The organism is Leucobacter sp. gxy201 (assembly GCF_051043335.1).
Lineage (GTDB): Bacteria > Actinomycetota > Actinomycetes > Actinomycetales > Microbacteriaceae > Leucobacter.
Genome location: NZ_JAMXWS010000002.1, coordinates 285,743 through 342,789, shown reverse-complemented (window position 1 = coordinate 342,789; position 57,047 = coordinate 285,743). Strand labels below are relative to the sequence as shown.

Annotated in this window: 51 protein-coding genes and 1 tRNA gene; 26 read left to right on the top strand and 26 right to left on the bottom strand. The window is 69.5% G+C overall.

The genetic code is table 11. The annotated features are described in order from the left end of the window. Window positions 1-78: 78 nt before the first annotated feature. Window positions 79-1,179 carry a hypothetical protein gene (locus NHL51_RS04440; protein ID WP_434141966.1) on the top strand — a complete coding sequence of 367 codons (1,101 nt, stop codon included), beginning with the start codon at window positions 79-81 and terminating at the stop codon, window positions 1,177-1,179. Window positions 1,180-1,449: 270 nt separating this feature from the next. Here the strand turns inward: NHL51_RS04440 and lipA are convergent, their stop codons facing one another. Both lipA and lipB read right to left on the bottom strand, forming a co-directional pair. Next, window positions 1,450-2,469, bottom strand: coding sequence for a lipoyl synthase (lipA, locus tag NHL51_RS04435; protein WP_434141965.1), 1,020 nt, complete (start codon window positions 2,467-2,469; stop codon window positions 1,450-1,452). Further along, entirely contained in the window at window positions 2,466-3,131 is a 666-nt protein-coding gene (lipB, locus tag NHL51_RS04430) for a lipoyl(octanoyl) transferase LipB (protein WP_434141963.1), read from the bottom strand. Before lipB ends, lipA begins: the two co-directional genes overlap by 4 nt. Before the next feature lie 122 nt (window positions 3,132-3,253). On the opposite strand from lipB, the gene NHL51_RS04425 reads away from it, so the two are divergent. The 3 genes from NHL51_RS04425 (at window position 3,254) to NHL51_RS04415 (ending at window position 6,426) form a co-directional block, all read left to right on the top strand. Next, window positions 3,254-4,210: an aldo/keto reductase gene (locus tag NHL51_RS04425; RefSeq protein ID WP_434141962.1), complete on the top strand. Its 957-nt coding sequence runs from the start codon at window positions 3,254-3,256 to the stop codon at window positions 4,208-4,210. 165 nt (window positions 4,211-4,375) lie between these two features. Beyond that, the gene (locus NHL51_RS04420; RefSeq protein ID WP_434141961.1) at window positions 4,376-5,212 is read left to right on the top strand and encodes a glycerophosphodiester phosphodiesterase; all 837 of its coding nucleotides are present in this window, start codon (window positions 4,376-4,378) and stop codon (window positions 5,210-5,212) included. 71 nt (window positions 5,213-5,283) lie between these two features. Further along, window positions 5,284-6,426: an alpha/beta hydrolase gene (locus NHL51_RS04415; protein WP_434141959.1), complete on the top strand. Its 1,143-nt coding sequence runs from the start codon at window positions 5,284-5,286 to the stop codon at window positions 6,424-6,426. A gap of 10 nt (window positions 6,427-6,436) precedes the next feature. Here the strand turns inward: NHL51_RS04415 and NHL51_RS04410 are convergent, their stop codons facing one another. Further along, window positions 6,437-7,624, bottom strand: coding sequence for an ROK family protein (locus tag NHL51_RS04410; protein ID WP_434141958.1), 1,188 nt, complete (start codon window positions 7,622-7,624; stop codon window positions 6,437-6,439). 94 nt (window positions 7,625-7,718) lie between these two features. Here NHL51_RS04410 and NHL51_RS04405 point away from each other — a divergent pair, with 94 nt between their 5' ends. From NHL51_RS04405 to NHL51_RS04360, 10 genes are all read left to right on the top strand, one after another. Continuing rightward, window positions 7,719-8,819, top strand: a complete 1,101-nt coding sequence (locus tag NHL51_RS04405) for a Gfo/Idh/MocA family protein (protein WP_434141957.1) — start codon at window positions 7,719-7,721, stop codon at window positions 8,817-8,819. Then, the gene (locus tag NHL51_RS04400) at window positions 8,816-10,408 is read left to right on the top strand and encodes a sugar ABC transporter ATP-binding protein (protein WP_434141955.1); all 1,593 of its coding nucleotides are present in this window, start codon (window positions 8,816-8,818) and stop codon (window positions 10,406-10,408) included. Before NHL51_RS04405 ends, NHL51_RS04400 begins: the two co-directional genes overlap by 4 nt. Continuing rightward, a complete protein-coding gene (locus NHL51_RS04395; protein WP_434141954.1) occupies window positions 10,405-11,463 on the top strand; it encodes an ABC transporter permease in 1,059 nt (352 codons plus the stop codon). Before NHL51_RS04400 ends, NHL51_RS04395 begins: the two co-directional genes overlap by 4 nt. Continuing rightward, window positions 11,460-12,581, top strand: a complete 1,122-nt coding sequence (locus tag NHL51_RS04390; protein WP_434141953.1) for an ABC transporter permease — start codon at window positions 11,460-11,462, stop codon at window positions 12,579-12,581. Before NHL51_RS04395 ends, NHL51_RS04390 begins: the two co-directional genes overlap by 4 nt. Then, the gene (locus NHL51_RS04385) at window positions 12,578-13,789 is read left to right on the top strand and encodes a substrate-binding domain-containing protein (RefSeq protein ID WP_434141952.1); all 1,212 of its coding nucleotides are present in this window, start codon (window positions 12,578-12,580) and stop codon (window positions 13,787-13,789) included. Before NHL51_RS04390 ends, NHL51_RS04385 begins: the two co-directional genes overlap by 4 nt. Before the next feature lie 92 nt (window positions 13,790-13,881). After that, window positions 13,882-14,748, top strand: a complete 867-nt coding sequence (locus NHL51_RS04380; RefSeq protein ID WP_434141951.1) for a sugar phosphate isomerase/epimerase family protein — start codon at window positions 13,882-13,884, stop codon at window positions 14,746-14,748. Next, entirely contained in the window at window positions 14,745-15,761 is a 1,017-nt protein-coding gene (locus NHL51_RS04375) for a sugar phosphate isomerase/epimerase family protein (RefSeq protein ID WP_434141950.1), read from the top strand. The genes NHL51_RS04380 and NHL51_RS04375 overlap by 4 nt, the downstream gene beginning before the upstream one ends. Before the next feature lie 151 nt (window positions 15,762-15,912). Beyond that, on the top strand, window positions 15,913-18,150 hold the full coding sequence (locus NHL51_RS04370) for an MMPL family transporter (protein ID WP_434141949.1): 2,238 nt from the start codon (window positions 15,913-15,915) through the stop codon (window positions 18,148-18,150). Beyond that, window positions 18,147-18,590, top strand: coding sequence for a pyrimidine dimer DNA glycosylase/endonuclease V (locus NHL51_RS04365; protein WP_434141948.1), 444 nt, complete (start codon window positions 18,147-18,149; stop codon window positions 18,588-18,590). Before NHL51_RS04370 ends, NHL51_RS04365 begins: the two co-directional genes overlap by 4 nt. A gap of 49 nt (window positions 18,591-18,639) precedes the next feature. Next, window positions 18,640-19,536 carry a TIGR01777 family oxidoreductase gene (locus tag NHL51_RS04360; RefSeq protein ID WP_434141947.1) on the top strand — a complete coding sequence of 299 codons (897 nt, stop codon included), beginning with the start codon at window positions 18,640-18,642 and terminating at the stop codon, window positions 19,534-19,536. Here the strand turns inward: NHL51_RS04360 and NHL51_RS04355 are convergent. Further along, window positions 19,533-20,057, bottom strand: a complete 525-nt coding sequence (locus tag NHL51_RS04355) for a MarR family winged helix-turn-helix transcriptional regulator (RefSeq protein ID WP_434141946.1) — start codon at window positions 20,055-20,057, stop codon at window positions 19,533-19,535. The two genes, NHL51_RS04360 and NHL51_RS04355, sit on opposite strands and share 4 nt — an antisense overlap. Before the next feature lie 78 nt (window positions 20,058-20,135). Between NHL51_RS04355 and NHL51_RS04350 the strand changes: the two genes are divergently transcribed. Further along, complete coding sequence (locus tag NHL51_RS04350) at window positions 20,136-20,801, top strand: TrmH family RNA methyltransferase (RefSeq protein ID WP_434141945.1); 666 nt, start codon at window positions 20,136-20,138, stop codon at window positions 20,799-20,801. Between the two features lie 2 nt (window positions 20,802-20,803). Here NHL51_RS04350 and NHL51_RS04345 read toward each other — a convergent pair whose 3' ends face one another. The 13 genes from NHL51_RS04345 to NHL51_RS04285 form a co-directional block, all read right to left on the bottom strand. Continuing rightward, on the bottom strand, window positions 20,804-21,880 hold the full coding sequence (locus NHL51_RS04345; protein ID WP_434141943.1) for an AI-2E family transporter: 1,077 nt from the start codon (window positions 21,878-21,880) through the stop codon (window positions 20,804-20,806). A 32-nt stretch (window positions 21,881-21,912) separates the two neighbouring features. Continuing rightward, entirely contained in the window at window positions 21,913-22,431 is a 519-nt protein-coding gene (locus NHL51_RS04340; protein ID WP_434141942.1) for a methylated-DNA--[protein]-cysteine S-methyltransferase, read from the bottom strand. A 1,394-nt stretch (window positions 22,432-23,825) separates the two neighbouring features. Further along, a complete protein-coding gene (locus NHL51_RS04335; protein WP_434141941.1) occupies window positions 23,826-24,956 on the bottom strand; it encodes a DUF3631 domain-containing protein in 1,131 nt (376 codons plus the stop codon). Continuing rightward, window positions 24,953-25,735, bottom strand: coding sequence for a bifunctional DNA primase/polymerase (locus tag NHL51_RS04330; protein ID WP_434141940.1), 783 nt, complete (start codon window positions 25,733-25,735; stop codon window positions 24,953-24,955). The genes NHL51_RS04335 and NHL51_RS04330 overlap by 4 nt, the downstream gene beginning before the upstream one ends. Before the next feature lie 5 nt (window positions 25,736-25,740). Then, complete coding sequence (locus NHL51_RS04325) at window positions 25,741-26,094, bottom strand: hypothetical protein (RefSeq protein WP_434141939.1); 354 nt, start codon at window positions 26,092-26,094, stop codon at window positions 25,741-25,743. 412 nt (window positions 26,095-26,506) lie between these two features. Beyond that, a complete protein-coding gene (locus NHL51_RS04320; RefSeq protein WP_434141938.1) occupies window positions 26,507-26,830 on the bottom strand; it encodes a hypothetical protein in 324 nt (107 codons plus the stop codon). Further along, entirely contained in the window at window positions 26,827-27,054 is a 228-nt protein-coding gene (locus NHL51_RS04315; RefSeq protein ID WP_434141937.1) for a helix-turn-helix domain-containing protein, read from the bottom strand. The genes NHL51_RS04320 and NHL51_RS04315 overlap by 4 nt, the downstream gene beginning before the upstream one ends. 194 nt (window positions 27,055-27,248) lie before the next feature. Further along, on the bottom strand, window positions 27,249-27,869 hold the full coding sequence (locus tag NHL51_RS04310; RefSeq protein WP_434141936.1) for a hypothetical protein: 621 nt from the start codon (window positions 27,867-27,869) through the stop codon (window positions 27,249-27,251). 216 nt (window positions 27,870-28,085) lie between these two features. Continuing rightward, on the bottom strand, window positions 28,086-29,507 hold the full coding sequence (locus tag NHL51_RS04305; protein ID WP_434141935.1) for a tyrosine-type recombinase/integrase: 1,422 nt from the start codon (window positions 29,505-29,507) through the stop codon (window positions 28,086-28,088). After that, window positions 29,504-30,001, bottom strand: a complete 498-nt coding sequence (locus NHL51_RS04300; RefSeq protein ID WP_434141934.1) for a hypothetical protein — start codon at window positions 29,999-30,001, stop codon at window positions 29,504-29,506. Before NHL51_RS04300 ends, NHL51_RS04305 begins: the two co-directional genes overlap by 4 nt. Continuing rightward, window positions 29,998-30,270, bottom strand: a complete 273-nt coding sequence (locus NHL51_RS04295; RefSeq protein ID WP_434141933.1) for a hypothetical protein — start codon at window positions 30,268-30,270, stop codon at window positions 29,998-30,000. Before NHL51_RS04295 ends, NHL51_RS04300 begins: the two co-directional genes overlap by 4 nt. Before the next feature lie 125 nt (window positions 30,271-30,395). Next, a tRNA-Gly gene (locus NHL51_RS04290) sits at window positions 30,396-30,466 on the bottom strand. A gap of 78 nt (window positions 30,467-30,544) precedes the next feature. Continuing rightward, complete coding sequence (locus NHL51_RS04285; RefSeq protein WP_434141932.1) at window positions 30,545-31,843, bottom strand: serine hydrolase domain-containing protein; 1,299 nt, start codon at window positions 31,841-31,843, stop codon at window positions 30,545-30,547. Between the two features lie 96 nt (window positions 31,844-31,939). On the opposite strand from NHL51_RS04285, the gene NHL51_RS04280 reads away from it, so the two are divergent. Beyond that, window positions 31,940-32,980 carry a biliverdin-producing heme oxygenase gene (locus NHL51_RS04280; protein WP_434141931.1) on the top strand — a complete coding sequence of 347 codons (1,041 nt, stop codon included), beginning with the start codon at window positions 31,940-31,942 and terminating at the stop codon, window positions 32,978-32,980. Between the two features lie 30 nt (window positions 32,981-33,010). On the opposite strand, the gene NHL51_RS04275 is transcribed toward NHL51_RS04280, so the two are convergent. The 6 genes from NHL51_RS04275 to NHL51_RS04250 form a co-directional block, all read right to left on the bottom strand. Then, a complete protein-coding gene (locus NHL51_RS04275) occupies window positions 33,011-34,303 on the bottom strand; it encodes an ATP-dependent DNA helicase (protein ID WP_434141930.1) in 1,293 nt (430 codons plus the stop codon). An 81-nt stretch (window positions 34,304-34,384) separates the two neighbouring features. Continuing rightward, window positions 34,385-35,815, bottom strand: a complete 1,431-nt coding sequence (locus NHL51_RS04270) for an MFS transporter (protein ID WP_434141929.1) — start codon at window positions 35,813-35,815, stop codon at window positions 34,385-34,387. Between the two features lie 58 nt (window positions 35,816-35,873). Further along, window positions 35,874-36,911 (bottom strand): cation diffusion facilitator family transporter, encoded by a 1,038-nt coding sequence (locus NHL51_RS04265; protein WP_434141928.1) that lies wholly within the window; start codon window positions 36,909-36,911, stop codon window positions 35,874-35,876. Between the two features lie 51 nt (window positions 36,912-36,962). After that, window positions 36,963-39,263: a heavy metal translocating P-type ATPase gene (locus NHL51_RS04260; RefSeq protein ID WP_434141927.1), complete on the bottom strand. Its 2,301-nt coding sequence runs from the start codon at window positions 39,261-39,263 to the stop codon at window positions 36,963-36,965. Beyond that, entirely contained in the window at window positions 39,260-39,469 is a 210-nt protein-coding gene (locus NHL51_RS04255; protein ID WP_434141926.1) for a heavy-metal-associated domain-containing protein, read from the bottom strand. Before NHL51_RS04255 ends, NHL51_RS04260 begins: the two co-directional genes overlap by 4 nt. A gap of 119 nt (window positions 39,470-39,588) precedes the next feature. Further along, window positions 39,589-41,052 (bottom strand): SulP family inorganic anion transporter, encoded by a 1,464-nt coding sequence (locus NHL51_RS04250; protein ID WP_434141925.1) that lies wholly within the window; start codon window positions 41,050-41,052, stop codon window positions 39,589-39,591. A 42-nt stretch (window positions 41,053-41,094) separates the two neighbouring features. On the opposite strand from NHL51_RS04250, the gene NHL51_RS04245 reads away from it, so the two are divergent. Then, window positions 41,095-42,333, top strand: a complete 1,239-nt coding sequence (locus NHL51_RS04245; RefSeq protein WP_434141924.1) for a glycosyltransferase — start codon at window positions 41,095-41,097, stop codon at window positions 42,331-42,333. A gap of 3 nt (window positions 42,334-42,336) precedes the next feature. Here NHL51_RS04245 and NHL51_RS04240 read toward each other — a convergent pair whose 3' ends face one another. Then, window positions 42,337-43,101 (bottom strand): GntR family transcriptional regulator, encoded by a 765-nt coding sequence (locus NHL51_RS04240; RefSeq protein ID WP_434141923.1) that lies wholly within the window; start codon window positions 43,099-43,101, stop codon window positions 42,337-42,339. 165 nt (window positions 43,102-43,266) lie between these two features. Here NHL51_RS04240 and iolC point away from each other — a divergent pair, with 165 nt between their 5' ends. The 8 genes from iolC to NHL51_RS04200 all read left to right on the top strand — a co-directional run bounded on the left by iolC (window position 43,267) and on the right by NHL51_RS04200 (window position 53,041). Continuing rightward, window positions 43,267-44,220, top strand: a complete 954-nt coding sequence (gene iolC / locus NHL51_RS04235) for a 5-dehydro-2-deoxygluconokinase (protein ID WP_434141922.1) — start codon at window positions 43,267-43,269, stop codon at window positions 44,218-44,220. A gap of 2 nt (window positions 44,221-44,222) precedes the next feature. Further along, a complete protein-coding gene (locus NHL51_RS04230) occupies window positions 44,223-45,122 on the top strand; it encodes a Cgl0159 family (beta/alpha)8-fold protein (protein ID WP_434141921.1) in 900 nt (299 codons plus the stop codon). Window positions 45,123-45,232: 110 nt separating this feature from the next. Then, a complete protein-coding gene (locus tag NHL51_RS04225; protein ID WP_434141920.1) occupies window positions 45,233-46,747 on the top strand; it encodes a CoA-acylating methylmalonate-semialdehyde dehydrogenase in 1,515 nt (504 codons plus the stop codon). A 156-nt stretch (window positions 46,748-46,903) separates the two neighbouring features. Beyond that, on the top strand, window positions 46,904-47,824 hold the full coding sequence (gene iolB / locus NHL51_RS04220; protein ID WP_434141919.1) for a 5-deoxy-glucuronate isomerase: 921 nt from the start codon (window positions 46,904-46,906) through the stop codon (window positions 47,822-47,824). A gap of 36 nt (window positions 47,825-47,860) precedes the next feature. After that, a complete protein-coding gene (gene iolD / locus NHL51_RS04215) occupies window positions 47,861-49,786 on the top strand; it encodes a 3D-(3,5/4)-trihydroxycyclohexane-1,2-dione acylhydrolase (decyclizing) (protein ID WP_434141918.1) in 1,926 nt (641 codons plus the stop codon). A gap of 275 nt (window positions 49,787-50,061) precedes the next feature. Further along, on the top strand, window positions 50,062-50,985 hold the full coding sequence (locus NHL51_RS04210; RefSeq protein WP_434141917.1) for a sugar phosphate isomerase/epimerase family protein: 924 nt from the start codon (window positions 50,062-50,064) through the stop codon (window positions 50,983-50,985). Between the two features lie 72 nt (window positions 50,986-51,057). Then, a complete protein-coding gene (locus tag NHL51_RS04205) occupies window positions 51,058-52,074 on the top strand; it encodes a Gfo/Idh/MocA family protein (RefSeq protein WP_434141916.1) in 1,017 nt (338 codons plus the stop codon). Window positions 52,075-52,168: 94 nt separating this feature from the next. Further along, window positions 52,169-53,041 (top strand): sugar phosphate isomerase/epimerase family protein, encoded by an 873-nt coding sequence (locus NHL51_RS04200; protein ID WP_434141915.1) that lies wholly within the window; start codon window positions 52,169-52,171, stop codon window positions 53,039-53,041. Window positions 53,042-53,161: 120 nt separating this feature from the next. Here NHL51_RS04200 and NHL51_RS04195 read toward each other — a convergent pair whose 3' ends face one another. Next, window positions 53,162-54,247 (bottom strand): transaldolase family protein, encoded by a 1,086-nt coding sequence (locus NHL51_RS04195; RefSeq protein ID WP_434141914.1) that lies wholly within the window; start codon window positions 54,245-54,247, stop codon window positions 53,162-53,164. A gap of 174 nt (window positions 54,248-54,421) precedes the next feature. Beyond that, window positions 54,422-55,237 carry a sulfite exporter TauE/SafE family protein gene (locus NHL51_RS04190; RefSeq protein WP_434141913.1) on the bottom strand — a complete coding sequence of 272 codons (816 nt, stop codon included), beginning with the start codon at window positions 55,235-55,237 and terminating at the stop codon, window positions 54,422-54,424. A gap of 122 nt (window positions 55,238-55,359) precedes the next feature. Between NHL51_RS04190 and NHL51_RS04185 the strand changes: the two genes are divergently transcribed. Beyond that, window positions 55,360-56,841, top strand: coding sequence for a sugar porter family MFS transporter (locus NHL51_RS04185; protein WP_434141912.1), 1,482 nt, complete (start codon window positions 55,360-55,362; stop codon window positions 56,839-56,841). Window positions 56,842-57,047: the final 206 nt, after the last annotated feature.

Sequence of the window (57,047 nt, the reverse complement as noted above, 5' to 3'; positions counted from 1 at the left end):
CAAGTGCGCATCGTCCGAGTTCTCCACAGATTGCGCAATCCGCGCCACGGACCGGCCGGGAGCGGGCAGGATCACCGCATGAACATCATGCCCCGAAGCCTCTCCGAAGCCGGGTCGGCGCTGCGCACGACCCAGCATCTGCGGCGCGGTGGCCTGACGCCACGGCAGATCGCTCGGGCGGTCGCGACCGGCGAACTCGTCAGGTTGCGCCCCGGTTGGTACGCGCAGGGCGAGCGCTGGCGGCTCGCCGCACCGGAGGCCCGTCAACTGATGGCAGTGCAAGCCGCACATGCGGCGCAAGCGGAATCGGCGAAGCGGGCAGGCCAGGGATCGCCGCGCGTATTCAGTCATCGCTCCGCGGCCACGCTGCACGTCCTGCCGGTGTGGTCGGGTTGGATGCGTCACGGCCGGGAGCCGGTCGCCGACACCACCGGCACGGTGCACCTGCTGCTGCATCCCGCAGCCAGCGGCACGTTCGGTGATCGCGTCGTACGTCACCGGGGCGAGTGCAGTTCGGCAGAGGTCGTCGAGATCGCGGGCTTCGCCTGCACCTCGGCCGACCGCACGCTCGCCGACCTCTCCGCGACGGAACCGTTCGCGGTCGCGCTGGCCTGCGCGGATCAGCAGGTACGCGTCGAAGCCGCCCGCGACCGCGCGGTCGACGTCGAGCTGTGGGAGAGCTGGCGCAAGCGCATGCTCGCCTACGCGGAGGCCAGGAAGGGGAAGCGCGGCGTCGCCGCGCTGAGGGCGCTCGCGCGATTGGCCGATCCGCGCGCGGAGTCGCCGCTCGAGAGCGTGAGCCGCCTGCGCGCGCTGCAGCTCGGGCTCGACGTCCAACTGCAGGTCCGGGTGCCGGCGGAGGACGGCGGCACGCTGCATCTCGACTTCGTGTTCGCAGCGGCCGGAGTGTTCGGCGAGTGCGACGGTCGGAGCAAGTACAGCGACCCCGACTTCTTGCGAGGCCGCACGCCCGAGCAGGTCGTCGAGGCGGAACGTCGGCGGCACAATTGGGTCAGCGGCAGCACGGGCATGGCCGGGGTTCGCTGGGAGGCGCGGCACGTCGTCACCGTTGCGCGCTTCGCGGAGCGCATGCGGAGGTTTCAGGTGCCCTTCCCCGGCCGAGCGTCGCGCGCGTACGGCCCCGAGGTCGAGGCGTTTCTGAACGCCTTGGCCGGGTGAACCGGCCCGACGCCCGTGAGTGGCCCTGGTGGCGAGCCGGGCGGAGCCGGGTTCCGGGCCGCGCGAGGATCGATCGTAGAGGCGAAGCGCGAGCGTGCAGCCGATTCACGGTAAGCCGGCTGCACGTTCGTTACTCGGCTGCACGCTCGCCCGGGGTAATAATGGGGAAGAAGGGGGCAGGGGGAGGGGCAGGGGGCAGCACCGGGGCACGGGGCACGGGGGCAGGGGGCCGGGGGCCGGGCCGGGCCGGAGGCCGGCGCCCGAGCCGACTCACACCGCCTGGGGGAACGACTCCGCCGCGCGCTCGGCGAGGTGCTGCAGGTGCTCGGGCACCGGGATGCCCTTCGCGGCCATGGTCTGCGCCCACAGCCGGCCGGCGCGGTACGACGAGCGCACCATCGGGCCCGCGAGCACGCCCGAGAAGCCCATCTCGTCGGCCTCGTGCTTCAGCTCGACGAACTCCTCGGGGCGCACCCAGCGGTCGATCGGGTGGTGCAGCTTCGAGGGGCGCAGGTACTGCGTGAGCGTGATGATGTCGCAGCCCGCGTCGCGCAGCTCGCGCATGGTGTCGGTGATCTCCCGGCGCTCCTCGCCCATGCCGAGGATGAGGTTCGACTTCGTGACCATTCCGGCGGCCTGCGCCTGCGTGATGACCTCGAGCGAGCGCTCGTAGCGGAAGCCGGGGCGGATGCGCCGGAAGATGCGCGGCACGGTCTCGAGGTTGTGCGCGAACACCTCGGGCCCGGCCTCGAACACCTGCGCGAGGTCTTCGGGGCGGCCGCCGAGGTCGTCGGCGAGGCACTCGACGCCCGAGCCCGGGTTGAGCTCGTGGATCTGCCGGATGGTCTCGGCGTAGAGCCAGGCGCCCGTGTCGGGCAGGTCGTCGCGGGTGACGCCGGTGATCGTCGCGTAGCGCAGGCCCATGGTGCGCACGGATTCGGCGACGCGGCGGGGCTCGTCGAGGTCGAGGGGCAGCGGTTTGCCGCTCGTGATCATGCAGAAGTCGCAGCGGCGCGTGCAGATGGAGCCGCCGATGAGGAAGGTCGCCTCGCGATCCTCCCAGCACTCGTAGATGTTGGGGCAGCCGGCCTCCTGGCAGACGGTGTGCAGGCCCTCGCTCTTCACGAGCGACTGCACCTCGCGGTACTCGGGGCCGAATTTCGCCTTCGCCTTGATCCACGAAGGCTTGCGCTCGATGGGGGTCTCGGCGTTGCGCGCCTCGACGCGCAGCAGCTTGCGGTTCTCGGGTTCGGGGCGGGCGCCGGTAGACGGCAGGATCTGGACGCTCATGCGGCGACCTCCTCGATCGCGGCCGACAGGTGCGAGTGCAGGGTCTCGGCGACATCGGCGGGGGTGATGGGGCGCCCCGTGAGGAGGCTCAGCGTGGTGACCCCGGCGTCCGAGATGCCGCAGGGCACGAAGTTCGCGAACGGGGCGAGGTCGTTCGAGCAGTTGATGGCGATGCCGTGGGTGACGATGCCGTCGCTCGTGTGGATGCCGATCTGGGCGACCTTCGACGGGGTCGGGTCGCCCGCGTCGGTCCAGACGCCGGCGCGGCCCTCGACGCGAAAACCGGTGACCCCGAACTCGGCGACGGTGTCGATGATGACGCGCTCCAGGGATCGCACGAAGTCGACGACGCCGAGCGTGTTGCGCAGCCGCACGACGGGATACGCCACGAGCTGGCCCGGTCCGTGCCAGGTGACCTTGCCGCCCCGATCGACCGCCACGACCGGAGTGGCGTCGTGCGGGTACTCCTCGGGGAGGGCCCGTCGGCCCGCCGTGTACACGGCTTCGTGCTCGAGCAGCAGCAGGGTGCCGCGCTCGCCGCGGTCGCGGATGCCGGCCACCGCCTCGGCCTGCAGGTTCAGCCCGTGCTCGTAGGGGACGAAATCGGGGTCGAAGCCCGCGGCGACCATGCGCACGGGCGCGCGAGTGATGGTTGCGTTCATGCGGAACACATTAGTTGAACTCGATACAACAAACCAAGTCATGGGTGCGGGACGATGGGAATCCCGTGAAACATTCGGACGGATCGCTGCCACGGGCGGCCGGAATTGCTAGCGTCGGAGGCATGACCATCGCGCGCACCACCATCGGCTCATCGGAACTCGAAATCGCACCTCTGGCCCTCGGCGGCAACGTGTTCGGCTGGACCGCCGATCGCGATGCCTCGTTCGCGGTGCTCGACGCGTTCCTCGAAGGCGGCGGCGACTTCGTCGACACGGCCGACGGGTACTCGCACTGGGTGCCGGGCAACCAGGGCGGCGAATCCGAGACGATCATCGGCGAATGGTTCGCGCAGCGCGGCCGGCGCAACGATGTCGTACTCGCCACGAAGGTCTCGACCCACCCCGAGTTCTCGGGCCTCGCGGGCGACAACGTGCGCCGTGCGGCCGACGCCTCGCTGTCGCGGCTCGGCACCGACCGCATCGACCTCTACTACGCCCATTTCGACGACCCCGAGACGCCGCTCGAAGAGACCATCGCGGCGTTCTCGGAGCTCGTCGACGCGGGCAAGGTGCGCGCGATCGGCGTCTCGAACTACACCGCCGAGCGGCTCGAGGAGTGGATGCGCATCTCGCGCGAGGGCGGCTACCACCTGCCCGTCGCGCTGCAGCCGCACTACAACCTCGTCGAGCGGAAGTTCGAGACGAACGGGCTGCAGGCCGCGGCCGAGGCCGCCGGGCTCTCGGTGTTCACCTACTTCTCGCTCGCGAAGGGCTTCCTCGCCGGCAAATACCGCGACGCGGCCGATGCGAGCGGCGCAGGGGCGAGTCCGCGCGCGAGCGAGGCGGCGCACTACCTCGACGACCGCGGCCGCGCGGTGCTCGCGGAGCTCGACAGCATCTCGGCGGCGCACGGCGTCGCCCCCGCGACGGTCTCGCTCGCGTGGCTGCGCGCGCAGCCCACGGTCGCGGCGCCCATCGCGAGCGCGCGGAACCTCGAGCAGCTGCCGGCGCTGCTCGCCGCGCTCGAGCTCGAGCTGACGGCCGAGGAGGTCGCGCGGCTCACAGTCGCCGGCGCGTAGGTGCACAGGGAGGTGATCCCTGGCGAAAAAATTATCACAGAACGGTAACGATCTTCGCTATGCTGTGGGGCACCGGAGCGCTCGACGGGCCGCGCGGCATTCGTGCCGACCCCCGCTCGCAGCGGCCCGGGATTCCGGCGCGGTGCAGCGAGGGGAGGTCGAGCGATGCCGTTCCAAATGCTCGTCATCGCGGTGTTCATCGCCGTGTTCGGGGCGAATCCGTACGCGGCGGCCGTGAGCCCGCTCGCGCTGCCCGGGGCCCTGCAGAGCAGCGAGGGCATCGGCATCATCGCCCACCGCGGCGCCGCAGCCGTCGCTCCTGAGAACACGCTCGCTGCGGCGCGCGCCGGCATCGCACAGGGCGTCGAATTTCTCGAAGTCGACGCGCAGCTCACCGCCGACGGCGTGCCGGTGCTCATGCACGACCCGACCGTCGAGCGCACCACCAACGGCTGGGGGCCGATCGCGCAGCTCACGCTCGCCGAGGTGAAGACGCTCGATGCGGGCGGCTGGTTCAGCGCCGAGTTCGCGGGCGAGCCGGTGCCCACGCTCGAGGAGTTCGCGGCCGAGATCGACGGTACGCCGGCGCGGGCGCTCGTCGAACTGAAGGGGGAGTGGCGCCTCGAGCAGGTGCAGGCCGCGCTTGATCTGCTGCGGGCGCGAGGCATGGTGAACCGCGTCGCGCTGCAGTCGTTCGACCTCGGCATGCTCGAGGTGCTGCGCGAGGAGGCGCCCGAGTTCGCGCTCGTCATGCTGACCCGCGAGTGGACCCCGACGATCGTGGAGCGCGCTGCGCAGCTGCAGGTGTCGGCGATCGGCGCACGAACGAAGCTGCTCTACGCCCGCCCGGCCCTCATGGACCGTGCGCAGGGCTTCGGCATCGGCACGCTCGCCTACACGCTCAACTCCGAGAAACGATGGGCTGCGGCGAACGATCGCGGTGTCGACTTCGTGGTCACCGACGACCCGGTCGGGCTCGCGGACTGGCGGGGCCGGGCATGATGCGCAGGTGCGGCGGCTTCTCGAGGCGACGCGCCAGCGGTGCCGCGGCGCGGCTGACGTAGACTGTGCCCGTGCAGCAGCGGTGGGCGGGGCGACAGGGATCGGCGACGATCTTCGGGCTGCTCGTTTCGGCCCTGGTCGTCATCGCCGTGCTCATCGCGGCGGCGCTTGCGGGCCCCGGACGGCCGGGCCGCGGCGAGACCGCCGGCGGGCCTGGCGGCGGGTCGAGCGACGGGCGGGGCGGCGAGGCCGCCGGCATCCGCGCCGATATCCGTGCGGCGAGCGTCGAGGTGCGCGAGTTCGAGGTGCCCGGGCCCGCCGCTGGCGCCGACGGCGATACGCACGTCGTGACCGCTGCCGACGGCGTGAACCGCGTCGGCTCCGACGCGGTGACGGTGCGGTCGTACGTGCCGAGCGGAGCGCCGTGGGCGACGCTCGTGTGGGCGCACGGCGGATCGTTCGTGCACGGCGGGCTCGACTGGCCGGAGGCCGACTGGGTCGCGCTGCGCTTCGCCGAGGCCGGCGTGCGGGTCTACTCGGTCGACTACGCGCTCGCGAGCGACACGGTGAAGGCGCCCGCGCCTGTGAACGATCTCGGCGCCGTGGTCGAGTGGGTCGCCGCGAATAGCGAAGGGCCGCTCGTGGTCGGCGGCGCGAGCGCCGGGGCGCACCTCGCGGTGCTCGCAGCGCTCGGGCAGGCCGATCGCGCCGCGGCATCGAGTGCCGCGACGTCGCTGCCGGGTGCCGCAGTGCGGGCGGCGGATGCCCTGGTGCTCGAGTACCCGACCCTGCACCGGGTGCAGCGGGAGGATGCATCGATCGCCGATGCGGTGGCCGAGCTGCCCGAGCAGCGCCGCTTCCGCCCCGCCCGCATCGCCGACATGTACGGCTTCTATCTGGGCGAGCCGGGCGCGGATGGCCCGGCAGATGCGGCGGATGCGACCGGCGAGCTGATCGCGGGCGAGCTCGAGTCGAGCCGCCTCGCCCTGCTTCCCCCGACGGTGATCGTGAACGCCGATGCCGACGAACTGCGCGCCTCGGCCGAGCAGTTCGCGGAGCAACTGCGCGGGGCGACCGTTCCGGTCATCGAGAGCGTGCAGGCGGGCACCGTGCACGGCTACATGAATCGGCCTGAAGCGTCGGCGCAGGCGGAGGCCGATGCTCGCGAGACCATCGCGCGCTTCGTGGAGGAGCTGCGGCGCATCCTGGGCTGAGCGGCGGCCGTCAGGCGTCGAGCGCTGCGGCGATGCGTTCGGGCGACAGCGCGGCGTCGATGGCGAGCTGCGCGGCGCCGAAGAGCGCCGCATTGCCGGCCGCGCGCGACGGCGCGATCGTGAGCTGCTCGGTCGACAGCGGGATCGACCGGGCGTAGACGACCTCGCGCACCCCGGCGAGCAGGTGCTCGGCCGCCTGCGCCATGGCACCGCCGATGACGATCGTCGACGGGTTCATGAGGCTGACGCAGGCGGTGAGTACCTCGCCGACGTCGCGGCCGGCCTGGCGGATCGCCTGGACCGCCGAGACATCGCCGGCCTTGGCGAGCGCGACGACGTCGCTCGGCCGCGCGAGCGGAGCCTCGGGTGTGCTGAGCGCTCGGGCCAGTGCGCGACCCGAGGCGACGGCCTCGAGGCAGCCGCGGTTGCCGCAGGGGCAGGGGGTCTCGGCTGCGCGGGCGAGTGCGACATGGCCGATGTCTCCCGCGGCTCCGTTGGCGCCGCGCCGCAGCGAGCCGCCCGAGATGACGCCCGCGCCGATGCCGCTCGCGACCTTGACGAAGATGAGATCGGAGACCTCGGGCCAGGCGGTGCTCTGCTCGCCGAGCGCCATGATGTTCACGTCGTTGTCGACGAGCACGGGGGCATCGAACTCGGTACGCACCGCGGCCGGAATGTCGAAGCGGTCCCAGCCCGGCATGATGGGCGGGTTGATGGGGCGCCCGGTCGAGAATTCGACGGGGCCGGGCACGCCGATGCCGATGCCGGCGACCTGTTGCGTCGTGTAGCCGAGCGCCGGGAGCAGATCGGCGGCGGTGCGCAGAATCCAGGCGATGGCCGCATCGGGGCCGTCGGCGATGTCGCGCTGCGCCGACGTCTCGGCGAGCAGCTCGCCGCCGAGATCGGTGATCGCGATGCGGGCGTGCAGCGCTCCGAGGTCGGCCGCGATGACGACTGACGCCCGGGGATTGAAGGCGACCTGCGACGAGGGCCTGCCGCCCGTCGACGCCGCGTCTTCGACGGGGGCGATGAGCCCGAGCTCGAGCAACTGGTCGATGCGCTGGCTGATCGTGGGTCGGGAGAGGCCGGTGAGGTGCGCGAGGTTCGCCCGGGTGACCGGTCTGCCGTCGCGCAGCAACTGCAGCAGGCCGCCCGCCGTCGAGAGCGAGGCGCCGTTCTGGGCTGAGGGCTGAAGCACCCTTTCAGTTAAGCACAGATGAAAGTTGGTAACAGTTTGATCACTTATGAAGAAGACTTGACAAAAGTGGTTGCGATGCCAGCACAATGGGGGCATGCCCACCCAGACAGAGCTGTCACGACCCGACCGACGCATCGGCATGATCGGCGCGGGGTTCATGGCGCGCACCCACTCGATCGCCGCGCGCCTCGCTGGTGCGCGGCTCGACGCGATCGCGGCCTCGACCGATGCGAGCGCGACGCGGGCCGCGACCGAGTACGGCTACGAGCGGGCGCTCGCCGCAGACGAGCTGATCGCGGCGAGGCTGCCCCTCGTCCACGTGTGCACGCCGAACCCGAGCCATGTCTCGTACGCACGCGCCGCGATCCGCGCGGGCGCCCACGTGATCTGCGAGAAGCCTCTCGCGACGAACGCGGCCGACGCGCTGGCGCTCGCCGCAGAGGCCGATGAAGCGGGGCGGCCGGGCGCCGTACCCTTCGTCTATCGCTACCACCCGATGGTACGCGAAGCGCGGGCCCGCATCGCCGCGGGCGAAGCCGGCGCCGTGCTCACGGTGTCGGGGCGCTATCTGCAGGATTGGATGCTCGCGGCGGAGGACGACAACTGGCGCGTCGGCGTTGACACCGGCGGGCCTTCACGGGCCTTCGCAGATATCGGCTCCCACCTCGTCGATCTCGTCGAATTCGTGAGCGGCGACCGCATTTCCAGGCTCGTCGCAACGACGCGCACGGTGCATCCCGAGCGCGGGGGCCACACGGTGCAGACCGAGGATTCGGTGGCGCTCGCAGTCGAGCTCGCGGGAGGCGGAATCGGTACGCTGCTCGTGTCGCAGGTCGCCCCGGGACGCAAGAACGGGCTCGTGCTCGAGATCTCGGGCGCGCGCGAGACTCTCTGCTTCGAGCAGGAGGACCCGGAGCGGCTCTGGGTCGGTCGCCGCGGCCACTCATTGCTTCTGCGTCGCGACACCGACACCCTCGCCCCCGACGCCGCGCGCCTGTCGAAGGTGCCGAGCGGTCATGCGCAGGGCTATCAGGATGCGTTCAACTCGTTCGTCGATGACGCCTATGCCGTCGTGCGAGGCGAGCACCGCGAGGGCCTGCCCACCTTCGCCGACGGCGCGCGCGCCGCGGTCATCACCGACGCCGTGCTCGCCTCGGCGGCGAGCGGCTCCTGGGTGGAGGTGAGCGGAGCATGACGCCGACAGCCGCGCAGACGCGGGTCCCCGTGCAGGCCGGGTCCGCTCCGGTGCTCTCTGTGACCGATGCCCGCAAACAGTTCTACGGCGTCGAGGTGTTGCACGGCGTCTCGATCGACCTCGTACCCGGCTCGGTGCACGGCCTCGTCGGCGAGAACGGCGCCGGCAAGTCGACGCTGATGAAGATCATCGCGGGCGTGCACCGGCGCGACGGCGGGGAGGTCAGACTGCGCGGCGAAGTCGTCGACTTCGGTCACCCTGTCGAGGCGGCCGCGGCGGGCGTCGCCACGGTGTTCCAGGAGTTCAACCTGCTCGCCGACCGCACGGTCGCCCAGAACGTGTTCCTCGGCCGCGAGCCGCGCCGGTTCGGTCTCGTCGACGTCGCGGCGATGCATCGCGCGACCGCCGAACTGCTCGACGACCTCGGCATCGCGGGCATCGCGCCCGACGCCCGGGTCGGCAGCCTGACGGTCGCCGAGCAGCAGATCGTCGAGATTGTGAAGGCCCTCTCGGTCGACGCCGCCGTCATCTCGATGGACGAGCCGACCGCCGCCCTCGCCGACCACGAGGTAGCGATCCTCTATCGCGTGATCCGCCGCCTGCGCGATCGCGGAGTCGCCATTCTCTACGTCTCGCACCGGTTGAAAGAGATCTTCGATCTCTGCGACACCATCACCGTCATGAAGGACGGCGCGCTCGTCTCATGCGATCCCGCTTCGGATCTTGACCAGCCGACGCTCGTACGGCGCATGGTCGGCCGCCCCATCAGCGCATTCTTCCCCGACCCCGTGCCCGGCACCGAGATCGGTGCCCCGGTCGTCGAGGTGCGCGGCGGCGGCAACACGCAGCTCGACGGCATCGATCTCGAGCTGCGCGCCGGTGAGGTGGTGGGGCTGTCGGGTCTCCAGGGGTCGGGCCGCACCGAGCTCGCCCATGCCGTCTTCGGTGCCGCGCCCTTCACCCGCGGTGAACTGCAGATCGACGGCGAGCGCGCACGCATCGCCGCACCGCGCCAGGCCGTGGGCCGAGGCATCGCTCTCGTCACGGAGGATCGCAAAGGCACCGGCCTCGCGCTGGGCCAGTCGATCCTCGACAACGCGCTGCTCGCGATCCGCAGCGTCTTCCCGGGGCGCACCCGGGCGAAGCGCGCGGAGATCCCTGGAGTGTTCTCATCGCTCGAACTGGTGAGCCAGGGTCTGAAGCAGGAGGTGCAGGCGCTCTCGGGCGGCAACCAGCAGAAGGTCGTGCTCGCGAAGTGGCTCGCGACCGCGCCGCGCGTGGTGCTGCTCGACGAGCCGACGCGCGGCATCGACGTCGGTGCGAAGGTCGCCGTCTACCAGCTCATCCGCGAGCTCGCGAAGTCGGGTGTCGCTATCCTGCTCGTCTCGAGCGAGCTCCCCGAGGTGATCGGCATGGCCGACCGCATTCTCGTGATGCGCGACGGCCGCATCGCGGGCGAGTTGCCCGCCGCGCCCACGGAGGAGCGCGTGCTGGCCCTCGCCACGGGCGCAGAAGCTGCAGAAGCAGCACCCCCGGGTGCACAGCCCGTGACCGACCGGCCTACGACCGACGAGGGAGGCGAACGATGAACCGCATCGGTGCGCGACTGCGGGGCCTCGATACGACGGTGATCGTCTACATCGCCCTGATCGCGGTGCTCGCCTTGAGCGCCGTGCTCGTCGCGACCGCCGGGCGCAACCTCTTCAGCCCCGGCAGCATCCGCGACATCCTCACCGGAATGAGCGTGCTCGGCTTCGTCGCGATCGGGCAGACGCTCGTGATCCTCGGCGGGTCGCTCGACCTCTCGGTGCCCTACGTCGTGAGTCTCTCGAGCCTCATCGCCGCCCAGACCATGCACGGCAGCACCGCCATGATCGTGCCCGCCGTGGCGCTGGCGCTCGGCGTCTCGGCCGTGATCGGCCTCGCGAGCGGGCTCATCGTCACCTATCTCAGGGTGCACGGCTTCGTCGCGACGCTCGGCATCGGCCTCATCCTCAAGGGCTACCTCGACACGAACTACAAGGGCACAGAGGGCGAGGTGCCGTGGGCGTTCCAGCTCTTCGGCGCCACGGGCGTCGGCCCCGTGCCCGTCTCGACGATCGTGATGCTCGCGCTCGCCGCCGTCGTGGCCTTCCTGCTCGCCCGCAGCGGCTTCGGCCACCACCTCTTCGCGGTCGGCGGCAACAGCGAGGTCGCGAGGCTCTCGGGCGTGCGCACCCAGGCGCCGCTCATCTGGGCGCACGTCATCTGCTCGGTCTTCGCAGGGATCGCGGGCCTGCTGCTCGCCAGCCGTCTCGGCACCGGCAGCCCGACCGTCGGCGTGCAGGGCGGCTACGACTTGCTGTCGATCGCGGCGGTCGTGCTCGGCGGCACCCTGCTCTCGGGCGGGCGCGGTTCGATCTGGGGCACGGTCGGCGGCGTTGCGATCTTCGCGGTGCTCGACAACCTCATGAGCGTGCTGCAGGTGAACCCGTTCCTGAAAGATGTGGTGCGCGGCGCCGTCATCGTCATCGCGGTCGCTGTGTACTCGCGCCGCCGCGTCGTCGCCAGGCGCGAGCGCTTCACGAGATCGGGCGGCATCGCGCCGGTGCCCCAATCGGCGTTGGTCTCCGAGACCGCCGAGGCCGAGGGAGGTGCGCGATGAACGCACGCGCCTTCGCCCGCACGCTCGTGAGCCCCAAGGGCGCCGTCTTCCTGCTGCTCATCGTGCTGCTCATCGCCGTCACGGCGCTGAACCCGTCGTTCGCCGAACCCGGGCAGTTGCTGCGCTACATCCAGCGCGTCGCCCCCATCGCCATCGTCGCGATCGGGCAGTACTTCGTCATCGTGAGCGGCGAGTTCGACCTGTCGCAGGGCTCGCTCGTCACGACGCAGGTCGTACTCGCCGGCACCCTCATCGGACAGGACGACGCGAAGTCGCTGCCGGTACTGCTGCTGCTCGTCGTGCTCGGTGTGCTCGTCGGCATCGTCAACGGTCTCGTCACCACGCTGCTCAAGGTACCGTCGTTCATCGTCACCCTCGGCATGATGCTCGTGCTCTACGGCGGCGTCATGTGGTGGACGGGCGGGGCCGCGACCGGCAACCCGGCCGACTCGTTCCGCCAGATCGGCCGCGGCGGCATCACCGACCTGCCCGTCATCGGCATGCTGCCGTGGGCCGTCATCGTGCTCGTCGCGGCCATGGCCATCGCCGCCCGGCTCTCGCGCCGCCCCTTCGGCCGCACTCTCATCGCGATCGGCGATAATCCGGCGGCGGGCGAATTCGCCGGAGCCTCGGTCTGGCTGACGAAGACGTGGGCGTTCGTGCTCTCGTCGCTCTCGTCGACCGTAGCGGGCGTGCTGCTCGTCGGCTACGCGGGCGTGCACCCTTCGGTCGGCCGCGGCTACGAGTTCATCGCGATCACCGCGGTCGTGCTCGGCGGCGTCGTGCTCGGCGGCGGCCGAGGCTCGGTCTGGGGAGCCCTCGCCGGCGCCTTCGCCCTCGAGACGCTCTTCACACTGCTGAACTTCACCTCCGTGCCCTCGACGCTGCGCGACGCCATCCAGGGCGCCATCATCATCGCGGCCGTCGCCTACTCCGGCGCGGCCTTCGCCTCGCGAAAGCGCGGGCGGGCGACGATCCCTGCGGAACAGACCCCTGCAGGGCACGACCCACAGACTCCCGGGGCTTCCGGGCCAGAACCGACGGTGGCAACCCCGTCGACCGATCCCGTCGGCAGCGGTGCCGAGCCGGGTCCGAACATGAAGGAGAACCGATCATGAAACGATCGCTGAGCATCACGGCGTGCCTCGTCGGTGCGGCATCGCTGATCCTGCTGACGGGGTGCACCACCGATCCCTCGGTGGAGAGCGCCGACGACAGCACCGCGAGCAGCGAGGAGGCGTCGACCGACTGGTTCGATCAGGCGCTCTTCGACAAGCAGTACGAGGAGCGGACGGTCGAACCTGAGGGCCCCGCTGACAAGCCGTATCTGCAGACCATCAACGCCGATGCGATGACCGACACGGCCGAGTACGCGTCGGAAGGGGCAAAGAAGCTCTGCTTCGCCAATGCCTCGATCTCGAACCCGTGGCGCCAGACCGGCTGGATCACGATGAACGAACAGCTGAAGGTGCTGCAGGAGTCCGGCGCGTTCTCGTCGATGGAGACCCGCGACGCGAAGGATAGCGACGACACTCAGATCGCCGACATCGACTACTTCATCTCCGAGGGCAACTGCGACGGCTTCATCATCTCGCCGAACTCCACCGCCGCAATGACGCCCGCCGTCGAGCGAGCCTGCGAGACCGGCAAGCCCGTCGTCGTCTTCGATCGCGGCGTCGAGACCGACTGCGCTGTCACGTTCATCCACCCGATCGGCGGGTTCGCCTGGGGCATCGACACATCCGAGTTCCTCGTCGACAACCTGAAGGAGGGCGACAAGGTCGTGGCCCTGCGCATTCTCCCCGGCGTCGACGTGCTTGAGCAGCGTTGGGCTGCTGCTGAGAAGATCTTCGACGAGAACGGCATCGAAGCGGTCGACTACTTCACCGGTGCCGACCCCGCGGAGATCAAGAAGATCATCTCGGACGAACTCGCCAAGGGCGACGTGCAGGGCATTTGGATGGACGCTGGCGACGGCGCCGTCGCAGCCATCGAGGCCTTCGAGGACGCCGGCAAGGACTACCCCGTCATGACGGGTGAGGACGAGATGAGCTTCTTGCGCAAGTGGGATGAGACCGGCCTCACCGGCCTCGCCCCTGTCTACTCGAATTTCCAGTGGCGCACGCCGCTGCTCGCGATGCAGAAGATCTTCGCCGGCGAGGCCGTGCCGACGGAATGGGTGCTGCCGCAGAGCCCCATCACGGCCGAGGAGCTGCCCGAGTACCTGAAGGCGAACGAGGGCATGCCCGACGGGCACTACGCCAAGTTCGGCGGCGAGGACCTGCCCGGGTATCCGACCGTCTGGCAAGAGCGCGTGATCCCGTAGACAGGCGTAGGGGCCCGGTCCCCGGACCGGACGACGGGCCCCGTTCCCTGAGCGTGTCGAAGGGAACGGCGCCACCAGCGGAAGGGACGACCATGCAGCGAGAGCTGGGGGTGAACACCTGGGTGTGGGTGTCACCGCTCGATGACGACCGGCTGTTCGATATCGCGCAGACGGCGCGGTCGATCGGCTACACCCTGCTCGAATTGCCCGTCGAGAGCCCGGGTGGCTGGTCGCCCGGGCTCGCCGCCGAACGGCTCGCGGGCCTCGGCATGGGAGCTCGCATCGTCGGCGCCATGGGCGAGGGGCGCGATCTGCTCGTGGATGAACTGCGCGAGGCGACGCAGGCGTATCTGCGCCATTGCGTCGATGTCGCGGTCGCCGTCGGGTCGCCGACGGTCGCAGGTCCCTTCTCGGCCCGCACCGGTCGCGTCTGGCGCATGGACGCGGAGGCGCGCGCCTCGGCGATCGGTGCGCTGCGGGCAGCGTTGGCCCCGGTCGCGGAGTACGCCGCCGAGCGCGGCGTGACCCTCGCCATCGAACCGCTCAACCGCTACGAGACCAGCCTCATGAACACCGTCGAGCAGGCGCTCGACGCGCTTGAGCCGCTGCTCGGCCGCGGCGTCGGCATCGCGCTCGACAGCTACCACCTGAACATCGAGGAGCGCGTGCCCGCCGACGCCGTGCGGCTCGCGGGCGAGCACACCGCCGTCGTGCAGGTGTGCGGCAGCGACCGTGGTCCCGCAGGGCCCGATCACACCGACTGGCCCGCCTTCCTCGATGCGCTCGACGAGGTCGGCTACACGGGCCCCTTGACGCTCGAGAGCTTCACCGGCGATAACGACACCATCGCCACCGCGGCCTCGATCTGGCGCCCGCTCGCCCGGACGCAGACCGAGCTCGCCCGCATCACCTACGATTTCCTCACCGACCTGCAGCAGCGAAGGAGCAGCCGACCATGACGCACGAGGCCTCCCACCCCGTCACACTCTTCACCGGCCAGTGGGCCGACATGCCCTTCGAGGAGGTTGCGCGCCACGCTTCTGAGTGGGGCTACGACGGTCTCGAGATCGCAGCCTCGGGCGACCATCTCGACCTCGCGCGCGCCGATGAAGACGACGCCTACCTGCGCTCCCGCCTCGATATTCTCGACCGCTACGGGCTCAAGGTCTGGGCGATCTCGAACCACCTCGCGGGCCAGGCCGTGTGCGATGACCCCATCGACTTCCGCCACCAGGCTATTCTGCGCGACTACGTCTGGGGCGACGGCGACGCCGAGGGGGTGCGCCAGCGCGCCTCGGAGGACATGCAGCGCGCTGCGCGCGTCGCCCGGAAGCTCGGCGCCGACGTCGTCACCGGGTTCACCGGATCGAAGATCTGGCCCTACGTCGCGATGTTCCCGCCCGTACCGCAATCCGTCATCGACGACGGGTATGAGGATTTCGCGCGGCGCTGGAACCCGATCCTCGATGCGTTCGATGCCGAGGGCGTGCGTTACGCCCACGAGGTGCACCCCTCCGAGATCGCGTACGACTACTGGACGACGGTGCGCGCGATCGAGGCGATCGACCATCGGCACGCCTTCGGGCTGAACTGGGACCCGAGCCACCTCGTATGGCAGGGCATCGACCCGATCGGCTTCATCGTCGACTTCGCCGATCGCATCTGCCACGTCGACTGCAAGGACACCCGGCTGCGGCCGGCGACCGGGCGCGCCGGCGTGCTCGGTTCGCACCTGCCGTGGGGCGACCCGCGCCGCGGCTGGGACTTCGTGTCGACCGGGCACGGAGACACGCACTGGGAAGACGGCTTCCGCGCCTTGAACTCGATCGGCTACACGGGCCCCATCTCGATCGAATGGGAAGACGCCGGCATGGACCGGCTGCATGGCGCCGCCGAGGCGGTCGGTCGCATCAGGTCGCTCCTGTGGAAGCAGCCGGAGGCCGCATTCGATTCGGCGTTCTCGAACCAGTAGCCGAACACGTATGGGGTCGTCTGGGGCTGATCCGCCGATCCGCGCAACTGTCGCACGGAACGCCGCGATCCGCAAGCGGTTTCGCGACCGCCTTCCTGCAGGTAGTATTTAGCTAGCTTAGCTAGCTAAATACTATTTCGGGAGTGCAACCATGGCCAGGGATCACGCGACCACCCAGCGCAGACCGGGCGTTCGCCTGTTGCGCATACTCCTGCCCGCCCTGCTGATCGTGCTCTGGGTCGTGGGCGCCGGCCTCGGCGGCCCGCTCTTCGGCAAAGTCGACGAGGTGTCGTCGAACGACCAGACCTCCTACCTCCCTGAATCCTCCGCGGCCACGGAGGTGCAGCGGGCACTGCCCGATTTCCTCGGCGACGACGAGATTCCCGCCGTCGTCGTGTTCTCGTCCGAGAGCCCGCTCGACGACGCCGCGCTCGCGCAGCTCGGCGATGCGCTGAACGATGCCGAACGCGTGCCCGGCATGGTGTCGGGCGCCTCGCCCGTCATCCCGTCGGAGGACGGGCTCGCGGCCCAGGCCTTCGTGCCCATCGACGCCGATGCCGATCTCTCGGAAGCGGTCCAGCGCCTCGGCACCGAGCTGCGGGACGCCGCCCCGGCCGGCGTCTCCGTGCATGTCACCGGGCCCGCCGGGTTCACCGCCGATCTCGTCGCGGGCTTCGCCGGCATCGACGGCATCCTGCTGCTCGTCGCGCTGCTCGCCGTGCTCGTCATCCTCATCATCGTGTACCGCTCGCTGCTGCTGCCGGTCGTCGTGCTCAGCACGAGCCTCTTCGCCCTGTGCGTCGCCCTGTTCGTCGTCTGGCACCTCGCCGACGCGGGGGTGCTGCTGCTCAGCGGCCAGACCCAGGGCATCCTCTTCATCCTCGTCATCGGCGCCGCCACCGACTACTCGCTGCTGCTCGTCGCGCGCTTCCGAGAGGAGCTGCGGGTGACGCACGATCGCGGCACTGCGATCGTCGCGGCGGTCAAGGGATCCTTCGAGCCGATCGTCGCCTCGGGCGGCACCGTGATCGCCGGCCTCCTCTGCCTGCTGCTCAGCGACCTCAAATCGAACAGTACCCTCGGCCCGGTCGCGTCGATCGGCATCGTGTTCGCCATGCTCTCGGCGCTCACCCTGCTGCCGGCGCTGCTCTTCGCCTTCGGGCGCGCCGCGTACTGGCCCCGCCGGCCGAGATTCGAACCGGACGCGGTGCGTGCCGAGGCGGGCATGCCGAGCGGCGGGGTGTGGCGCCGGCTCGCCGGTGCGGTGCGGCGCAGGCCGCGCCCCATCTGGATCATCACGCTGCTCGTGCTGGTCGTCGGTGCGGCGGGCGTCACTCAGCTCGACGCCCAGGGGGTGCCCCAGTCCGACCTCGTGCTCAGCCCGTCGGAGGCCCGCGACGGCCAGACGATCCTCGGCAAGCACTTCCCGGGCGGCTCGGGCAGCCCCGTATACGTGCTCGCCGATGCCGACGATCTGCAGGGGGCGGCCGACACGATGCTCGCCCGCGACGGCATCGGCTCGGTGTCGGTCGCGAGCGAGGATTCGCCGAGCGGAAGCGCGCCGGTGACGGCCGACGGCATCCAGCCCGCCGGTCCGCCCTCCAGCACCGCAGGCGCGACGGGCACTGCCGGCCCCGAGGCAGGCCCCGAGGCCGGCCCGCCGCCGGCCCCCGAACCGACCGTGCGCGACGGCCGGGTGCTGCTGCAGGGCACGCTCGACGACGCCGCCGATTCGAGCGCCGCCGCCGGGACGGTCACGGCCCTGCGCACCGACCTCGTCGACGCCGGCCTCGCCGACGCGATCGTCGGCGGTGTCACCGCGACCTCCGTCGACACCAATCAGGCGTCGATCCACGACCGGACGCTCATCATTCCGATCGTGCTGCTGGTGATCCTCGTGATCCTCATGCTGCTGCTGCGCTCGGTGCTCGCGCCCGTGCTGCTGATCGTCACCACCGTGCTCTCGTTCGGCACTGCTCTCGGAGTCGCGGCGCTCGTATTCAACGGGGTCGTCGCGTTCCCGGGCGCCGACCCCGCCGTGCCGCTCTACGGCTTCGTCTTCCTCGTCGCGCTCGGCATCGACTACAACATCTTCCTCATGACGCGCGTGCGCGAGGAGTCCCGAGCGCACGGCACGCGCGAGGGCATCGAGCGGGGGCTCGCCATCACCGGCGGCGTGATCACGTCGGCGGGGCTCGTGCTCGCGGCGACCTTCGCGGCGCTCTCGGTGATCCCCATCCTCTTCCTCGTGCAGATCGCGTTCATCGTCGCGTTCGGCGTGCTGCTCGACACCTTCGTCGTGCGCACCCTGCTCGTGCCGGCCCTCGCGACCGACATCGGCAAGGCGATCTGGTGGCCCTCGAAGCTGTGGCGGAGGGGCGAGCCGTGAGAATCTGGTCGCTGCACCCGGCCCACCTCGACCGCATGGGGCTGCTCGCCTGCTGGAGAGAGACCCTGCTCGCGCAGGCCGTGCTGGCGGGCCGCACGCGCGGCTATCGCAACCACCCGCAGCTCGCACGGTTCCGCGAACTCGATGCGCCGCTCGCGGCGGTCGGGGCCTACCTGGGCGCCGTCGCCGACGAGGCGCAGGCGCGCGGCTACCGCTTCGACCGCGACCGCATCCTGCACGACCCGGTCGGGCGGGCGGAGGGCAGCCCGGCGCCAATCCCGGTGACGGTCGGCCAGCTCGACTTCGAGTGGGCGCATCTCGGCCGCAAGCTGCACGAGCGCAGCCCGGAGTACGCGGCCCGGTGGGACGATGCGGAGCCGAGCCCGCACCCGCTCTTCACCGCCGTTCCGGGCGGGGTTGAAGCCTGGGAGCGGCCGTGATGCGTCGCCCGGGCGGTGCTCGCGACAGGGATCGACGAGAATGAATGCCATGACGCAGCAGCGCGTGGTGGTCGCGGGGTCTTCGGGACTCATCGGGTCGGCGCTCGTGGCATCGCTCAGCGCGGACGGCGCGGAGGTCGTGCGCCTCGTGCGGCGGCCCGCCCGCGCCGCCGACGAGGTCGAATGGCTCACTGACGGCAGACCGCTCGACCCCGGCGTGCTCGACGGGGCCGACGCCGTCGTCGGCCTGAACGGGGCGAGCATCGCGCGGCTGCCCTGGACCAGCGGGTATCGGCGCACGCTGCACCGTTCGCGCATCGAGCCCGCCCGCGTGCTCGCGACCGCGCTCGCGCGGCTCGGTGCCGGCGCGCCGGCATTCCTCTCGGGCTCCGCCGTCGGCATCTACGGAGACCGGCCGGGCGAGCGGCTCGACGAGTCGAGCGCGACGGGCTCCACTTTTCTCGCGGGTCTCTGCCAGGAGTGGGAGGCGGCGGCCCGCGCCGTCGCGCCGCACAGCCGCGTCGTGCTGCTGCGCACGGCCCCGCTGCTGCATCGACGCGGGGTGCTGCGGCCGATGCTGACGCTCACGCGCCTGGGGCTCGCCGGCCCGCTCGGCTCGGGTCGGCAGATCTGGCCGTGGATCTCGCTCGACGACGAGGTGCGCGCCATCCGCCATCTCATCGGCGCCGATATCGACGGAGCCGTGAATCTCTGCGGCCCGGTTCCCGCCACGGCGAACGATATCGGCCGCGGCCTCGCCCGCGCCATGCACCGCCCCTACCTGCTGCCCGCGCCCGCGTGGGCGCTGCGCACCGCCCTCGGCGACGCGGCCGACTCGCTGCTGCTCCCCGATGCCGACGTGCGGCCCCGGGCGCTCATCGACTCGGGCTTCGTCTTCGCACACGAAACATATCAGCAGGCGCTGACGGCGGAGCTCGCCGATTAGTCGGTGCCGGGCGAGGCCCCGGGAGACGCGCCGGTCCCGGGGTCGAGCGCCGTGCTCACCGCGTCCATCACCCGATGGGCGGCCTCGAGCTCGGCATCGTCGAACGCGGCCAGGGCGGTCCGGATGGCCGCGAGGCGCGGCCCGTACAGCCGGAAGAACTCGGCGCGCGCGGCGTCGGTCAGTTCGATCACCCGTGCGCGGCGGTCGTGCGGATGGGGTGCGCGGCGCACATGCCCCGACGTCGTCAGGCGGTCGAGCAGCTTCGTCGTCGACGCCGTCGAGATGCGCAGGTGCCGGGCGATCTCGTTCGGGCTCACGCTGCGGCCCTGCTCCTCGCGGATGATGAGCAGACGCAGCGCAGCGAGGTCGCTCGCGTTCATATCCATGCCGTGCTTGAGACCGCCCGACATGCGGTCGTGCGCGTCGCCGAACGCGCGCACGGAGCGCAGCATCTGCATCACGAGGGCATCTCGCAGCTGCGCACCGCCGCTCGGCGCGCTGCTCGGAGGCACGGATGTCATGCCTCCTATTCTCGCACCGGCCCGCCTCGACCGACCGGCAGGGCTGAGCCCCCAGCGCGGGGCTGGAAGAATGGGGGTGTGAGCGAACGCGACGTCGACCCTGCAGCAGAAGCGGCTCCCCGGCCCGGAGTCGGCCCCTGGCCCGGCGGCCGCGAGGCCTGGCCCGCGGGCGACGACGCCGCGCGCTACGACGCCGAGCTGCTCGAGCACGGCGACACACGCAACGTGATCGACCGCTACCGGTACTGGACGATGGAGGCGATCGTCGCCGACCTCGACGAGACGCGGCATCCGTTCCACGTCGCGATCGAGAACTGGCAGCACGACATGAACATCGGCACCATCGTGCGCAGCGCGAACGCCTTCGCCGCCGACACCGTGCACATCGTCGGCCGCCGCCGCTGGAACAAGCGCGGCGCCATGGTCACCGACCGCTACCAGCACGTCGAGCACCACGAGGATGTCGCGGCGCTCGTCGCCCGCGCCGAAGCCGAGGGCCTGCCGATCATCGCGATCGACAACGTGCCCGGCTGCGTGCCGATGGAGACCTTCGACTGGCCCGAACGCTGCATCATGCTCTTCGGGCAGGAGGGGCCCGGCCTCTCGCCCGAGGCCGTCGCCTCGGCCGAGGCCGTCGTCGAGATCACCCAGTACGGGTCGACCCGCTCGATCAACGCCGCATCGGCGGCCGCAGTCGCCATGTACAGCTGGGTGACGCAGCGCTCGCAGCAGCGGCCGCGGTAGCCTTATCCGCTCTTCTCGGTCGCCGAAGCATCGCCCGAGAGCCAGCGCAGCCACCGGGCGCTCGGGTCGCTCTCGAGCACCAGCGCCCGGGCGAGCAGGGTCAGCGGGATCGAGAGGATCGCACCGAGCGGGCCGATGATGAACGTCCAGAACAGCACCGAGAAGAAGCTCAGCGTCAGGCTCAGATTCACGGCGTCGCTCACGAACTTCGGCTGCACCAGCACCTGCAGCACGACGTTCACGACGCAGTAGATCGCGACGACCGCGAGCATCATCGGCCAGCCGCCGACCACGAGCCCGAGCAGCATCGGCGGCACGAGCCCGAGCACGAAGCCGATGTTCGGCACGAAGTTCGTGACGAAGGCGAGGATCGCCCAGACGATCGGCGCCGGAATGCCGAGCCACCACAGCGCGAGGCCGTCGATGACCGCCACGACGAGCCCGAAGGTCGCGTTCACGACGTAATAGCGGCGCACCCCCTGGTTGAACACCTGGAAGCGCGCCATCGCGGGTGCCGCGGCCGGGCCGAACTCGGTGAGCGCGCGCCCGTAGCGGCTGCCGTCGGCCGCCATGAACAGCACGTACGCGAAGATGAAGAACAGCGTCGTGAGCACTCCGAGAGCGCTCGAGCCGAGCGAGGTGACGAGGCCCACGATGCGACCCGGGGTCAGCATCGAGGTCACGGCGTCCGAGACCTGCGAATCGAGGCCCGCCGATGCGAGCAGGCCGACCGCCTGATCGACCGTCGACCGCAGCTCGCCCGCGTAGTCGAATGCGAGGTCCGTAAACTCGGCCCCCGCGTAGGCGAGCATGAGCGCCATCACGAGCAGCACCGCGTACGACACGACGATGACCGCGGTCGTCGCGAGCCAGCGCGGCCAGCCCCACCGGTCGAGCGGGTACCGCACCGGGTGGCAGATGATGACGATGACCGCCGCCACCGCGAGCGGGCCGACGAGCTCGCGCCCGAACGACATTCCGGCGAGCACCACGACCGCCGCGGCGAGCGTGAGCAGCACCTTGAGGCTCGGCGGCATCGCAGAGGGTACGACGGGGGAGTGCGGGGCGGGGCGGCTCATTGCTTCACTGTATCGGAGGGGGTGCCGGTGCTCTAGAAGAGCCGGTCCGACTCCGCCGCCGGAGGCTCCTCGAGCGCGAGCAGGAAGCGCTTGCGCTCGAGCCCGCCCGCATAGCCAGTGAGCGACCCGTCGGCGCCGAGCACGCGATGGCAGGGGATGATGATGCTCACGGGATTGTGCCCGACCGCCTGGCCGACCCGTTGCGCGAGCCCGCGACTGCCGAGCTGATCGGCGATCGCACCATAGGTGGTGGTCGCGCCGTACGGGATGCCGAGCAGGATCTCCCAGACGCGCTGAGACGATTCATCGCCCACGGGGGCGAGCATGAGGTCGAAGTCGCGCCGATCACCCGAGAGGTACTCGCGCAGCTGCCGCGCTGCCTCCGCGAGCAGCGCGTCGTCGGGGTCCGCGCCGAGGTCGTCGCCGATCGCGTCCTCCGCCGGCGGATAGCTGTGCCCCTCGAAGTAGACGCCCGTGAGCGCGCCGCCGTCGGCGACGAGCAGCAGCTCGCCGAGCCGCGTCGAGAACGTGCCGTGACGGATACCGGTCATGCCCGCCAGTCTATGCGTGCTCGTGCTGTCGCGCCCCTTGCGGGGTTCGATTCCCATCGGCCCGAAATGAGTGAGACCCCCGCCGCTGGCGGAGGTCTCACTCATTAATTTCAGAGGGGCCGACGGGAATCGAACCCGCGTTCTCAGCTTGGGAATCGAGCTATAGACGCTAACCATGAGCGCCGAAACACCGCGGTTTCCCGCGTCATTTCAACGATCTCAGGCTATCACGGTATTCCGCGGAGATACACGAAAATACACCAAAATACGCCCCCTAGTTCCACGTAGTTCCACGCCCGAAATGAGATCGGCGCGACATAAGGGCAGCAGGTGGGGCGTAACGTGCGTTGTCAGGTTCAGCCCTACCCGCTGACGTGAGCCTGTGGGGGGCTCAGCCCCTCATAGGCTTGCTCGCTTCCGGTAGCGTCGGTGCTATGAAAGAGGTACTTGCGGCATTGGCGGCGCTCGTTCCCGTCCTCGCTTCGCTATGGGTCGCGGGGGCGGCATTGGTACGGCATCGCAAAGCTTCAGGTCAACTCGCGAAGTTGGTTGAAATTGAGGAACTGTACCGTGCAGATCTTGAGCGATACACAGAGGACCAAAATAGACCGCCCGGCCGTCGAGTTAGATACATGCGGCCAGACGAGCCGCCCCGTAAGCCAAACCGGAACGCCATGGACCCTGAATGGAAAGCACGGGTAAAGAGGCGACAACGACTCGAAGACGCTGGAATCAGCTACCGTGAGTATCAGATAGAGGCAACTGCTCGCGGACTACTCAGTGAGCCACCACTTTCTAGGCCTCAGATCAGAGATCAATGGATACTTATTTTCGCGGCTCTTGGGGGCGTGGTTCTCTTGGCAGCGAGTCTAGTGACGCCAGTGTGATGACTACCGGGCGCCCGGCATCGCGTTCATCGACCTGAGAGCGGGCGCCCTGCGGCAGAGTGAGCAGATCACAGCAACCCGGGGTGTACAGTAATCAACTAGGCGGGTTTAACCCGCAACTTCGTGCTATCCGAAAGCGCCTCGTAGTACTTCCCCTCGGCCGTATTTTTTTATTCCGGGTTTGGGGAGAGAAAGAAAAGAGCGCGGGACTTCTAGCGGCGGGCGTCTCGGAAAAACCGCCCCCGCCGATCGCGATATCGCAAGTGCGGCACCCTCGGTAGTGGCAGGTTGGGAGATCTTCGGTTCATCCCTACCCCGTTAGGCGTAGGGTGCTCGCAACCCGTCACAAGCGTCACGACGGTCAGGCTTCGGCATGATGATGCGGCTAGATCGGTGACGGTTCGAGCGAGTGAACCCGTCACGCAACCCGTCACCGTGACGGGTTGCCCCGCTATCGAACCGTTCGCACGATAGCGGGGCGTGACGCTTGTGACGGGTTGTGACGTGTCACACCTCGGCGCCGTCCCTGCCGGTGTCGGCCTCCGCGTCGGGCAGGGCGTACCGTTCAATCTCCGCTTCGATCTCGGCGCGCAGATAGTAGCGCTGAGAGTTCGAGCGTTTCGGGCGTATGCCGTACACCTTGAGCAGATCGGAAAGACGGCGGGCAGTGAGGTCGCCGTCTTTCCATCGTGAGGCTTCGATACTGCGAAGGTATTCGAGTAGCGCCGACGATGAGAGCCGCTCCCCGCGCAGCATGCGGAGTACCCCGCGCAGATCGGTGAGCAGTTCGATGCCCTCGGTAACCTCAGCCGCAGCACCCGCACCCTCGGCCACGAGGTACGCGGCAGCGGTGCGGGCAGTCTGCGGCCAGTGTCCACCCGCGAAGTCAGCCACCGTTAGCAGCGGTTCCCACACGTCGGCGGGGCGATCCTCAAGGTTCGTGTCAGGCACGTACTCATGCGCGCGAGCACGCACACCCTCTGCCCACACCCCGGCCCGCTCGCGGAGCGCATGCAGCGCCCCGGCTTGCCGGAGCCGATACCGTTCGACAGAGTCGCCCGGGCGGCGACGGCGAAGCCGGATCACCACGGCACGATCCACGATCGTTTCCGGGAGCGTACCGATAGCAGCGAGCACAGCGGGCGCGAACGTCGAATAACGCTCGCGCTTCTTGGTCACCCAGTTCGCACGAGTGAACGGCGTGCCCGACTGAAACCCGCAGTTCAAGAACCCGCGCAACTCTTCGTTCTGTTCCGCTTTCACCTTGGTACCAAACACGGTGTCAGCCTCATCGAGAATGATCGTCGGCGGGTGCTCTTCATCCTCCATCACGGCCAGGAACAATGATGCAACGGTAGTGTTCGCGGCAACCTCGGGCGTGCTCACCAGCTCGCGGAGAATGTCGAGCGTGCGCGTCTTACCGCTCTGCTTCTCGGCACTTGTGACCACGAGCCGGGGCGCGTATCGAAATGCCCCAGAGAGGTGCGTATACAGCGCATAGAGCGCGAGCGCCACGTAATGATGCTCGGTCTGCTGCACGGTGTACCGCTTGAACTCGGCCCGCATCTCATCGAGCAGCACCGCCCCCGCTGCGGCAGCATCCGCAGCGGGAGGCAGCGCGCTCGGCACCCCGGTCACGAACTACCCCGCATCATGCGGTGCGCCGAGAGCACGGTGCCCCGTGCCTCATGCTCCGACAGCCCGGCATGCACCGCTGCACGTTCGAGCATGTCGAACGTGTCGGGCGGGTATCCCTCGCGGTGCGCGGTGCACGCGGCCCAGTAGAGGCGCGCGTTACGCTGCCCCTCCGCAGCAGCGGCGACATGCTCGGCCAGGTGCCCGGCTCGACGCCGCAACCGCGCCTCAGCGTCGCCGCCCTCGCCTCGCGCCGTCGCAAACCGGGCGGGGGTCGGCTTCGGCTCGGGCAGGCGCACGAGAGTGAGCAACGGGGTAGGGAGCGCTGCCGGGGGTGACATGCTCGCCCAGACATACGGGTGGCCCGTCTCGGGGTGAATCGACGGCGGCAGCACGCAGTATCCCGTCTCGGTTTTCACGTCGATCCCTGCGGGCAGACCTCGGGCGGTGAGCCGTCCTCCCGGGTGCCGGAAATAGAGGTGTCGCCCGCCGTCGCCTCGGCCAGATAACGCGGTCAGCGTATCCGGCAGCGGCCCGCCGTTCGCCTGTTCGAGCAGTGCGAGGGTGCCCCCGTTGCGCGGGTCAAGGTCGAGCACCACGAGGTGCCCGGGCACCCGGGCACCGATATTCCAACTGGCGCCGCCAGCCCACCAACGCGCCACATGTGCCGGGTCGGCGGTCGCGTCTTTCACGCCGTGAGCAGTGCGAGGGATCTTCCCGTTCAAGGGGAGTATCCGCCACCCTTGTTGTGCCAGGGCGAGAGCATCATCAATCGTCGGCATCACGGTCACCTCCCCTTGCGTCGGTAGGCCGCTTGCGCATCGGTGACGATCCACCAAGGGGCGAGCAGATTACGGGCAGCAAGCTCGCCGATCACAGCGCGGATATCGTCATGCCGCAGCGGCACGAGATAGGACAGTTCGAAACCACGGCGGGCGCGACGGTACGTTTCTACGGACGCCGGATATGTCGAATCGGTTTTGTCGGCAGTAGTCGCCCAGATCACGAAGTTCAGCACGTCAGAGCGTCGCTTGAATGGCTCACGTCCATCAGCATCTTCTACTCGGCGGCGCCAGTCGTTCGGGGTCGCGGGCGGCACGGGCACGAACCGTACGCCGCTCGGTTTCTTGCGGGCGCTCATCGGGTCACCTCCGCAGCAATGCCGGTGTGCGGAGAGCCGAGCGGAGGGCGCCCCCACCACGGCGGCGCGAGCTTGCGGCGGCGGAGATACTGCACCGCTTCTTTCACTTCGCCACGAGTCGGCGCGGGCATCGACGGCCAGAGCGCCCGGCATGCCCGCCGAAACTCGGCCAGCCCGTCGCGACTCGTCGGGTGCGCCCCGATGAGGTGCGGCGCACTTCCCGCGCACCGCGCGAGTAGCAGCGGGATTGTGCGCAGCGGCTCACGCGAGTTCGCCGCCTCAAGAGCGCTCAGGTAGGCGTCAGCCTCGGCGGCACTCGTGAGTGTCGGCCCGCGGAACACGGGAGCGGGCCGGGGTGCGGGCGCGCCGGTGATTGTTTCGCGAGCGGGGCCGTTGTAGTCATTGAGGCGCATTATCGTGCCACCTCCGATACGGCAGCGAGCGCCACCGGCGGGGCCACCCATGACGGGATGATGCCGCGGTCGGCAAGCTCTTTCAGTGCAGCGCGTAGACGTTCGCGAGTGAGCGCGGGCGCGCCCGTATCCTCGGCGCTCACGTCGAAATAGGCGCGAGCGCGCACCGTCAGCGGGTTATGCATCACCGTCTGCGGAGTATGCGCGAACGTGTCGGCCACGAGCGCCGCATCATGCCCGAGCGGGCCAGTGGCGTAGATCGTACGCCGTACGTTCGCGGCGTAGTCGGCGCGCTCGCGCTCGGCAGGGGTCGGAGCGATCATCGGGCCACCCCCTCGCGTGCGGGCAGCGTGCACGCATCGAGATACGCGGCGAGGTCATCGGACCAGACGCGCAGGGTACGCCCGAGCCGCACGAGCGGTACGCGCCGCTCATCGAACATTTGCCGCACGCTTCGAGGTGAAAGCCCGGTGAGTTCAGCGGCCTCGCGCACGTCGAGTAGCCGACGGGCGCCGAGATCGGTAGTAGTGGATGAGATGGGAGCCATTGCGGCAACCTTTCAAGAGGTTGCACGCCGCGCCCCGCCAGGGCGGCAGGGTGAGCAGAGGGTACCCCGGTGCTGAGCGGGGCCGCTGAAAGATGACGGTTCAGCGGGGCCGGGTGCGACTAATCACAGCGAGGTGCAACCGGGCACGCGCAGCGTGCCGGGAACCATGCCCGTGTGCGTGTCTCGTTCGAGAGTTAGACGCACACGGTACGCGACGGCGCACCCGGGGCGAGCATCAGCGTACGGGCCGCAGTAAGCGGCGAACCGGAGAGCGCTTCGGGCGGCGGCGGCAGGTAATCACGCAACCTCAGCGCCCCGGCAGCGCGGGAAAGTTCGAGCATCGCGCGCACGAGATAGACCGCAAGAATGAGTGCACGGCGAAGGCCGGGCACCCCGAGCGGGCCAGGCAGGTGCGGGGTGTCTCGGCGTACGGCGAGCGCCAGCAAAATGAGATCCTGAAAACTGAGTGCCGCACGTTCGCGGGAGTCTCGCGCCGCCCGGGCGAGCGCTTTGCGATGATCGTACAGCGCGGCCCGTGCGGTCGCTTCGGCGGCTCGCGCCGCGTGCGCCGCTTCGAGCGCGGCACGGTGTGACTCTGCTGAACGTTCTACCGTGTGCGCTTCATACGCGAGCAGTGCGGCCCGCCGTGCGCGGCGCGCAGCAAGGCGGAGCCGGGCGGGCCGGGCCGCGTCGATCTCCGATAGCGCGGTGCCTCGCGAAGCCCCGGAGCGGGTGCGCGGCGATCGAGCGGCGGGAACAATCGCAGCACCATGAGACGCGGGGGCGTGCACGGTTACCGGTGTACGTTCATGCATGCCAGCGCCCCTTTCAGTGTCTCGGTGTTGGTGGTGTTCGCAGTCTATCCACATGGAATTACAACTGTGCCATTCAGACCAGGCAGTTGCGGCAGGTCAACCCGTCACGGTGACGGATGTTGTGACGGGTGCTCAGGTGCAATCCGTCACCCGTGCGGCCCCGAGATCTCGGGGAGCGTTGGGGTCGCGTGACGCTTGTGACGGGTTGCGGGCACCCTACGCCGCCCGACGCCGATCCGCGAGTGAAACCGGCGGGGCCGGTGTCGGCGTGTCGGGCGGTGTCGGCGGCTCTGCCGGGGGCGCGTAGAGGGCATCGAGCCGGTGAGCAAGTACGGCGTCGGAGCCGTCGGCGGCATGCGCATAGATCGCTGCCGCGCGATTGGTCGAGTGCCCGAGCCGATTCTGCACCTCGCGCATGCTCGCACCCGCCGAATAGGCGAGCGTCGCGCCCGTATGCCGGAGGTCATGAAATCGCAGATCCGGGCGACCCGCCGCCGCGCGCGCTGCACGGTAATAGCGTGAGAGCCGTGCAGAGGTGAGCGGTTCGCCATTTTCGAGCGAGAACACGAGAGCACTTTGCGCGGCGGGAACATACGCGGAGAGGTGCGCGCGCACCTCTTCGAGCACGAATTGCGGGAGGTACACGGTGCGCCGGGAGCTATGCGTTTTCGGCTTCCCGAATCTGACGGGTTCACCGTGCACCACGATCAGGGCGCGCTCAACCCGCACCGTTCCCGCGTCCAGGTCAATATGCCGCCGCGCGAGCGCGAACACTTCCCCGAACCGGAGGCCAGACCACGCGGCCAGAGTCACCGCAGCGGCGAGTCGGGGCGGCATATGCTCCGCAATGGTTGCTACCTCGGCGGGGGTCGCGGTCGGGCGCTCGGGGTGGTGATTGGTGCCCGCCCCGGGGATCTTGCACGGGTTCGACGTAATCAGTTCGTCATGCACCGCCGCATTCATCACGTTGCGCAGCACCCGATACGCATTCACCGCCGTCACCCGGCCCGGGTCGGTGCTCACGTCTTCGATCGCCTCACGAGCCGGGGCGGGCAGCGGAGATCCCGCCGCCTTCCACGCGGCGAGTGCCGCGGGCGGTATCCGGCCCGTCAGCTTCACCGCGTAGCCGTTTTCGAGCGCCCAGGTGCGGGCCGGATGCTGCCGCAGTTGCGCGCGCTCATGGCGCGCCTTGATCCGCTCGCGCGCTTCAATAAGCACCACAGACCACCATGCGCGCACGACGGCGGGCGTGATCTCGGCCAGGGTGAGCCGTCCGAGTTCCACACCTCGCGGCCCGCCGATGCGGGGCAGAATGTAGCCGTCGAGCATCGCCTGATATGCCGCAACCGTGCGGGCCGCGAGATCCGAGCGTGAGGCCAGCCAATCCGTCGCGAAGTCGGTGAGCTTCACCTTCCCGAGATTGGGGTCATGCCAGATGCCGCGCGCACGGTCGGCACGCTCGGAGGCGAGCCAATCGAGCGCATCCTGTTTCGTTGCGAAGGTGCGCGGGGCGGGAAAGGTTGCGCCGTCACGTTTGTAACGTGCGCGCCACCGTCCCGACGGCAGTTGTTCGGTGCTGCCCAGTGCGTCGCGGTGAGTCTTGGGGCGCCGCTTGCTCGCGGTCTTTCGGGTGCTCACTGGATGCCCCCGTGCTCGGCGAGCATGCGCGCACGATCGCGCAGTGTTGCCGCGTGCTGTTCGAACTCATCGGCCAGAGCGGCGAGATCTTGCACCGTGCAGAACGTCGCTTCGCCGGACTCGGCCGAGAGCGTGTAGAACGGTGCAGCAGTGCCCACTTTGAGCAGCATGCCGAGCAGCATGCCGTCAGGGGCGAGCGCATCATCAGTGGCCGCGTGCTCCCACTCATCAGGGTTGAACGATGCATGCGTGGTGCGGTCGCCCGTGCACCACGAGAGCGGGCAGTCTGCTTGCTCGGGGAGTTCCAGCAAGGTCAGGCAGCGGGTGAGCAGTTCCCCGGGTGCGAGTGCGAGCCGGGCGGTGCCGTCTTCCGGGAGTTCGAATAGCTCGGGAATTAGCGGCAGCACGTCGGGTGCCGTGACGAATACCCCCGCGTTCTCCAGAGTGTATTTGAGGTAGTCGGCGGCTTCGGCGGGCGACTGGAATACACTCATCGCGCACCCCCTCGGGCGAGCGTAGAGAGCGCTGCATCGAGCGCATACCGTGCACGGCGAGCCTCGCACCGTGCATCGGTGAGCTTGTCGCGGCCCGCTTCGATGCCCGCGAGGTATGCGGCATGCTCAATACCTTCGCGGCGGGCCGCTCGCTCCAGTGTGCTCGCCAGCGCAAACAGCGCTTCGAGCGCGTCAGGAGCGGCGGGCGTCGGGGTGGTATCGGCAGTGCCGGGCAGCTCGCGCGGCGGGTGAATCGGTGAGGGAACCATTTTGATCCTTTCGTGTGCTCACGCGGTGTTAGTTCCACGTAGTTCCACGGAAAGGTCTGAACTCGTTCCCGATACTGCGATTCAGTTGTGTGAAAAACAGCCTGTGACCAGGTGTTTACTTACAGAGGGGCCGACGGGAATCGAACCCGCGTTCTCAGCTTGGGAAGCTGATGTCTTACCATTAGACGACGGCCCCGGAAGAGGCGATCCTCGACCCGATAACCCTAGCAGAAACCGGGTGGCCGCCCGTTCACGGACGGTCGCGAAGAACCGGCTATTCGGCAGGGGCCTCCTCGGCCGGTGCGCCCTGGCAGACCGCTCCGGCGGTGAGGTTCGCCGCCTGGTCATCGGCCGACCACGAGAGCTCGGGGCCCGAACCCGCGGCCGTCGAGATCGCTGCGAGCTCGAATGCGAGCGAGCGGGCGAAGCTCGCCCCCGCCGACGAATTGTTGAGCGCGACGACCACGGTGTAGCCCGAAGCCGGGTCGTGGTAGGCGGCCGAAATGGTGCCTGTGATGGCTCCGGCACGACCGTAGAGCGGGCCGACCTTCTCCATGCCGAACGACCAGTGCACCCCGTTGTCCTCGGGCTCGTTCGTCGGGTTGCCCTCGCCGTCGCGCTCGGGGTTCACGGTCGGCTGATCGTCGTTCACGAGCTTCTTATCGCCGAAGTCGCCGGCGAGGTAGTGCTCGTAGAAGCTCTTGAGATCGGTGACGGTGGTCACCGTCGCGCCCGCGCCGGCGAGCATGTTCGCCGAGACGTCGGTGAGCTCGGTGACGCCGGCGTCGCACACGGGGGCGCCGGCGGCCGACGGGTAGGTCAGCTCCTGCAGCGCGTCGCCGTTGACCTCGGTCGCGCTGTACGCCGGGTAGTAGCTCGACGGCATGCCCGCCTGGCTGAAGACGCGCTCCGAGAGCAGGCTCGGCAGGCTCTGCGCCGCCTCGACGCTGAGCGCACGGCCGAGCAGCACCGTGTTGGTGTCGGACTGCAGGAAGTCGGTGCCCGGCTTCGACTTCGGCGAGTGCGCGAGGCCCTCGGCGATGAGCTCCTGCTCGGGCCAGGGGCGCGTCGGGTTGTTCACGAAGATGTCGGCGTAGCTCGACTTGTAGTCGGCGAGGCCCGAGCGCATCTCGCAGAGTTGCGCATAGGTGATGTCGCCGATGCCGCTCTGGCGGGGCAGGTGCTTCGTCACCGGATCGTCGAGCTTCACGTCGCCGCGCTCGACTGCATCGAGCAGCAGCGCGCAGACGACGGGCTGCGTGGACTGCGCGCCGCGGAAGCGCGTCTTGCCGTCGATGCCGTCGCCGAAGCCGCGCACGTACTCGCCGTCCTCGCTCCACACGCCGACGACGGCCTCGGTGGATCCGCTCAGCTGCATCGCCGATTCGACCGCCGCATCGATGTTCGCGGAGAGGTCGCCGCTGACGGTGTTCGCGTCGCCCGAGACGGCGAGCGACTGGCCGCCGCTGCAGGCCGTAAGTGCGAGCGCCGCGACGGCGATGGCGCCGATGGCGGCGATTCGAACGTGATGTGCGAGCTTCGGAATCACTGAACCGCCAATCTTCGGGAACAAACGTGCTGAATTCTACGCACAGAACATGGTGATTCTACTGGGTGGGCCTGGAAGTGGTGCCGAGCTTAGGGCTCCCTTACTAGGATGAGTAGCGTGATGAGCTTTGCTGCAGATGTCGTTGCCGGCGTGACCGGGCACATGAACGGTGACCACCCCGAAGACAATCTCCTGATCGCACGTGCTTTCGGTTATCCCGAAGCTACGGCGAGCGAGATGGTCGGGGTGACCGATGAAGCCGGCATCTGGCGCGTGCAGGGTCCCGCGGGCGAGCGCGAGGTCACTGCCGCATGGCCGGGAGGCTCGATCTCCGAGCGTCCCGAGATCCGTCGCGAGGTCGTCGCGCTCTACCAGGAGGCCTGCGGCCGACTGGGCGTCGCTCCGCGCGAGGAGCACGGTGCAGCACCGGCGGCGCACCCCCACGGCGCGCAGGGCGGCCACCACCACGGTGGGGCCGACGAGGCGGAACCGGCGCACGACGGCGTCAAGCCGTTCTCGCTCGTGCTGCGCGAGGGCTCGTGGTCCGATCACTCGGACAGCGAGGGAGCGACCTTCATGGAAGACATCATGCGGGGCAAGGGATCGCTGCAGGACTACATCGACCTCGTCGCGCAGCACTACTTCATGTACGCGGCGCTTGAAGAGGCTGCCGAGAAACTCGCCGCCGATCCGGCGTTCGCCGGTTTCCACAACGAGGCGCTCGTGCGCCTGCCGGCGCTCGAGGCCGACCTCGCCCACCTCATCGGCGAGGACTGGCGCGAGCGCATCTCGCCCGTGCCCGCGACCGAGGCCTACGCGGCACGCATGCGCGAGGTCGGCGAAGAGGGATGGGTCGCGGGGCTCGTCGCGCACCACTACACCCGCTACCTCGGCGATCTCTCGGGCGGCCAGATGATCGCCAAGCGCGTCTCGCGCCAGCACGCGCTCGAACGCGCGGGCATCGAGTTCTACGACTTCTCGGGTCTCGGCTCGCTCACCGATTTCAAGAACGGCTACCGGGGGCAGCTCGATCGTCTCGGCGAGCAGCTGAGCGCCGAGGAGCAGGCGCGGATGCTCGACGAGGTGCGCGTCGCCTACGGCTTCAACACGGCGGTCTTCATCGACCTCGGCAAGGCGAAGGCGGCGGGCGCGAACGCGTAGCGCCCGGCGGGCGCGACCGGTGCCCGCGCGCTACGCCGGCGTCGTCGCGCTGCGCTCCCGGATGAAGCGCACGACATTGGGGTCGACGATGACGTCGCGCGGCTGCAGCGGCCGCTTCAGGTAGAGGCCTTCGAGGGATCGCACCCGGCTCAGCGCGACATACGTCTGCCCCGCCGAGAACGCCCGCGGTCCGAGGTCGATCGCGGCCGCATCGTAGGTGTGGCCCTGCGACTTGTGGATGGTGACCGCCCAGGCGAGCCGGAGCGGGAACTGCTCGAACTCGGCCACGACCTCCTTCTCGAGCTTCTTCGTCTCGGGGTCGTAGCGGTAGCGGAAGCGCTCCCACGTCGTGGGTTCGACCTCGAACTCCTCGGCGTCGGGCCCGATGCCGACCTCGACCCACACGGTGCCCGAGATGCGCGAGACGGTGCCGATGGTGCCGTTCACCCAGCGCCCGTCGGGGTCGTTGCGCAGGAACATGACCTGCGCGCCCGGCTTCAGCTCGAGCACCTCGTCGGCGGGGTAGGTGTTCTCGCGGAACTCGCCGTTGATCTCGGCGACGGCCCTGAGCGAGGCGCCGCCGATCTCGGCGAGGCGTTCGGAGTTGATGCGGTTGACGGTCGCGTTCGTCGTAGCGAGGGTGATGACGTCGCGGGGAGCGGGGCGTGCGCCGGCGCCGTTGAGGTCGGCCGCCTGATCCTCGGTGACGACCCCGAAGCGCACGGCTCCGAGGATCTGCTTGAACCGGTCGTCGCTCTGCCGATGCACCTCGACCAGCTCGATGACCGACATCGGCACGCTCTGCCAGACCTTCGCGTCGAAGAACCAGAGGGAGCGGTAAGTGTCGGCGAAGTAGGCGCGCTCCTCGGGGTCGCGCGGAGGCACCGGCGGCAGCTGGAAGGGATCGCCGAACATGATGATCTGCGCACCGCCGAACGGGTCGTGCTTCTTGCCGCGGGCCTGGCGCATGGACCGATCGATCGCGTCCATGAGGTCGGCCGACACCATCGAGATCTCGTCGATGACGAGCGTGTCGATCGAGGCGAGCATCTTCTTCAGCTCGGCCGGCTGGTCGAGGTCGTGGTCGGCGATGATGCCGGTGGGCAGGCGCAGCAGCGAGTGGATGGTCTGGCCGCCGACGTTGAGGGCGGCCACGCCGGTCGGGGCGCACACGGCGATGATCTTGGAGGTGTTCCAGGCGAGGTGGTTCAGAATGGTCGACTTGCCGGTGCCCGCGCGGCCCGTGACGAAGAGGTGCTCGCGGGTGTGCTCGATGCGCTCGTAGACGGCGAGCTGTTCGGCGGAGAGTTCTGGGCGTGCCACCAGCCCAGGCTACCGCGAGCTCGGGCGCCCGTTCGGCGACGCAGCGAGCGCGGGGCGATCCCTGGAGACGGGACCGGCTGCTTAGACCCCGGCGGCGCGCCTCGCGGCCTCGGCCTCCTTGTACTTCCTGCTCGGCAGCAGCAGGAAGAGCAGCAGACCGATGACGAGCACGAGCGCGATGCCGAGGATGCCGTAGTGGGTGGCGCCGAACCAGCCGATGAAGAGCGCCCAGGCGAGCGGCGACAGGAAGCTCATCACGCGCCCGGTGGTGGCGTAGAGGCCGAAGATCTGCCCTTGCATGCCGGGCGGTGTGACGCGGGTGAGCAGGGATCGGCTCGCCGCCTGCGCGGGGCCGACTGCGGCGGAGAGCACGATGCCGCCGATCCAGAAGATGATCTTGCCCTCTTCGCGGAAGAGGAAGACGAAGAGCGCGCTCAGGATGAGGATGACGAGGGAGGAGATGATGACGGCGCGGGCGCCGTAGCGGTCGTCGAGCCGGCCCGCGAAGATCGTCGCGACGCCGGCGACGAGATTGAGGGCGATGCCGAAGATCATGACCTCGTTCGAGGTGAAGCCGAAGGAGACGGCGGCGAGGATGGCGCCGAAGGCGAAGATGCCGGCGAGGCCGTCGCGGTAGATGGCGCTCGAGATGAGGAACCAGAAGGTGCCGCGGTGCGTGCGGAACAGCTCGACGACGTCTTTCACGAGCACGACGTAGCCCCGGAAGAACCCGACCTGCGGCCGCTCGTCGCGCGCCGGCGACTCGGGCACGTTGAAGAAGAACGGCAGCGCGAACGCGATCGTCCACACCGCGGCCCCGGCGCCGATGATGCGATAGGCGAGTCCGTTCGAGACGTCGAGCCCGAACCAGTCGAGCTGCGTCACCACGACCACGATGACCAGGGCGAAGATGCCGCCGAGGTAGCCGAGGCCCCACCCGAGGCCGCTGATACGGCCGACGGTCTTCTCGGTCGAGACCTCGACGAGCATGGCGTTGTAGTTCACGCCGGCGATCTCGCTGATGACCGAGCCGACCGCGACGATCGCGGCGCCGAACCAGAAGTAGACGGGGTCGGCCTGCACGAAGAACAGCAGGAACTGCACGAGGGCGAGCACCGCGGTCGCGCCGACGACCCAGCGCTTCTTGTTGCCGCGGGCGTCGGCGCGCTGGCCGAGTACGGGAGCGAGCAGCAGTACGAGCATGCCGGCGGCGAAGGTGACCCAGCCGTAGTCGGCCGACAGCTTCGCGAGCCCGCCGCAGTAGGCGGTGGCGGCGTCGGCGGTGCGCGAGCACAGCAGCTCGCCGTTCGCGTTCTCGGCGGCGACCTCGGGGGCGAGGAAGGAGTCGGAGACGAGGTACAGCGATACCCACACGAAGGTGAGGATGACGGTGTTGAAAGGCTGCGTCGCCCAATCCCAGAACGCCCACGAGACCACCTGCTTGCGGGTGGCGGGCGTCGCCGGTGCATGCGGCGCGTTCGGGGTTTCGGCGTTCGGGCGGGTGTCGCTCATGGGGTCAGCGTAGCCGAGGCGGGTGTCGTGCGGGTGTCGGTGCGACGCCCGGGGGCGGCTACGCGTGCAGATGGCCCTCGGAGGCGCCCGGGCCCGCGCCGTGGCTCTCGGGCTCGAGCTGCAGCGTCACGTGGGAGGTGTCGAAGTGCTCGTCGAGGCAGGTGCGCAGCTCGTCGAGCACGGCGTGGTAGCCGCGCTCGTTCCACGCGGCGTCGGCGACGGTGACGTGGGCCGAGAACGCGGGCACGCCGGAGGTGATGGTCCAGGCGTGGATGTCGTGCACCTCGACCACGCCGGGCACCGCCAGCATGTGGCTCCGCGCGAGGTCGACGTCGACGTTCTTCGGAGAGGCCTCGAGCAGCACGTTCACGACGTCGCGCAGCAGGCTGATGGCGCGCGGGAAGATGAGCACCGCGATGAGGAGCGACGCGACCTGATCGACCCAGTTCCAGCCGGTGAAGAGGATGATGACGCCCGCGATGATGACGGCGACCGAGCCGAGCAGATCGCCGAGCACCTCGAGGTAGGCGCCGCGCACGTTGAGGCTCTCCTTCTGGCCCGACTGCAGGATGAGCAGGGAGACCAGATTCGCGAGCGCGCCGATGACGGCGGCGACGAGCATGGGCCCCGAATGCACTTCGACCTCGGCGCCGAAGCGGCCGATGGCCTGCACGAAGATGACGACCGCGATGACGCCGAGCACGATGCCGTTCGCGAGCGCGGCGAGCACTTCGACGCGCAGGTAGCCGTAGGTGCGCTTCGAGGTCGCGGGCAGTGCCGCGATGAGGCTCGCGATGAGGGCGATCGCGACGCCGGTCGCATCGGTGAGCATGTGGCCGGCATCGGCGAGCAGCGACAGCGAGTTCGAGATGATCGCGCCGACGACCTGCACCGAGACGACCGAGAGCGTGATCACGAGCACCGCGATGAGGCGCTTCCGGTGCTTGCCGGTCGCGGTGGTCGCGCCCTGCAGGCCGTGGTCGTGCGAGTGCCCGTGGCCACCGCCCTCCGCGCCCGCCGTGCCGCCCGGGCGGGGCGGGTGCGAGTCGCTGAAACGGGCCTCGCACTCGTCGCCCATACCGTTCGAACCGTTCATGCCGCCGACCATATCAATCCTCTCCGTGCGGGCTGTCGCTGCGCGCGCCCATCACGCCGCCGTGCTCCGGAAGCCGCGCAGCCGCAGCGAGTTGCCGACGACGAAGACGCTCGAGAACGCCATCGCGGCCCCCGCGATCATCGGGTTCAGCAGCCCGAGGGCTGCGAGCGGGATGGCCGCCACGTTGTACGCGAACGCCCAGAACAGGTTGCCCTTGATCGTGCCGAGCGTGCGGCGCGAGAGCCGGATCGCATCGGCCGCGCTGCGCAGGTCGCCGCGCACGAGCGTCAGGTCGGCGGCCTCGATGGCCGCGTCGGTGCCGGTGCCCATGGCGAGCCCGAGGTCGGCCTGCGCGAGCGCCGGCGCATCGTTCACGCCGTCGCCGACCATCGCGACGACGTGGCCCTCGGCCTGCAGTCGCTGGATCGCCTCGACCTTGTCGCCGGGCAGCACTTCGGCCTCGACGCGCGCGATGCCGACCTCGCGGGCGACCTGCTCCGCGACGGATCGGTTGTCGCCGGTGAGCAGCACGGACTCGAGGCCGAGCGCCGCGAACTGCGCGATCGCCTCGGCGCTCGTCGGTTTCACGGTGTCGGCGACCGCCACGACGCCGCGCGCTTCGCCGCCCCACGCGACGAGCGCGACGGTCTTGGCCTCGCTTTCGAAGCGGGCGTGCTCGCTCCGCAGCTCGGCGGGGATCGGCACCGACCAGGCTTCGAGCAGCGCGGGGCGCCCGACGAGCGCGACGTGATCGGCCGCGGAGCCGCCGTCGCCGACGGCGACGAGCCCGGAGACGCCGCGGCCGGCGGTGTTCGCGAAGTTCGACACCGTCGGCAGTTCTGCGGCCGCGATACCGAGCTCGGCGAGCGCGCCGCGGGCGATGGCCTGCGCGATCGGGTGCTCCGAGGCGTGCTCGAGCGCCGCGACGGTGCGCAGGAACTCGGCGCGGTCGACGCCCGAAGCGGGTACGGCGTCGGTGAGCGTCATGCGACCGCTCGTCACGGTGCCCGTCTTGTCGAGCACGATGGTGTCGACCCGGCGGGTCGATTCGAGCACTTCGGGCCCCTTGATGAGCACGCCGAGCTGGGCGCCGCGGCCGGTGCCCACGAGCAGCGCGGTCGGGGTCGCGAGACCGAGTGCGCACGGGCACGCGATGATGAGCACGGCGACCGTGGCGGTGAAGGCGTCGGCGGCCGAGTAGCCGAGCGCGAGCCAGACGACGAGGGTGACGACGGCGATGCCGATGACGATGGGCACGAAGACGCCCGAGATGCGGTCGGCGAGGCGCTGCACGTCGGCCTTGCCCGACTGCGCGTCCTCGACCATCTGCGCCATCTGCGCGAGCTGGGTGTCGGCGCCGACGCGGGTCGCGCGCACGATGAGGCGGCCGCTCGTCGAGACGGTGCCGCCCGCGACGGCGTCGCCCGGGCCGGCTTCGACGGGCACCGATTCGCCGGTGAGCATGGAGGCGTCGACGGCGCTGTGGCCGTTCTCGATGACGCCGTCGGTCGCGATCTTCTCGCCGGGGCGCACGACGAACTCGTCGCCGACTCGCAGGTCGTCGACGGGAACGGTCTGCTCATGGCCGTCCCGCAGCACGACGACCTCTTTCGCGCCGAGCTCGAGCAGGGCCCGCAGGGCGGCCCCCGCCTGGCGCTTCGACTTCTTCTCGAAGTAGCGGCCCGCCAGCACGAACATGGTGACGCCCGCGGCGGCCTCGAGGTAGATGTTGCCCGCGCCGTCGCTGTGCTGCAGCGTGAAGTCGAAGCCGTGGGTCATGCCGGGCATGCCGGCGGTGCCGAGGAAGAGCGCGTACAGCGACCACAGGAAGGCGGCACCGGTGCCCACCGAGATGAGGGTGTCCATGGTGACGGCGCCGTGGCGGATGTTCACCCAGGCGGCCCGGTGGAACGGCCAGCCGGCCCACACCACGACGGGTGCGGCGAGCGCGAGCGACGCCCACTGCCAGTACTCGAACTGCAGGGCAGGGATCATGGCCAGTGCGATGACCGGCGCCGACAGCCAGATCGAGCCGATGAGGCGCTGCCGCAGGGAGGTGAGCTCCGGGTCGGCGGCAGCACCGCCGGGGGTGCTCGGCGATCCCTGGCGAGCATCATCGGCTGCGGGGGCGGGCGGCTCGGGGAGCTTCGCGGTGTACCCGGTCTGTTCGACGACCTCGATGAGGCGGGCCGGGTCGAGGTCGACAGGGATCTCGACGCGCGCCTTCTCGGTCGCGTAGTTGACCGAGGCGGTGACGCCGTCGAGCCGGCCGAGCTTCTTCTCGATGCGGTTCGCGCACGAGGCGCAGGTCATGCCGCCGATGTCGAGGTCGAGGCGGGTGGTGGCGGTCATCTGCGCGTCGCCTCGTAGCCGGCCTCGTCGACCGCGGCGATGACGGCGGCATCGTCGACGGCGCCGTCGCTCGTGACCGCGAGCCGGCCGGTGGCGGAGCTGACCTCGATGCCGGTGACCCCGGCGACCTGCTCGACCTCCTGGCGGATCGCGTTCTCGCAGTGGCCGCAGCTCATCCCGGTGACGGCGTATTCGGTGGTGGTCATGATGCTCCCTCTGATCGATTCTCCGAAACACTATACCCCCATGGGGTATCTGATCGGAGGAACGCTCGCTCCTTCGAGAGTATTCCGCCGAATCGGAAGTCGCTCGGGAATCTCCGGGCTCAGAGGGTGCCGCTGAGGCGGTCGTGGAAGTCGGTCGACCGTTCGTCGAGGCCCGTGAAGCGCACCTCAGTGCCGTGGTCGGCGTACTTCTGCCGCACGCCGTCGAGCGCCGCGACGGTCGAGGCGTCCCAGATCTGAGCCGCCGAGAGGTCGACGGTGACGGGGCCCGCGTCTTCGGCGTACGAGAACTGCTCGACGAGGTCGTTGCTGCTGCCGAAGAAGAGCGGGCCCCGCACGACGTAGCCGATGCCTCCGTCGCTCTCGACCCGACGGGACACGGCGACCACGTGCGCGACCCGGCGGGCGAACAGCACGATCGCGAGCACCACCCCGGCGCCCACACCGATCGCGAGGTTGCCCGTGGCGACGACGATCGCGACGGTGGCGACCATCACCAGCGTCTCCGAGAGCGGCATGCGCCGCAGCGTCGATGGGCTCACGCTGCGCCAGTTCACGGTCGACACGGCGACCACCATCATCACTGCGGCGAGGGCGACCATCGGGATGCGCTCCATGACGTCGCTGAGCACCGTCACGAGGGCGAGCAGGAAGACGCCGACGACGAACGTCGAGATGCGCGTGCGCGCCTGCCCGAGCTTCACGTTCACCACCGTCTGGCCGATCATCGCGCAGCCGGCGATGCCGCCCCAGAACCCGGCGAGGATGTTCGCGACGCCGAGCGCCCACGACTCGCGGTTCTTCTGCGACTTCGTGTCGGTGAGGTCGTCGACGAGCTTCGCGGTGAGCAGCGTCTCCATGAGCCCGACGAAGGCGATGCTGAGCGCCGTCGGCCAGATGATCGCGAGCGTGTCGAGACTCAGCGGCACCTCGAGCTCCGTGAACCCGGGCAGGCCGCCGCCCACGGCTCCCTGGTCGCCGACCGTGGGCACCGACAGGCGCGCGATCAGCGCGATCGCAGTCACCACGACGATCGCGACGAGCGGCGCCGGCACGGCGGTGGTGAGACGCGGCAGCCCGATCGTGATGAGCAGGGTGAGTGCGAAGAGCGGGTAGACGAGCCACGGGACGCCGATCACGTGCGGCACCTGCGCGGCGAAGATGAGGATGCCGAGCGCGTTGACGAAGCCGAGCATGACCGAGCGGGGGATGAAGCGCATGAGGCGGGCGAGGCCCAGCACGCCGAAGAGGATCTGCACGATACCGGCGAGGATCACCGTCGGGAGGAGGTATTCGACCCCGTGCTCGTGCACGAGCGGGGCGACGACGAGGGCGACGGCGCCGGCCGCCGCCGTGATCATGGCCGGGCGGCCGCCGAGGATCGTCATCGAGACCGCGAGCACGACCGACGCGATCAGGCTGACCTTCGGGTCGACGCCCGCGATCACGGAGAACGAGATCACCTCGGGGATGAGCGCGAGCGTCGTGACGATGCCCGCGAGCACCTCGGTCGTGAAGAGGCGCGGGTTGCGCAGGGCCTGGGCGGTGGTCTGGGCTGCAGTCACCGCTCCACCCTATGCGACGGCCCGACCCAGTACGCTCGAGGTATGAACGCACAGCCCGGGCCCGCCCGGCCGCCCATCGGCTTCGTCATGCTGCACACGTCACCGCTCGACGTGCCCGGCACGAAGGATGCGGGCGGCATGAACGTCGTCGTGCGCGCGCAGGCCGAAGCCATCGCCGCGCAGGGGCGCGAGGTGCGCATCTTCACCCGCCGCAGCGACGACGACCTGCCCGACCGGGTCGAGCTCGGCCCGCGCCTCGTCGTCGTGCACCTCACCGCCGGCCCGACGCGCCTGCTCGCCAAGGGAGACCACGAACTCGTCATGGAGGAGTTCGGTGCTGCGCTCGCCGCAGAGCTCGAGCGCGAACCGGTCGAACTGCTGCACGCCGAGCACTGGTTCTCGGGCATCGCTGCGCTGCCCGTCGCCCGGGCCGCGGGCGTGCCGCTCGTGCAGAGCTACCACTCCATCGCCGCCGAGCCGACGTCGCCCCTCGCCGACGGCGAACGGCCCGAGTCGCCCGGCCGCCTCGAGGGGGAGCGCAGGCTCGCGCACGAGTCCGACCTCGTCATCGCCGTGAGCGAGGCGGAGCGGCAGACCACGCTCGAGCGCCTCGGCGGCGACCCCTCCCGGGTCACCGTCGTGCCGCTCGGCGTCGACACCGAGCTCTTCCACCCCTGCGACTCCGCGGAGTGCGCCGAACAGCGCGACTGGCTCGCCCGCGGCGGCAGGCCCGAGGTGCTCGTCGTCGGCCGGCTGCACCCGCTGAAGGGGTTCGACCTCGCGATCGAGGCGGTCGCGTCGATCCCTGTCGAAATGCGGCCCGTGCTGCGCATCGTCGGCGCCTCCCCGCCCGATGACGACGGCTACGTGCGCGGGCTGCACGAGGCGGTGCTCGCACACGGCATGGCCGCGACGACCTCGTTCGACGGGGCGCTGCGACGCCGCGAGCTCGCCGAACGCATCCGCAGCGCCGCCGTCGTGCTCGTGCCCTCCCACTCCGAGACGTTCGGGCTCGTGGCGCTCGAGGCCGCGTCGTCGGGGGTGCCCGTGGTGGCGCGCGATGCCGGCGGCCTGCGCGAGGCCGTCGTCGACGGCGAGACCGGCATGCTGGTCTCGGGCGACGACCCGGTGCCCTGGGCCGCGGCGATCATGCGCGTGCTCGATGACCCGGTGCGCGCCGACGAGATGCGCGACGCCGCCCGCCGTCACGCGCTCACCCGCAGCTGGGGGGCCTCGGCGACCCGGCTGCTCGGGGCCTACGACGAGGTGCTCGGGCGGTAGCGGCTACCGGGCGACGAGCGTCGTCTCGAACGAGTAGAGGTCGGGGCGGTAGCAGTGGCTGCCGACCTCGATGACGTTGCCCGACTGGTCGAACGCCGTGCGATCCATGGTGAGCAGCGGGCTGCCCTTCGGCACGTCGAGCAGCTCGCTCTCATCGCCGTGGGCGCGCCTCGCCCCGATGGTCTGGTTCGCGATCTTGAGGCTGGTGCCGCGGCTGCGCATGATCTCGTAGAGCCCGTGCTTCTCGAGGTCCTCTGCCGTGATGTCGCCGAACTCGGGCGGCAGCGTGTTCGAGAGGATCGACATGGCGACGCCGTCGACGCTGCGCAGGCGGCGGATGCGGGTCACCTCCGTGCCCGCCGGTACCCGCAGCTGCTCGGCGCAGGCGGCGTCGGCCGCGATCTTCTCGAGCGAGAGCACGCGGGTGTCCGGCTGATGGCCGGTGCGCTTGAGGTCTTCGTAGAGGCTGGTGAGCTCGACCGGGCGGCTGACGCGCGCCTGCACGACCTGGGTGCCGATCCCTCGCCGTCTCACCAGCAGCCCCTTGTCGACGAGCTCCTGGATCGCGCGGCGCACGGTGGGGCGCGAGAGGCCGAGGCGCTCGGTGATGGCGATCTCGTTGACGAGGCGGGTGCCGGCGGGGAGGATGCCGTCGCGGATGGCGCGCTCGAGGCGGCTCGCGATCTGGAAGTAGAGGGGAACGGGGCCGGTGCGGTCGAGATCTGCGAACAGCTCGTCGGGCCAGACGGGCGTGGCGGCGGGGGTCATGCACTCTCCTTTGAGACGAATGCGAGACGGGGCCTGCGCATTTGATAAGACAAGATTACCTTCCTCGGGGAACTTTTCCGTCACCCGACACCCCTTCGTGCTATTGTTAGGACAAATGCACCGGCGCACTCGGCGCCGGGCCGTGTCATGGCGAGAGGCAAGTGAATGTCAGAGCAGCGACGTCCTGATGATGTGCTGGCAGTGGGACGACTCGGAGTCGACATCTACCCGCACCAGATGGGCCACCTCGAAGATGTATCGACCTTCGGCAAGTTCCTCGGCGGCAGCGCCGCGAACGTGTCGGTCGCCGCGGCGAAGTACGGCAACGCATCGGCCCTGATCTCGCGCGTCGGCGACGATCCCTTCGGCCGCTACCTGCTGCGCGAGCTCGACCGCCTCGGCGTCGACAACCGCTTCGTGCAGACCGACCCGCAGTACCCGACGCCCGTCACCTTCTGCGAGATCTTCCCGCCCGACGACTTCCCGCTCTACTTCTACCGCGAGCCGAAGGCGCCCGATCTGCAGATCGAGAGCACCGACCTCGACCTCGACGCCGTGCGCGACGCCCGCATCTTCTGGTTCACGCTCACCGGCCTGAGCGAGGAGCCGAGCCGCAGCACCCACCACACCGCGCTCGAAGCGCGCGGACGGAAGCAGCACACCATCTTCGACCTCGACTACCGGCCCATGTTCTGGGAGCAGCCGGAAGAGGCCACCGCGCAGGCCGCCTTCGGGCTCGAGCACTCGACCGTCGCCGTCGGCAACCGTGAGGAGTGCGAAGTCGCCGTCGGCGAGGTCGTGCCCGACCGCGCGGCCGACGCGCTGCTCGAGCGCGGCATCGAGCTCGCGATCGTGAAGCAGGGCCCCAAGGGCGTGCTCGCGAAGACCCGCGACGAGCGCGTCGAGGTCGCCCCGCACTTCGTCGACGTCGTCAACGGCCTCGGCTCGGGCGACGCGTTCGGCGGCGCCCTCTGCCACGGCCTGCTGCAGGGCTGGGACCTCGAGCGCATCTTCCGCTTCGCCAACGTTGCCGGCGCCCTCGTCGCCACACGCCTCGAATGCTCGACGGCGATGCCCACGGCCGACGAGGTCGAATCCATCCTCGCGAAGGGAGCCTGATCATGGCCTTGGACTTCGAACAGCTGCGCGACATGCGCGCCGCCGACCCCGCCGGTATCGGCCGAGCGCTCGCCGAGCGCACGCGCCGCGACGTCATCGCGGGCGACGGCCGCCTCTTCATCGTCGCCGCCGACCACCCGGCGCGCGGCGCCATCGCGGTCGGCAGCAACCCGACCGCCATGGCGAACCGCTACGAGCTGCTCGAGCGCATGGCCATCGCGCTGTCGCGCCCCGGCGTCGACGGCGTGCTCGGCACCCCCGACATCATCGACGACCTCGCGGCGCTCGGTCTGCTCGACGACAAGATCGTCGTCGGCTCGATGAATCGCGGCGGGCTGCGCGGCGCCTCGTTCGAGCTCGACGACCGCTACACCGCCTACGACATCCCCGCGATGAAGCGCCAGGGCCTCGATTTCGCGAAGACGCTCATCCGCGTCGACCTCGACGACCCGGGCACCCTGCCCACGCTCGAGGCCACGGCCCGCGCCGTCGACGCGGCGGCGGCGGCCGAGCTGCCGATCATGCTCGAGCCGTTCCTGTCGAGCCGCGACCGCACCGGCGGTAAGCCCGGCCGGGTCGTCAACGAACTCACCGCCGACGCGACTATCCTCGCGACGGCCATCGCCTCGGGCCTCGGCAACTCCAGCGCCTACACGTGGATGAAGCTGCCCGTGGTACCCGAGATGGAGCGCGTCATGGAGGCCACCACCATGCCGACGCTGCTGCTCGGCGGCGACAACGGCGGCGACCCCGACGAGACCTTCGCATCGTGGCAGAGCGCCCTCGCACTGCCCGGCGTGCGCGGCCTCACCGTCGGCCGCACGCTGCTCTACCCGCACGACGACGACGTCGCCGCCGCGGTCGACACCGCGGCGCGGCTGGTGCACCCCGGCCTCGCCTGACCGCCCGGCCGGGCGCAGGTGGCGCCCCGGACGGAACCGCTGGACAATGGAAAGCGGGACTGTTCCGAAATCACAGCACAGACCTCAACCCCAGTTAGGAAGCATCGCATATGAGCACCCTCCCCGTTATCAACCACTGGATCGACGGCGCGATCCACGAGTCGAAGAGCGGCAACTCCGCCCCCGTCTACAACCCGGCCACCGGCCAGGTGCAGGCGAACGTCGCACTCGCCGACCAGGCGGAGATCGACGCCGCGATCGCATCGGCGCAGCGCGGCTTCGAGGTCTGGAGCAACCTCTCCATGGCCCGCCGCCAGACCGTCATCTTCAAGTTCCGCGAGCTGCTCGCCGCGAAGAAGGAAGAGCTCGCCGCGATCATCAGCCGCGAGCACGGCAAGGTGCTCTCGGACGCCATGGGCGAGATCGCCCGCGGCCAGGAGGTCGTCGAGCTCGCCACCGGTTTCCCGCACCTCATCAAGGGCGGCTTCTCCGAGAACGTCTCGACCGGCATCGATGTCTACACGCTGAAGCAGCCCCTCGGCGTCGTCGGCATCATCTCGCCCTTCAACTTCCCGGCCATGGTGCCGATGTGGTTCTTCCCCATCGCGATCGCCGCCGGCAACTCGGTCATCGTGAAGCCCTCCGAGAAGGATCCCTCGGCCTCGATGTGGATCGCCGAGCTCTGGAAGGAAGCGGGCCTGCCCGACGGCGTCTTCAACGTGCTCAACGGCGACAAGCTCGCCGTCGACGGCCTGCTGACCGCCCCCGAGGTGCAGTCGATCTCGTTCGTCGGTTCGACCCCGATCGCGCAGTACATCTACGAGACCGCTGCCAAGCACGGCAAGCGCGTGCAGGCGCTCGGCGGCGCGAAGAACCACATGCTGGTGCTCCCCGACGCCGACCTCGACCTCGTCGCCGACCAGGCCGTCAACGCCGGCTACGGCGCTGCGGGCGAGCGCTGCATGGCCCTCTCGGTCGTGCTCGCCGTCGAGCCCGTCGCCGACGAGCTCATCGCGAAGATCAAGGATCGCATCGCGGGCCTGCGCGTCGGCAACGGCGCAGGCGGCCCCGAGGGCGAGCCCGACCTCGGCCCGCTCATCTCGAGCGTGCACCGCGACAAGGTCTCGAACTACGTCGATATCGCCGAAGCCGACGGCGGCACTATCGTCGTCGACGGCCGCAACTGCCAGGTCGAGGGCCATGAGGACGGCTTCTTCTTCGGCCCGACCCTGATCGACAACCTGTCGCTCGATTCGCGCGCCTACACCGAGGAGATCTTCGGCCCGGTGCTGCAGGTCGTGCGCATCCAGACCTTCGAAGAGGGCGTCAAGCTCATCAACTCGGGTCAGTTCGGCAACGGCACCGCGATCTTCACCAACGACGGCGGTGCGGCTCGTCGCTTCCAGCACGAGATCCACGTCGGCATGGTCGGCATCAACGTGCCGATCCCGGTGCCGGTGGCCTACCACTCGTTCGGCGGCTGGAAGGCCTCGCTCTTCGGCGATGCCAAGGCCTACGGCGTGCACGGCTTCGACTTCTTCACCCGCGAGAAGGCGATCACCAGCCGCTGGCTCGACCCCGCCACCCACGGCGGCATCAACCTCGGCTTCCCGCAGAACGACTGATGCGACCGTAGCCGGTTGAACCGGTGCGGGACGGAGCAATCCGCCCCGCACCGTTTATCGCACTCCGGTGCACGAATCGCTGCCTCCCGCAGCACCACCTCCTCCATTTCACTCCGCGAGCATGCTGCGCTCAGGGCGCGCACGAGAGGGCACGACATGACTGATCAGGCCGAACGCTGGTTCCACCGCCGCGGCGAACTCGCCGCCGAGGGCTGGGAGAGCGTCGTCGACGAACGCATCCCGGGCTGGGCGCACACCGGCATCCGCGTCGCCCGGCTGCAGCAGGGCGCCTCGATCGACCTCGAGGGTACGGGCATCGAACGGCTCGTCGTGCCGCTCACCGGCGCGTTCACCGTGGTGAGCACCGAGAACGGCGAGGCGACGACGACCGAGCTCAGGGGCCGTGCCTCCGTCTTCGACGGCCCCACCGACGTCATGTACCTCTCGGCGGCCGCGACCGGCACGGTTACCGCGCAGTCGCCCGGCGAGACCCGCTTCCTCATCGCCACCTCGCCCACCGACATCGTGCGCCCCAGCTGCTACATGCCCGTCGAGGACGTGCCCGTCGAGCTGCGCGGCGCCGGCGCCTCGAGCCGCCAGGTGCACAACTTCGGTCGCAAGGAGTCGCTCGACGCCGCCCGTTTCATCGTCGTCGAGGTCATCACCCCGGCCGAGAACTGGTCGTCGTACCCGCCCCACAAGCACGACGAGCACCTGCCGGGCCACGAGTCCGAGCTCGAGGAGATCTACTACTTCGAGGTCGCCCCGGTGAAGGACGCCCCCGCGGGCGTCAGCGAAGAGCACGCCTTCGGCATGTTCAGCACCTACTCGTCGCCCGCCGGCGCGATCGAGATCGACTCGCAGGTGAAGACCGGCGACATCGCCCTCGTGCCCTACGGCTACCACGGCCCCGCCGTCGCCGCCCCCGGCTACGACATGTACTACCTCAACGTGATGGCGGGCCCCGACCCCGAGCGCAGCTGGCTCATCAGCGACGACCCCGCCCACGGCTGGGTGCGCGACACCTGGGAGGGCCAGGAGCTCGACTCCCGCCTGCCCTTCACCGCCGCAGACTGACGGACACTTCCGAGAAATCCTCACAAGGAGCACAACATGACCACACGCCGCATGACGGTCAGCCAGGCCCTCATCGAGTTCCTGGCCAACCAGTGGACCGTCGACCGCGCCGCCGACGGCACCGAGATCCGCGAGCGCACCATCCCGGGCACCTTCGGCATCTTCGGCCACGGCAACGTCGCCGGCATCGGCCAGGCGCTCAAGCAGTTCAACGTGCAGAACCCCGAGCTGATGCCGTACCATCAGGCCCGCAACGAGCAGGCCATGGTGCACCAGGCCGTCGGCTACGCGCGCATGCACCGCCGCCGCGGCACCTACGCCTCGGCGGCCTCGGTCGGCCCCGGCGCCGCGAACATGCTGACCGGCGCGGCGCTCGCCACGACGAACCGCCTGCCGGCGCTGCTCCTGCCGAGCGACACCTTCGCGACCCGCGTCGCCGACCCCGTGCTGCAGCAGCTCGAGCAGCCGCACGACATCGGCCTCACCGTCAACGACGCGTTCCGCCCCGTCTCGAAGTTCTTCGACCGCGTGCAGCGCCCCGAGCAGCTCTTCTCGATCGCCCTCGCCGCGATGCGCGTGCTCACCGACCCCGCCGAGACCGGCGCCGTCACGATCTCGCTGCCGGAGGATGTGCAGGCCGAGGCGATGGACGTGCCCGTCGAGTTCCTGCAGCCGCGCGAGTGGCGCATCCGCCGCCCGCGCCCCGACCGCGACGCGTTCGCGCTCGCCGTCGAGGCCATCCGCTCGGCGAAGCGCCCCATGATCGTCGCCGGCGGCGGCGTGCTTTACTCGGACGCCGAGGAGCAGCTGCGCGAGCTCGTCGAGGCGACCGGCATCCCCGTCGGCACCTCGCAGGCCGGCGGCGGCGTACTCGCCTGGGACCACCCGCAGAACCTGGGCGGCGTCGGCGCGACCGGCACCCTCGCGGCGAACCGCCTCGCAGCCGAGGCCGACGTCATCATCGGCATCGGTACCCGCTACAGCGACTTCACCACCGCTTCGCGCACCGCGTTCCAGAACCCCGACGTGAAGTTCGTGAACATCAACGTCGCGTCGTTCGACGCCTACAAGCACGGCACGCAGATCCCGGTGATCGCCGACGCGCGCGAGGCCATCCTCGAGCTGATCGATGCGCTCGCGTCGCTGAAGGTCGACGCCGAGTACGCGGCCCGCATCGCCTCCGAGAAGGCGGAGTGGGATGCGCAGGTCGACTCGGCCTTCGCCCCGTCGGGCCTCGAGCTGCCCGGCCAGCCCGAGATCATCGGCGCGGTGCAGTCGTCGTCGGATCCGAAGGATGTCATCGTACAGGCTGCGGGTTCGCTGCCCGGCGACCTGCACAAGCTGTGGCGCGTGCGCGATGCGCTCGGCTACCACGTCGAGTACGCGTTCTCGTGCATGGGCTACGAGATCGCCGGCGGCCTCGGCGCGAAGCGCGGCCTGGCGGCTGCGGGCGACGACCGCGACGTCATCATCATGGTCGGCGACGGTTCGTACCTGATGCTCAACACCGAGCTCGTCACCGCGGTCGCCGAGGGCATCAAGGTCATCGTCGTGCTCATCCAGAACCACGGCTACGCCTCGATCGGCCACCTCTCCGAGACGGTCGGCTCCGAGCGCTTCGGCACCTGGTACCGCGAGTACGACGCCGAGGCGAAGAACTTCCAGGGCGACCAAGTGCTGCCCGTCGACCTCGCGATGAACGCCCGCAGCTACGGCATGGACGTCATCGAGGTCGAGCCCGGCGCCTCGTCGATCGACAATCTGAAGGCCGCCATGGCGACCGCGAAGGCATCGGAGCGCTCGACCTTCATCCACATCAACAGCGACCCGCTCATCTACGCGCCCGACGGCGCGGGCTGGTGGGATGTGCCCGTGCCGCAGGTCTCGGAGCTCGAGTCGACGCAGCGCGCACGCGCCGAGTACGAGGAGCAGCAGGCCGCGCAGAAGCCGCTGCTCGGCTGAGCCGAGGCGGCCTCTGGCCACTGCGCTTCGAGCCCCGTTCCGTCAGGGATCCGGTTCTGGTCAGACATGCTTCGCATGAAGCATTCGACCGGACCGGGACTCACGATGGAGCGGGGCTTTCGCGTTGCCCGTGCGCCCGGATGGGAATCTGCGCGGAGAAACACGGAAGTCCCACTTGAAATGCGGGTGCGGTGATCTAGAATTGGCATATTGTCATATCAAACACGGCACCGTGTCATGTCGGCTCGGCGACCGCACCCGAGGGAGGGCGCTCGATGAGCGAAGCGATTCAGAACCAGGGCCTGCGCATCGGCACGGCACCCGACTCGTGGGGCGTCTGGCACGCCGACGACCCGAAGCAGGTGCCGTGGGAGCGGTTCCTCGACGAGGTCGTCGAAGCCGGCTACACCTGGATCGAGCTCGGCCCCTACGGCTACCTGCCGACCGACCCGAACCAGCTGCAGGACGAGCTCGGCAAGCGGAACCTCAAGCTCTCGGCCGGCACCGTGTTCACCGGCTTCCACAAGGGCGAGGAGCAGTGGCAGCGCGCCTGGGACCAGGCGCTCGCCGTCGCGGGCCTCGCCTCGAAGCTCGGCGCGGAGCACCTCGTCGTGATCCCCGACCTGTGGCGCAGCGACGTCACCGGTGAGAATCTCGAGCCGCGCACCCTCACCGATGAGCAGTGGACGAAGCTCGCCGCCGGCCACGACCGCCTCGGCAAGGCCCTGCTCGAGGAGTTCGGCATGAAGCAGCAGTTCCACTCGCACGCAGACAGCCACATCGGCACCACCCGCGAGGTGCTGCGCTTCCTCGACGAGACCGACCAGCGCTACACGAACCTCTGCCTCGACACCGGCCACTTCGCCTACTACGGCGGCGACAACGTGAAGCTCATCGAGGAGCGCCCCGAGCGCATCGGCTACCTGCACCTCAAGCAGGTCGACCCGACCCTGCTCTTCGACGTGCTCAAGAACGACACCTCGTTCGTCGACGCCGTCGCCGAAGGCATCATGATCGAGCCGCCGCACGGCATCCCCGACCTCGCGCCAGTCATCGAAGCCGTCGCGAAGATCGACCCCGAGATCTTCGCGATCGTCGAGCAGGACATGTACGGCTGCGACGTCGACCGCCCCTTCCCGATCGCCCAGCGCACCCGCGAGCACATCTTCGGCTGCACCCACATGGCGCGCATCGCCTAGAACGCATCGATCGGCGCCCCGCGATCACCGAGCCCGGCGCCAACGAACCAGCATCTCCTGAGAGGACCAACAATGACTGAAGATCTCCGCGTCGCCGTCGTCGGCGCCGGCATGATGGGCGCCGACCACATCAAGCGCATCACCCACCGCATCGCAGGCGCCCGCGTCTCCGCCATCGTCGAGCCCGATGCGGGCCGCGCCGAGGCCGCCGCCGCGAACGCCCCCGGCGCCGCCGCCTTCACCAGCATCGAAGACGCGATCGCGGCCGGCGCCATGGACGCCGTGCTCATCGCGACCCCCGGCCAGTTCCACGCCCCCGTGCTGAAGCCGGCGCTCGACGCGAAGCTCCCCATCCTCTGCGAGAAGCCCCTCACCCAGGATTCGGCGTCCTCAGAGGAGATCCTCGAGCTCGAGCAGCAGCTCGATCGTCCGCACATCCAGCTCGGTTTCATGCGCCGCTTCGACGCCGAGTACCAGCAGCTGCGAAAGCTCGTCGAGTCGGGCGACAACGGAGAACTGCTCATGGTGCGCGCCCTGCACCGCAACCCGTCGGTGCCCGACACCTACACGAACAACATGCTCATCACCGACTCGGTGGTGCACGAGTTCGATGTCGTGCCGTGGCTCGCGGGCTCGCCCGTGAAGAGCGTCGAGGTGAAGCACCCGCGCCGCAACTCGCTCGCCCCCGAGCGCCTCAAGGAGCCGATCCTCGTGATCATGGAGCTCGAGAACGGTGTGCTCGTCGACGTCGAGATGAACGTCAGCGTGCGCTTCGGCTACCAGGTCGCGACAGAGGCAGTGTTCGAGTCGGGCATCGCCCGCATCGGCCAGCCGGGCGGCATGCAGCACTGGGAGAACGGCCAGTTCAAGATCAAGGAGCACGAGAGCTTCGTCACCCGCTTCGCCGACGCCTACGACGCGCAGATCCAGCGCTGGGTCGACGCCGTGCGCCGTGGCGACCTCATCGACGGCCCGAACGCGTGGGACGGCTACCTCGTCGCACTGTCGTGCGAGGCCGGCGTCCAGGCGCTGAACGAGGGCGGCATCGTCACGGTCGAGGCGCCCGAGCGCCCCGCCTTCTACGCCTGACCCGAAATCCCCGCCGGAGGCCGGGCGATCCCTGCAATATCGACAGGGACCGCCCGGCCCGCGCGCATCACCACCCCGCAGCAAAGGAGCACCCATGGTCCGCATCGCGCTCGACCCGACGCCGTACAACAGCACCCATCACCTGCTCGACTTCCCCGACCTCGTCGCGAGGCTCGGGTACGAGTACCTGCAGCTGACGCCGAACCCCGACTTCGGTCGCCACTTCCACCACCCCAAGGTCGATTCGGCCATGCTCGCGCAGCTGAAGAAGCGCGCGAAGGATGCGGGCGTGACGATCACCTCCGTGCTGCCGGTGCAGCGCCTCGGCGGGCCCGAACCGCACCAGGTCAAGGCCGCGATCCGCAACACGACCCGCTACATCGAGATCGCCGCCGAGCTCGAGGCCCCCATTCTCAACACCGAGTTCTCGGGCCGCCCCGAGCGCGAGGAGGACTCAGAGAACGCGTTCTACGACGCCATGGAGGCGCTCATCCCGGTGCTCGAGCGCGAGGGCGTCACGATGAACATCGACCCGCACCCCGATGACTTCGTCGAAGACGGCCTCGAGGGCTGGCGCATCATCCGCGGCCTGAACAGCGACCGCGTCGGCTTCGTCTACGTCGCCTCGCACACCTTCCACTACGGCGACCGCGCGACCTCGCTCATCCCCGAGATCGGCGACCGCCTCGGCGCCGTCTACACGGCCGACACCTTCGACCACAACCGTTCGAACGGGCTGCGCTACATCACCAACCCGCCCGGCAATGCCGTGCGGGTGCACCAGCACCTCAACATCGGCGACGGCGACGTCGACTGGGCCGAGCTCTTCGGCACGCTTCGCGCGTCGGGGTACCTCGACCGCGAGGACGCCCTCATCGTGTCGAACGTCTTCGCCGAGGACGAGCATGCCGATGAGTCGTCGCGATATCAGCTCGCGAAGATCAAGGAGCTGATCGCGGGGGCATGAGCGCGATCGCCTGAGCGCGCTGTGTCGCTCGGCGGACCCGGTACGCACGAGAGCGGCGGCCGATCCCTGAGGATCGACCGCCGCTTCTGCGTGCGCGCTGTGGGGCGCGCGGGCCGGGACTTACGCGCCGGGCAGGATAGCGTCGCGCACGAGCGCGTCGAGCTGGGCGTCGGCGTCGAGGAACTGGCGCAGCGTGTTGCGCGTCGCACCGAAGTCGAGGAACTCGTCGATGTTCATTCCGTCGGGCTCGTAGGCGCGGCGGAACTCGCTGAGCTCCATGAGCTCGGCCATGACGTCGGCGTCGACCGGAACATCGATGCGGTTCTCGGCCGGGACGTTGTTCTCGTTGATGCGCACCTGCCAGTCGAAGGGGGGCGAGACGACGAGATCGCCGCCCACGAGCTCCGACCAGTGCAGGAAGCTGCGGAAGGCGGCCGAGAGGATGCGGCTGCGGTAGCCGCGCTCGGTGAAGATCTGGTGCGCGCGCTTGAGCGCCGCGACGCCGGCCCAGTCGAGTGCGCCGGGGGTCGTGAGGATGCGCTCCGCGCCGGCCCACTTCTTCAGCCAGTCGTCGAGGCGGCCGCCCATGATGGTGACGACGTGACCGAACTCCTGCTCGGGCAGGCCCTCGGCGGCACGGCGGTCGAGCGCGCGCTCGAGCGCCTCGCCGACGGCGACGGCCTGGGGCACGGTGAAGCTGCAGGTCGCGTTGATGCTGACGCCGCGGTAGGCAGCCTCTTCCATCGCGGCGATGCCGGTTGCGGTCGCGGGGATCTTCACGATGATGTTCGGGGCGAGCTGCGAGAACTCGACGGCCTGCGCGACGAGCGCATCGGCGTCGCGGTAGAGGCGGGGGTCGGTCTGGATCGAGAGGCGGCCGTTGCGCCCACCGGTCTCCTCGAAGATCGGCAGCAGCAGCTTCGCCGCATCGATCGAGAGCTCGCGCACGGCCTCCCAGCCGAGCTCGGATTCGCCCCAGGTCGGGTGCTCGGCAGCGAGCTCGCGCAGGCGCGGGCCCCAGATCTCGGGGTACTTGTTGATCGCGGTGAAAGCGATGACGGGGTTGCAGGTCGCGCCCACAGCGCCGAAGCCGATGGAGGCCTGGAGCTCGTTCGGGTCGGCGGAGTCGTTCCAGAGCGACGTCGGAGTCTCGGCGGCCGCGCGGGCGAGCGGTGCCGTCGGGTTCGGGGAATCGGCAGTGGTCACGCGGGTACCTCCATGAGTCGCGGGCAGGCGAGCTTTACCTAATGTCCTATCAAATATACCTGCGGTTCAGAATTGGGGCCACTACTTGTTCGCAGGGCCGGTCGCACACGGCGGGAGCGCGGGTACGGCACGGATGCGGGGCGGTCGCGGGGCGAGGCGATCCCTGACGAAAGCTCAGAACAGCAGGTAGGTGGCGCCGATGATGGTGAAGCCGATCACGGCCCAGTCGAAGAGGTGCTGGGGGATGCGCCGTGCGGTCCACATGCCGGCGATCGCGCCGACCACGATGCCGGGGATGAGGCAGAGGGCGAGCAGGAGCGTCTCACCGGTGATGAGGCCGAGGCCGATCGATACCGGGAGTTTGACGATGTTGATGACGGCGAAGAACCACGCGGCCGTGCCGAGGAACGCCTTGACGGGGAAGCGCGCGGCGAGGAAGTACATCGACATGACCGGGCCGCCGGCGTTCGCGACCATCGTCGTGAAACCGCCGAGCGAGCCGTAGGCCGCGCGAGTGAAACGGGAAGATCGGTGCGAGGCGTCGTCGGCGGCGGTCGCCGGGTCGCCGCTGCCCGTGCGGCCCTTACGGGCGAGTGCGGCCGCCCGCCCGCGCTGCCACAGCGTGAGCGCGATGACCACGAGCAGGATCACGCCGATGAAGCGCCGCACCCAGGCGTCGCTCGCGAAGGCGAGGAACAGCGCACCGGCGCCGACGCCGACGACCACCGCCGGAATCAGCCTGATCAGGGTTTTCCAGTCGGCATGGCGTCGGTAGATCGTGATCGCGAAGATGTCGCCGACGATGAGCAGGAGGAGCAGTGCGCCGGTCGATGCCTTCGCGGGGAGCAGGGCCGCGAAGATCGCGATCGAGATCGTGTTGATACCGGGGAGCGCGGTCTTCGAGAGCCCGACGAGCATGGCCGCGACCGCGAGCAGCACCCACGCCGCAGTAGGGAAATCAGGGAACGCAAGTGACGTCGCAAATGGCACGGGGCAACTCTACGCGGCCACACGTAGTTCCGGCATTATTTGTCCAAATGTAACTACATTGTTAGGATCGCGGGAGCGTCGCAAAGACGGCGGCGCCAACGGATTACGAAGGAGCCCACACAATGGCCTCGTCAGCAACCGAACCGAGTAGACCGGCACTGCCGCCGCTCACTCAAGGCCCGCACAGCAAGCGCCTCGGAATGATCGCCCTCGTGGCGACCTTCGGCGGTCTGCTCTTCGGCTACGACACCGGTGTCGCGAACGGCGCGGAGCGCCCGCTGCAGGCCGAGATGGGCTTCGACGCGCTGCAGATCGGCGTCGTCATCAGCTCGCTGGTCTTCGCCGCCGCATTCGGTGCGATGATCTGCGGCCGTATCTCCGACAAGATCGGCCGCCGCCCGACCATCATCCTCCTGTCGACGATGTTCTTCCTCGGCACCCTGCTCGTCGTCACCTCGCCCGGCGGCCCCGAGCACGGCACCCACACCACCTTCGGGTTCTCGATGCTCATCGCGGGCCGCATCATGCTCGGCCTCGCGGTCGGCGGCGCCTCCGCCGTCGTGCCCGTCTACCTCGCCGAGCTCGCCCCCTTCGAGATCCGCGGTTCGCTCTCGGGCCGCAACGAGCTCATGATCGTCGTCGGCCAGCTCGCCGCCTTCGTCGTGAACGCCGTCATCGCCGCGATCTGGGGCCACCACGACGGCGTCTGGCGCATCATGTTCGCCGTCTGCGCGATTCCCGCGATCTTCCTCTTCTTCGGCATGCTGCGCATGCCCGAGTCGCCGCGCTGGCTGACCGAGAAGGGCCGCTACGACGAGGCCCTCGCCGTGCTCAAGACCGTGCGCTCCGATGACCGCGCCGTCGCCGAGTTCGCCGAGGTCGAGCAGATCACCGTCGAAGAGGGCCGCGCCGACCACCGCGAGATCGGCTTCAAGGCGATCCTCAAGAACAAGCACCTCTTCGCCATTCTGCTGGTCGCCTGCGGCCTCGGCATCGCGCAGCAGTTCACGGGCGTCAACGCCATCATGTACTACGGCCAGCGCATGCTCGCCGAGTCGGGCTTCACCGAAGACATGATCGGCTGGGTCAACATCGCCCCCGGCGTCATCGCCGTCATCGGCGGCATCATCGCCCTGAGCCTGATGGACCGCGTCAACCGTCGCACCAACTTCCTCTGGGGCTACGGCATGACCGCGATCTCGCACATCATGATCGCCATCGCCATGCTCCTCATCTTCCCCGAGCCGAGCCTCGCCCGCGGCTGGGTGTTCCTCGTGCTCATCGTCATCATGATCGGCTCGATCCAGCTGTTCCTGAACCTCGCGACCTGGGTCTACCTCTCCGAGATTTTCCCGCTGCACATGCGCGGCGTCGGCATGGGTGTCGCGGTCTTCGTGCTCTGGATCGCGAACGGCGTGCTCGCCACCTTCGTGCCGTCGATCGTCGGCGCCGTCGGCATGGGGCTCTTCGCGATCTTTGCGGTCGTGAACATCGTCTCGTTCTTCTTCGTGCTGAAGTTCGTGCCCGAGACCCGCGGGCGCACGCTCGAGGAGCTCGAGGAGGACGTCACCACCGGCGCGATCCGCCTCTCGGCGCAGAAGTAGTTCGCGCCCGGGCCGCGCGTTCGTGTACGCGCCCCGGAAAGCACCTCGGCCCCCGTCTCCCGCTTCGCGCGGGGTGCGGGGGCCGAGGCGTGTCCAGGACCGGTGCGCGGCTGCCCGTGCCCGTGCCCCTGTTGGTGGAAGGTGCCCTTATGCGCGCGCGGTGCTGCTATGCGCAGTGCGTAACGGCACCGCTCGTGCGCAAGGGC

Bases quoted from the DNA above. Each gene is read 5' to 3' on its own strand.
- NHL51_RS04440 (WP_434141966.1), top strand. From the start codon at position 79: ATGAACATCATGCCCCGAAGCCTCTCCGAAGCCGGGTCGGCGCTGCGC.
- lipA (WP_434141965.1), bottom strand. From the start codon at position 2,469: ATGAGCGTCCAGATCCTGCCGTCTACCGGCGCCCGCCCCGAACCCGAG.
- lipB (WP_434141963.1), bottom strand. From the start codon at position 3,131: ATGAACGCAACCATCACTCGCGCGCCCGTGCGCATGGTCGCCGCGGGC.
- NHL51_RS04425 (WP_434141962.1), top strand. From the start codon at position 3,254: ATGACCATCGCGCGCACCACCATCGGCTCATCGGAACTCGAAATCGCA.
- NHL51_RS04420 (WP_434141961.1), top strand. From the start codon at position 4,376: ATGCCGTTCCAAATGCTCGTCATCGCGGTGTTCATCGCCGTGTTCGGG.
- NHL51_RS04405 (WP_434141957.1), top strand. From the start codon at position 7,719: ATGCCCACCCAGACAGAGCTGTCACGACCCGACCGACGCATCGGCATG.
- NHL51_RS04400 (WP_434141955.1), top strand. From the start codon at position 8,816: ATGACGCCGACAGCCGCGCAGACGCGGGTCCCCGTGCAGGCCGGGTCC.
- NHL51_RS04395 (WP_434141954.1), top strand. From the start codon at position 10,405: ATGAACCGCATCGGTGCGCGACTGCGGGGCCTCGATACGACGGTGATC.
- NHL51_RS04390 (WP_434141953.1), top strand. From the start codon at position 11,460: ATGAACGCACGCGCCTTCGCCCGCACGCTCGTGAGCCCCAAGGGCGCC.
- NHL51_RS04385 (WP_434141952.1), top strand. From the start codon at position 12,578: ATGAAACGATCGCTGAGCATCACGGCGTGCCTCGTCGGTGCGGCATCG.
- NHL51_RS04380 (WP_434141951.1), top strand. From the start codon at position 13,882: ATGCAGCGAGAGCTGGGGGTGAACACCTGGGTGTGGGTGTCACCGCTC.
- NHL51_RS04375 (WP_434141950.1), top strand. From the start codon at position 14,745: ATGACGCACGAGGCCTCCCACCCCGTCACACTCTTCACCGGCCAGTGG.
- NHL51_RS04370 (WP_434141949.1), top strand. From the start codon at position 15,913: ATGGCCAGGGATCACGCGACCACCCAGCGCAGACCGGGCGTTCGCCTG.
- NHL51_RS04360 (WP_434141947.1), top strand. From the start codon at position 18,640: ATGACGCAGCAGCGCGTGGTGGTCGCGGGGTCTTCGGGACTCATCGGG.
- NHL51_RS04355 (WP_434141946.1), bottom strand. From the start codon at position 20,057: ATGACATCCGTGCCTCCGAGCAGCGCGCCGAGCGGCGGTGCGCAGCTG.
- NHL51_RS04345 (WP_434141943.1), bottom strand. From the start codon at position 21,880: ATGAGCCGCCCCGCCCCGCACTCCCCCGTCGTACCCTCTGCGATGCCG.
- NHL51_RS04340 (WP_434141942.1), bottom strand. From the start codon at position 22,431: ATGACCGGTATCCGTCACGGCACGTTCTCGACGCGGCTCGGCGAGCTG.
- NHL51_RS04330 (WP_434141940.1), bottom strand. From the start codon at position 25,735: ATGCCGACGATTGATGATGCTCTCGCCCTGGCACAACAAGGGTGGCGG.
- NHL51_RS04325 (WP_434141939.1), bottom strand. From the start codon at position 26,094: ATGAGCGCCCGCAAGAAACCGAGCGGCGTACGGTTCGTGCCCGTGCCG.
- NHL51_RS04320 (WP_434141938.1), bottom strand. From the start codon at position 26,830: ATGATCGCTCCGACCCCTGCCGAGCGCGAGCGCGCCGACTACGCCGCG.
- NHL51_RS04315 (WP_434141937.1), bottom strand. From the start codon at position 27,054: ATGGCTCCCATCTCATCCACTACTACCGATCTCGGCGCCCGTCGGCTA.
- NHL51_RS04310 (WP_434141936.1), bottom strand. From the start codon at position 27,869: ATGCATGAACGTACACCGGTAACCGTGCACGCCCCCGCGTCTCATGGT.
- NHL51_RS04300 (WP_434141934.1), bottom strand. From the start codon at position 30,001: ATGAGTGTATTCCAGTCGCCCGCCGAAGCCGCCGACTACCTCAAATAC.
- NHL51_RS04295 (WP_434141933.1), bottom strand. From the start codon at position 30,270: ATGGTTCCCTCACCGATTCACCCGCCGCGCGAGCTGCCCGGCACTGCC.
- NHL51_RS04280 (WP_434141931.1), top strand. From the start codon at position 31,940: ATGAGCTTTGCTGCAGATGTCGTTGCCGGCGTGACCGGGCACATGAAC.
- NHL51_RS04270 (WP_434141929.1), bottom strand. From the start codon at position 35,815: ATGAGCGACACCCGCCCGAACGCCGAAACCCCGAACGCGCCGCATGCA.
- NHL51_RS04265 (WP_434141928.1), bottom strand. From the start codon at position 36,911: ATGAACGGTTCGAACGGTATGGGCGACGAGTGCGAGGCCCGTTTCAGC.
- NHL51_RS04260 (WP_434141927.1), bottom strand. From the start codon at position 39,263: ATGACCGCCACCACCCGCCTCGACCTCGACATCGGCGGCATGACCTGC.
- NHL51_RS04255 (WP_434141926.1), bottom strand. From the start codon at position 39,469: ATGACCACCACCGAATACGCCGTCACCGGGATGAGCTGCGGCCACTGC.
- NHL51_RS04245 (WP_434141924.1), top strand. From the start codon at position 41,095: ATGAACGCACAGCCCGGGCCCGCCCGGCCGCCCATCGGCTTCGTCATG.
- NHL51_RS04240 (WP_434141923.1), bottom strand. From the start codon at position 43,101: ATGACCCCCGCCGCCACGCCCGTCTGGCCCGACGAGCTGTTCGCAGAT.
- iolC (WP_434141922.1), top strand. From the start codon at position 43,267: ATGTCAGAGCAGCGACGTCCTGATGATGTGCTGGCAGTGGGACGACTC.
- NHL51_RS04230 (WP_434141921.1), top strand. From the start codon at position 44,223: ATGGCCTTGGACTTCGAACAGCTGCGCGACATGCGCGCCGCCGACCCC.
- NHL51_RS04225 (WP_434141920.1), top strand. From the start codon at position 45,233: ATGAGCACCCTCCCCGTTATCAACCACTGGATCGACGGCGCGATCCAC.
- iolB (WP_434141919.1), top strand. From the start codon at position 46,904: ATGACTGATCAGGCCGAACGCTGGTTCCACCGCCGCGGCGAACTCGCC.
- iolD (WP_434141918.1), top strand. From the start codon at position 47,861: ATGACCACACGCCGCATGACGGTCAGCCAGGCCCTCATCGAGTTCCTG.
- NHL51_RS04210 (WP_434141917.1), top strand. From the start codon at position 50,062: ATGAGCGAAGCGATTCAGAACCAGGGCCTGCGCATCGGCACGGCACCC.
- NHL51_RS04205 (WP_434141916.1), top strand. From the start codon at position 51,058: ATGACTGAAGATCTCCGCGTCGCCGTCGTCGGCGCCGGCATGATGGGC.
- NHL51_RS04200 (WP_434141915.1), top strand. From the start codon at position 52,169: ATGGTCCGCATCGCGCTCGACCCGACGCCGTACAACAGCACCCATCAC.
- NHL51_RS04185 (WP_434141912.1), top strand. From the start codon at position 55,360: ATGGCCTCGTCAGCAACCGAACCGAGTAGACCGGCACTGCCGCCGCTC.